At 70.1% G+C, this 57,671-nt stretch carries 40 protein-coding genes and 1 pseudogene (2 of these 41 only partly in view); 26 read left to right on the forward strand and 15 right to left on the reverse strand.

What is annotated here, in order from left to right; all coding sequences use genetic code 11:
• Positions 1-324 carry the final stretch of a UDP-glucuronic acid decarboxylase family protein gene (locus tag EAH86_RS05225; RefSeq protein WP_140737604.1) on the forward strand. 681 nt of this gene lie to the left of the window's left edge, so 324 of the gene's 1,005 nt are visible here — the last part of the coding sequence; the start codon falls outside the window, past its left edge; its stop codon occupies positions 322-324.
• Positions 325-332: 8 nt separating this feature from the next.
• Here the strand turns inward: EAH86_RS05225 and EAH86_RS05230 are convergent, their stop codons facing one another.
• Complete coding sequence (locus tag EAH86_RS05230) at positions 333-1,574, reverse strand: lipopolysaccharide biosynthesis protein (RefSeq protein ID WP_140737605.1); 1,242 nt, start codon at positions 1,572-1,574, stop codon at positions 333-335.
• Between the two features lie 95 nt (positions 1,575-1,669).
• On the opposite strand from EAH86_RS05230, the gene EAH86_RS05235 reads away from it, so the two are divergent.
• Together EAH86_RS05235 and EAH86_RS05240 are read left to right on the forward strand one after the other, a co-directional pair.
• Entirely contained in the window at positions 1,670-5,836 is a 4,167-nt protein-coding gene (locus EAH86_RS05235) for an alpha-(1->3)-arabinofuranosyltransferase domain-containing protein (protein ID WP_140737606.1), read from the forward strand.
• Entirely contained in the window at positions 5,829-6,182 is a 354-nt protein-coding gene (locus EAH86_RS05240) for a hypothetical protein (RefSeq protein WP_140737607.1), read from the forward strand. Before EAH86_RS05235 ends, EAH86_RS05240 begins: the two co-directional genes overlap by 8 nt.
• Before the next feature lie 28 nt (positions 6,183-6,210).
• Here the strand turns inward: EAH86_RS05240 and EAH86_RS05245 are convergent, their stop codons facing one another.
• Complete coding sequence (locus tag EAH86_RS05245; RefSeq protein WP_161988567.1) at positions 6,211-8,862, reverse strand: acyltransferase family protein; 2,652 nt, start codon at positions 8,860-8,862, stop codon at positions 6,211-6,213.
• A 134-nt stretch (positions 8,863-8,996) separates the two neighbouring features.
• Between EAH86_RS05245 and EAH86_RS05250 the strand changes: the two genes are divergently transcribed.
• From EAH86_RS05250 to EAH86_RS20165, 3 genes are read left to right on the forward strand one after another with little or no spacing between them, the layout of a single operon-like run.
• On the forward strand, positions 8,997-9,797 hold the full coding sequence (locus EAH86_RS05250; RefSeq protein WP_277752319.1) for a glycosyltransferase family 2 protein: 801 nt from the start codon (positions 8,997-8,999) through the stop codon (positions 9,795-9,797).
• Positions 9,797-11,500 carry a hypothetical protein gene (locus EAH86_RS05255; RefSeq protein ID WP_140737609.1) on the forward strand — a complete coding sequence of 568 codons (1,704 nt, stop codon included), beginning with the start codon at positions 9,797-9,799 and terminating at the stop codon, positions 11,498-11,500. Before EAH86_RS05250 ends, EAH86_RS05255 begins: the two co-directional genes overlap by 1 nt.
• Complete coding sequence (locus EAH86_RS20165; protein ID WP_161988568.1) at positions 11,497-11,637, forward strand: hypothetical protein; 141 nt, start codon at positions 11,497-11,499, stop codon at positions 11,635-11,637. Before EAH86_RS05255 ends, EAH86_RS20165 begins: the two co-directional genes overlap by 4 nt.
• Before the next feature lie 32 nt (positions 11,638-11,669).
• Here EAH86_RS20165 and EAH86_RS05260 read toward each other — a convergent pair whose 3' ends face one another.
• On the reverse strand, positions 11,670-12,797 hold the full coding sequence (locus EAH86_RS05260; RefSeq protein WP_206665748.1) for a glycosyltransferase family 4 protein: 1,128 nt from the start codon (positions 12,795-12,797) through the stop codon (positions 11,670-11,672).
• Between the two features lie 67 nt (positions 12,798-12,864).
• Between EAH86_RS05260 and EAH86_RS05265 the strand changes: the two genes are divergently transcribed.
• Together EAH86_RS05265 and EAH86_RS20765 are read left to right on the forward strand one after the other, a co-directional pair.
• Positions 12,865-13,599, forward strand: a complete 735-nt coding sequence (locus EAH86_RS05265; RefSeq protein ID WP_140737611.1) for a class I SAM-dependent methyltransferase — start codon at positions 12,865-12,867, stop codon at positions 13,597-13,599.
• Positions 13,600-13,703: 104 nt separating this feature from the next.
• Positions 13,704-15,644, forward strand: a pseudogene (locus EAH86_RS20765) (alpha-(1->3)-arabinofuranosyltransferase domain-containing protein); the annotation flags it as partial.
• A 1,969-nt stretch (positions 15,645-17,613) separates the two neighbouring features.
• Here the strand turns inward: EAH86_RS20765 and EAH86_RS20770 are convergent.
• A complete protein-coding gene (locus EAH86_RS20770; RefSeq protein WP_161988570.1) occupies positions 17,614-18,777 on the reverse strand; it encodes an acyltransferase family protein in 1,164 nt (387 codons plus the stop codon).
• A gap of 178 nt (positions 18,778-18,955) precedes the next feature.
• On the opposite strand from EAH86_RS20770, the gene EAH86_RS05280 reads away from it, so the two are divergent.
• Entirely contained in the window at positions 18,956-19,915 is a 960-nt protein-coding gene (locus tag EAH86_RS05280) for a DUF3068 domain-containing protein (RefSeq protein WP_161988571.1), read from the forward strand.
• Positions 19,916-20,039: 124 nt separating this feature from the next.
• On the opposite strand, the gene EAH86_RS05285 is transcribed toward EAH86_RS05280, so the two are convergent.
• Positions 20,040-20,855 (reverse strand): class I SAM-dependent methyltransferase, encoded by an 816-nt coding sequence (locus EAH86_RS05285; RefSeq protein ID WP_140737615.1) that lies wholly within the window; start codon positions 20,853-20,855, stop codon positions 20,040-20,042.
• 152 nt (positions 20,856-21,007) lie between these two features.
• On the opposite strand from EAH86_RS05285, the gene rpsA reads away from it, so the two are divergent.
• Entirely contained in the window at positions 21,008-22,519 is a 1,512-nt protein-coding gene (gene rpsA / locus EAH86_RS05290; protein ID WP_140737616.1) for a 30S ribosomal protein S1, read from the forward strand.
• 513 nt (positions 22,520-23,032) lie between these two features.
• Here the strand turns inward: rpsA and EAH86_RS05295 are convergent.
• The 5 genes from EAH86_RS05295 to EAH86_RS05315 are packed head-to-tail and all read right to left on the reverse strand — an operon-like array spanning position 23,033 to position 29,001.
• Complete coding sequence (locus EAH86_RS05295) at positions 23,033-23,992, reverse strand: ABC transporter permease (RefSeq protein ID WP_140737617.1); 960 nt, start codon at positions 23,990-23,992, stop codon at positions 23,033-23,035.
• Between the two features lie 10 nt (positions 23,993-24,002).
• Entirely contained in the window at positions 24,003-25,010 is a 1,008-nt protein-coding gene (locus tag EAH86_RS05300; protein WP_241668215.1) for an ABC transporter permease, read from the reverse strand.
• Positions 25,007-26,086 carry an ABC transporter ATP-binding protein gene (locus tag EAH86_RS05305; RefSeq protein WP_140737618.1) on the reverse strand — a complete coding sequence of 360 codons (1,080 nt, stop codon included), beginning with the start codon at positions 26,084-26,086 and terminating at the stop codon, positions 25,007-25,009. The genes EAH86_RS05300 and EAH86_RS05305 overlap by 4 nt, the downstream gene beginning before the upstream one ends.
• The gene (locus EAH86_RS05310) at positions 26,083-27,192 is read right to left on the reverse strand and encodes an ABC transporter ATP-binding protein (protein WP_140737619.1); all 1,110 of its coding nucleotides are present in this window, start codon (positions 27,190-27,192) and stop codon (positions 26,083-26,085) included. The genes EAH86_RS05305 and EAH86_RS05310 overlap by 4 nt, the downstream gene beginning before the upstream one ends.
• Before the next feature lie 9 nt (positions 27,193-27,201).
• A complete protein-coding gene (locus tag EAH86_RS05315; protein WP_140737620.1) occupies positions 27,202-29,001 on the reverse strand; it encodes an ABC transporter substrate-binding protein in 1,800 nt (599 codons plus the stop codon).
• A 256-nt stretch (positions 29,002-29,257) separates the two neighbouring features.
• Here EAH86_RS05315 and EAH86_RS05320 point away from each other — a divergent pair, with 256 nt between their 5' ends.
• The 7 genes from EAH86_RS05320 to EAH86_RS20965 are packed head-to-tail and all read left to right on the forward strand — an operon-like array spanning position 29,258 to position 35,117.
• The gene (locus EAH86_RS05320; protein ID WP_140737621.1) at positions 29,258-29,941 is read left to right on the forward strand and encodes a response regulator transcription factor; all 684 of its coding nucleotides are present in this window, start codon (positions 29,258-29,260) and stop codon (positions 29,939-29,941) included.
• A 30-nt stretch (positions 29,942-29,971) separates the two neighbouring features.
• Positions 29,972-31,330: a sensor histidine kinase gene (locus EAH86_RS05325; protein ID WP_140737622.1), complete on the forward strand. Its 1,359-nt coding sequence runs from the start codon at positions 29,972-29,974 to the stop codon at positions 31,328-31,330.
• A gap of 13 nt (positions 31,331-31,343) precedes the next feature.
• A complete protein-coding gene (locus tag EAH86_RS05330) occupies positions 31,344-31,907 on the forward strand; it encodes a GerMN domain-containing protein (protein WP_140737623.1) in 564 nt (187 codons plus the stop codon).
• 9 nt (positions 31,908-31,916) lie between these two features.
• Positions 31,917-32,729: a DUF4184 family protein gene (locus EAH86_RS05335; protein ID WP_140737624.1), complete on the forward strand. Its 813-nt coding sequence runs from the start codon at positions 31,917-31,919 to the stop codon at positions 32,727-32,729.
• Positions 32,730-32,738: 9 nt separating this feature from the next.
• The gene (locus tag EAH86_RS05340) at positions 32,739-33,203 is read left to right on the forward strand and encodes a PPOX class F420-dependent oxidoreductase (protein ID WP_140737625.1); all 465 of its coding nucleotides are present in this window, start codon (positions 32,739-32,741) and stop codon (positions 33,201-33,203) included.
• Positions 33,204-33,232: 29 nt separating this feature from the next.
• The gene (gene coaE, locus EAH86_RS05345; protein ID WP_140737626.1) at positions 33,233-34,426 is read left to right on the forward strand and encodes a dephospho-CoA kinase; all 1,194 of its coding nucleotides are present in this window, start codon (positions 33,233-33,235) and stop codon (positions 34,424-34,426) included.
• Positions 34,419-35,117 (forward strand): YidH family protein, encoded by a 699-nt coding sequence (locus EAH86_RS20965; RefSeq protein WP_338325227.1) that lies wholly within the window; start codon positions 34,419-34,421, stop codon positions 35,115-35,117. Before coaE ends, EAH86_RS20965 begins: the two co-directional genes overlap by 8 nt.
• Before the next feature lie 33 nt (positions 35,118-35,150).
• On the opposite strand, the gene EAH86_RS05360 is transcribed toward EAH86_RS20965, so the two are convergent.
• Positions 35,151-36,386, reverse strand: coding sequence for an MFS transporter (locus tag EAH86_RS05360; protein WP_241668216.1), 1,236 nt, complete (start codon positions 36,384-36,386; stop codon positions 35,151-35,153).
• A 92-nt stretch (positions 36,387-36,478) separates the two neighbouring features.
• Between EAH86_RS05360 and uvrB the strand changes: the two genes are divergently transcribed.
• Both uvrB and EAH86_RS05370 read left to right on the forward strand, forming a co-directional pair.
• A complete protein-coding gene (gene uvrB / locus EAH86_RS05365) occupies positions 36,479-38,587 on the forward strand; it encodes an excinuclease ABC subunit UvrB (protein ID WP_140737628.1) in 2,109 nt (702 codons plus the stop codon).
• A gap of 200 nt (positions 38,588-38,787) precedes the next feature.
• Complete coding sequence (locus tag EAH86_RS05370) at positions 38,788-42,726, forward strand: AAA family ATPase (RefSeq protein WP_140737629.1); 3,939 nt, start codon at positions 38,788-38,790, stop codon at positions 42,724-42,726.
• Here the strand turns inward: EAH86_RS05370 and EAH86_RS05375 are convergent.
• On the reverse strand, positions 42,717-43,664 hold the full coding sequence (locus EAH86_RS05375) for a hypothetical protein (RefSeq protein ID WP_140737630.1): 948 nt from the start codon (positions 43,662-43,664) through the stop codon (positions 42,717-42,719). The two genes, EAH86_RS05370 and EAH86_RS05375, sit on opposite strands and share 10 nt — an antisense overlap.
• A gap of 145 nt (positions 43,665-43,809) precedes the next feature.
• Between EAH86_RS05375 and EAH86_RS05380 the strand changes: the two genes are divergently transcribed.
• From EAH86_RS05380 to EAH86_RS05390, 3 genes are all read left to right on the forward strand, one after another.
• On the forward strand, positions 43,810-46,950 hold the full coding sequence (locus EAH86_RS05380; RefSeq protein WP_140737631.1) for an MDR family MFS transporter/patatin-like phospholipase family protein: 3,141 nt from the start codon (positions 43,810-43,812) through the stop codon (positions 46,948-46,950).
• 19 nt (positions 46,951-46,969) lie between these two features.
• Entirely contained in the window at positions 46,970-47,323 is a 354-nt protein-coding gene (locus EAH86_RS05385) for an MmcQ/YjbR family DNA-binding protein (protein WP_194150744.1), read from the forward strand.
• A gap of 284 nt (positions 47,324-47,607) precedes the next feature.
• Entirely contained in the window at positions 47,608-48,612 is a 1,005-nt protein-coding gene (locus tag EAH86_RS05390) for a TerC family protein (protein ID WP_140738853.1), read from the forward strand.
• Here the strand turns inward: EAH86_RS05390 and EAH86_RS05395 are convergent.
• Complete coding sequence (locus tag EAH86_RS05395) at positions 48,601-49,473, reverse strand: EamA family transporter (RefSeq protein ID WP_140737632.1); 873 nt, start codon at positions 49,471-49,473, stop codon at positions 48,601-48,603. The two genes, EAH86_RS05390 and EAH86_RS05395, sit on opposite strands and share 12 nt — an antisense overlap.
• A gap of 422 nt (positions 49,474-49,895) precedes the next feature.
• On the opposite strand from EAH86_RS05395, the gene EAH86_RS05400 reads away from it, so the two are divergent.
• The 3 genes from EAH86_RS05400 (at position 49,896) to EAH86_RS05410 (ending at position 51,941) form a co-directional block, all read left to right on the forward strand.
• The gene (locus tag EAH86_RS05400; RefSeq protein WP_140737633.1) at positions 49,896-50,450 is read left to right on the forward strand and encodes a sensor histidine kinase; all 555 of its coding nucleotides are present in this window, start codon (positions 49,896-49,898) and stop codon (positions 50,448-50,450) included.
• Positions 50,447-51,097 carry a response regulator gene (locus tag EAH86_RS05405; RefSeq protein ID WP_140737634.1) on the forward strand — a complete coding sequence of 217 codons (651 nt, stop codon included), beginning with the start codon at positions 50,447-50,449 and terminating at the stop codon, positions 51,095-51,097. The genes EAH86_RS05400 and EAH86_RS05405 overlap by 4 nt, the downstream gene beginning before the upstream one ends.
• Positions 51,098-51,266: 169 nt before the next feature.
• Entirely contained in the window at positions 51,267-51,941 is a 675-nt protein-coding gene (locus EAH86_RS05410) for a response regulator (protein WP_140737635.1), read from the forward strand.
• On the opposite strand, the gene EAH86_RS05415 is transcribed toward EAH86_RS05410, so the two are convergent.
• Together EAH86_RS05415 and EAH86_RS05420 are read right to left on the reverse strand one after the other, a co-directional pair.
• Positions 51,938-52,660, reverse strand: coding sequence for a maleylpyruvate isomerase family mycothiol-dependent enzyme (locus EAH86_RS05415; protein WP_140737636.1), 723 nt, complete (start codon positions 52,658-52,660; stop codon positions 51,938-51,940). The genes EAH86_RS05410 and EAH86_RS05415 overlap by 4 nt on opposite strands.
• A complete protein-coding gene (locus EAH86_RS05420; protein WP_140737637.1) occupies positions 52,657-54,483 on the reverse strand; it encodes a glycoside hydrolase family 15 protein in 1,827 nt (608 codons plus the stop codon). The genes EAH86_RS05415 and EAH86_RS05420 overlap by 4 nt, the downstream gene beginning before the upstream one ends.
• Positions 54,484-54,644: 161 nt before the next feature.
• Between EAH86_RS05420 and uvrA the strand changes: the two genes are divergently transcribed.
• Positions 54,645-57,671, forward strand: partial view of an excinuclease ABC subunit UvrA gene (gene uvrA, locus EAH86_RS05425; protein ID WP_140737638.1) — the 5' portion only. The gene runs 81 nt beyond the window's last position; 3,027 of the gene's 3,108 nt are visible here — the first part of the coding sequence; it begins with the start codon at positions 54,645-54,647; the stop codon falls past the right edge of the window.

The raw sequence follows: 57,671 nt of genomic DNA on the forward strand, positions 1-57,671 counted from the left end.
GGGCTGCAGACCCGCAGCATCTGCTACGTCGACGACGAGGTCGACGGGCTGGTGGCCCTGCTGACGTCAGGTCACCCGGGGCCGATGAACATCGGCAACCCGGACGAGATCTCGATGCTCGACCTGGCGCGCAAGATCATCGACCTGACGGGCAGCGAATCTGAGATCACCTTCGACCCGAGGCCGGTCGACGACCCCCAGATCCGCCAGCCCGACATCGCCCTCGCATCACGTGAGCTGGGCTGGAAGCCACAGCACTCGATGACCGAGGGCCTGCAGCGCACCGTCGACTACTTCCGGGCCCTGGACGAGTCCTCTGCCTAACCCAAACCTCAGGTGGCGGCGACCGGGCCAGTAGCCTTCGACAGCACGATGGCCGCGCCCGTCAGGACCAGGACCAGCCCTCCAGCGACGACCGCGAGGACGATCTGACGAACGGACCCATGCGACACCAGGACGATGGCAGCGACTATCCCTGCGGTTACGAGCCAGATCAGGTAGCCGAGCCGCCGGTCGTCGCGCGCGACGCTTGCGTAGGCCAGGACCTGGGTCAACGACAGCAGCGAACCCGCCACGACAAAGACGGGCACCAGCGGAGCCAGCGACGTGTAGGTCCGCCCCCCGACGAGCAGGATGAGCGAGGGCCCGAACGCCGCGGCGACGCAGGTCGCGACCGCACCTATGGCCAAGGTCAGACCGCTCGCCCAGAGCAGGCCCTGTCGCCGATCGTGTCGAGCCATGGAGGGGTAGGCGACCGTCGCCAGGAAACCCGGCCCCCAGAAGGCTGCCTTGGCGAAGATGCTCAGCACTGCGTAGCCGCCTGCGGCTTCTGCTGCGAGGAAGTGCCTGGCCAAGGGTGTATCGACGTTGGACAGGACGAGCAAACCCGAGGTGGTGGCTGTTGCGACGAGGGTGGGCTTGAACCACGTGGTCCGGGCCCTGACGAGGTGGGGGAACGCGCCCACGACCAGGGCACCTGCGGCCCCGGCCGTGATGAGGGCGGCGACAGCCGTGGCAGCCAGGACGGCACTGGTGTCCCATCCACGCCAAGCCGCGATCGCACCCGAGGCGAAACGGGCAACTCCCGTGGCTACGTAGATGCCAGCCAAGGACATGAATCGCTCGTGCCCCTGCAGACACCCCTGCACGGCGAAGGTCACGCAGGTCGCCAAGCTGGTCACTCCTACCCACACGACCGCCCACGGGGAATTGAGGTGGAGGACGTCTGCGAGCAGCGGCGACGCGGCGCCCATCAAGGCCATCGAGCCCGCGCCGATCAGCAGTCCAGTCCGCAGCGCCATGGTGTCCAGCTCGAGCGGGCCGTCCTCTGTTGGCGTCGCTCGTGCGACGTGACGCGCCACGACGAGCTGCAGGGCCAAGGCCGGCACGCCAGCGATCACCACGAGGTTGAGCAACGCTGCGACAGCACCAAATCGGGCGGGTTCCAGGGCATGGCTGAGGACGAGGAAGAACGCGTAGCCCAGAACGTTGGCCATCAGCGTCCCGGCACCCACAAGGGCTGCCGCCCCGCCCTTCTCGACCAAACGTGGCAGTGGCAGACGACGCGCCTCCATTGCCGGCCCACCTTCCCAGACTCTCGTGCCGGCTCGGTTAGATTTGGAGCGACGGCGATGCAGTTGCGATACGGACGACGAGGACAGGCCCAGGGGTGACTCTCTCACAACGCAGCCGCGTGGCCGAGGAGGGACGCCGAGGCTCCAGCGGTGGCGCCGTGCCGTACTTGGTGGCCCTGATGGTGCTGGCCGCGGCGGCGTTCCGCTCCGACTGGGGGTCCCTGGTTGCGGACACCAAGCCGGAGCTGTACCTGGACCCCGCAGGCACCTTCCAGGCGGCACTGTCCGGGCTTGCACCGAACCCCTACCTGGGGTCCCCGAACTTCAACGGCGGAATCCTGCCCGTGGCCGCACTCCTTTCCGTGCTGCACCTCGTCGTCGAACCTGCGTGGCTGCTGCAGAGGTTGCTGCACGTGGCCTTGGGTCTTGCCGCGTTCGCCGGCGCTGGCCGGGTGGCACGGCACTGGGGTGTGTCGGAGCGGACAGGCTGGATAGCGGCGGCGGCGCTGTACACGATCGGGCCGTTCGCCCTTGTCGGCGGAGCCACGTTGCCGGTCGCCATCCCACACGCCGTGCTGCCTTGGCTCCTGGTCGCAGTGGCACGCAGCTTGCAACCCCGCGAGTCCGTGCGCTACCTGGCGGCGTCCATCGTGTTGTTCGCGGCCATGACCGGTATCAACGCCGGCTCGGTGCCGCTCCTCCTCATGTGCCCCGTGGTCGTTGTCGTGCTCGCCGCCATCCTGAAGGCACGGGGGTCGACAAGGAATGTCGCTGCCCGCGGGCTTGTCCTCGGGGTCGGGTTTGCCGCGATCAGCGCCTACTGGCTGGTTCCGGCATTGGTGGCGCGCGGGTCGGGCCAGCAGATCGTCGGAACCACCGAGTCGATGGATGCGATCGCCGCGACGTCCTCGTGGTCCGAGGTGGTGCGAGGGTTCGGCCTCTGGCCCATGTACGGAGGGGACAGCAACGGCCCTTGGCAACCCGGCTTCGCCGCCTACGTGACCAACCCGCTGGTCATTGTGGTGACCGTGGTCCCATTGGGTCTCGCTGCCCTTGGCGTCGCACGGCTCGGGCGACGCGCGGTGGTCCCTGCTGTGCTCGTGGCGACGGGGGCCGCTCTCATGGTGGGACTGCACCCCATCGAGTCCCCAACACCGCTGGGTTCCCTGTTGGCCAGCGCCTTTGCGAAGGTGCCTGCCCTGCTGGTGCTACGCACGACAGCCAAGTCGGGGAGCACGGTGGCCCTGGCCGTCGCGGTGCTCGCAGGCGCTGGCATCATGGCGATCCGTGACCTGATCGTCCATCAGGCCGGGGGGCGAGGCCGGTTTTGGCGTCGAAGAGTAAGCGCCATCTTCCTCGTCGTGGGCTCCGTGGTCCTGGGCACGCTCGCCTACCCGCTCGTGACCGGGAGTTCCAACCCCGTGACGATGGACATCCCGTCGTACTGGAGGGCAGCCGCGGCATCGCTGAACCAGCAGCCGGCAGACCGGGGTACTTGGTTCCTACCGGGGACCGACCAGACCGACTACCGATGGGGCTACTCGGGCCCAGATGACGTGGTGCTGGGGCTGATCCATGGGCGCACGCTCCGCCGGTCCACAGTCCCCAACAGCAGCCCGGCCGCGACCGACCTGATGGCCGGCATCGACAACTCCCTCGCCAGGGGGGATGCCCCTCGTGATCTGGTCTCCGCGATGGCGGAGTATCTGGGCGTCGGCACGGTCGTCTTACGTGCTGACATCGACACGACGACGACGGGTGGTATCAGCCCGGGGCGTTTGCAACAGCAGCTTGACTCGGATCCAGGACTGAGCCGGGCCGCCAGCTTCGGCGAGTTCCCTGCGCGGTGGGCTGACCCCCGCGACAGGACCGCCCCGGACGCGGCCCTGGTGATCTATGAGGTGCGTTCGGCGACGGTCCGGCCCGTGCTGCGACCGGGCACGGGAACCACGACGCTGGTCGGGGACCCGAGCTCCATACCCTTGCTGGTTCGCGCTGGTCTCCTTCCCGACCGCCGGCCGGTCCACCTCGCCAGCACGCTCGGGCAAGCCGACTTCGCCGCTCTCCTTCGTCAGGGAACGCGCATCGAGCTGACCGACGGGGCTGAGCGTCGCGGGGTGTCGGTGGGCCGCGTTGGCGTGCCGACGACACCACTGCTGACCACACGGGAGACACCGTTTTCGCCCCGCACGGTGTCCGCCCGGACCGATGACCAGACAGTCCGCTTCTACCGGGGCGCAGTCCAGGTCGGCGACTCCTCGAACGGGTCCGTGTTCGGCCCCACCGCCAATGATTCGGCTGCAGCCGCAGTCGACGGCGACGATCGCACCGCCTGGATCGCAGGTGACTTCGGCAATGCCGTTGGCCAGCGGTGGTGGGTTGACTTCGGGCAGTCGCGCACGCTGTCCACCGTCCGGCTCAACCTGGCGCGGACCACCCCCGTTCAGATCGCCACGCTGCGTGTCTCTGCGGGCGCGACCAGCCGGGTCGTGCAGGTGCCCGCCGGGGCAAGCCGCGTCGAGGTCGACCTCGGCGACGTCAAGTCGAACGAGCTCTCGGTCGAGGTGACGAAGGTCCAGGGTGACGGGATTAACGGGGTCGGACTCGCCGAGGTCGAGCCCACGGGGATCGCCCTCGCACCCGGAGTACGGACTCCGCTCACGCTCCAGTCGCTCTCGGCGTCCCTTGACCAGCGCGAGCGGCAGCTGTTGTCCCTGACGCCGCTCGACATCGTCCTTCGCCGCTACCAGGGGCTGCTCGGTCTGGGGGACGACGACGAGGAGACCACACTTGACCGCACCGTGACATTGCCGGACCAGCGCGCCTTCCTGCCGGTCGCGACGATACGTTCCACGGGGATGAGCGAGGTCATCGCCGACCGCCTTGCCGGAACGGAATGGGATGTTCGGACCACCGCCTCCAGTCGCCGCGACGACTCGCCCCTCAACCGATCGTCCCTGGTGCTGGACGGCGACGATCGCACCGCTTGGGTCCCGGCGGCGGGAACGGGCGACTGGATGCAGGCAGAGCTCACCGAGGCGCAACGGCTCTCGTCCGTACGCATCACGCAGCCGAACGGCGACCGACGGATCAGCGAGGTCGCTGTGTCGCTCGACGGTCGCATCGTCGGCAAGTACCCCGTGGCCGCCCGCGTCACGACAATCCGCTTTCCCGCGCAGACCGCACGAACTCTCCGACTGACGATCACGGACACCACCCTCGGGTCCGATCCCGTGGGAATTGCCTCGCTGTCGCTACCCGGAGTCGATCCGAAGAAGCAGACAGGCGGGTCTCCCTGTCTGAACGTGGCCACCTTGGACGGCGCTGCGGTGCGCGGCCAGATCGAGAACCCGCAGAGCTTCTTCGAGTCCGGGTTGGCGCAAACAGCCCCATGTCGCGATCAGCGGGTCGTCACGGCTGGCCTGGGAGAGCACGAGATCGCCTCACCAGCGGGCCTCACCGTGGATGAACTGACCCTCTATGACGCCGTGCACCTCCCCGGCGCGCCTGCGGCCGATCTCGGGGTGAGCACGAGAACGACGGACCACGGGATGACGGTTCAGGTGCGCCTGCCGGTCAGGAGCCTGCCCACGACGCTGTCTCTCGGCATGGCTGACCTCGGGTGGACGGCACGGCTCGAGGGCGTCGAGCTCACGACGGTCGACGGGGTGGACGGGTATGCGGCCGGGTGGGCCGTTCCGGCTGGACCTGCTGTCACCGTCACGGTCCGCTACCCGCACGCCGGGCAGGTTTTGGCAGCCCAATGGTTCAGCGCCGTGATCCTGCTGGTGGTGTTGCTCCTGCTCCTGGTGCCCTCGACTAGGACTGGGCCACTGAGCGCGCGCGACGGCGAGATCCCCGACACCTCGACGGATGACCACGGTCGGGCGTCCCGCGCCGCACGGATGTGTCGACTGAGGCCGTGGCTGGTCGGCGCCGCCGTGCTCATCGGGGTCGGGGCGACGGCGCCGTGGGCTTTGATCGTGGTGGTTCCGGCACTCGTCGTGAGCACCATCCGGCGGCGAGGAGCAGCTGGGAGGTTGGCTGTCGCCGCCTTGGTGTTCTGCGTTGCCCTGCCGCTGGTGATGTTCGTCGTCCGGGGTCTGTGGCCTGAGGTGCCAAGCTTCGACCTCGTCCGTCGGGATACCACCAGCCCGGTCTTCGCGGCGGCCTGGGCATGGCTGCTCGTGCTGGCCGCGGGTGTCGCACCACCTGCGTCGAAGGCAGCCAAACCACCCGCTAGAGTGCGGCCCCATGAGTGAACAGGGGTCACGAGCTGACGTAGACAGCCACCGTGCCGAGCGGGTCGTGGTCAGCCTCAGCCGCGGTCTGAAGGTGTGTCTGACCCTCGCGGCGCTGCTGTTCGCGGCGGCCGCCTTCAGCCTCTTCGTGGGGCTGCAGAAGCCAGGGCAGGAGGGCTTCCCCTTCCTTTGTGGTTCGGCCCTACACCCCCCGACAGACGACTTCCCCAAGTCGGTCTGCGGCTACCTCAACCGCAACCAGCAGCTCAAGGTCGGCTGGTTGGCATCGTCGGGACTGATCGTCGCCGTCGGGGGTTTCGCGTCCTTCGGCGTGAGTAGGCGGACCGAGGTCGAGCGAGCCCACTGACACGGTCGGTCAGATGGGGCCGAGTGGCTCAACCCTTCGTCAGCCCGGCACTGCGCGAGATCTGAGGCAACAGCCAGCTCAGCACGAGGGTGGTGCCGGCCTCAGTGAAGTGCAGTCCGTCCTTGCGGAGGGTCACGTTGCCCGACGTGTTCGAGTAGCCACCCGCGCACAGGTGACCACCTAGGTCGACGACGCTGGCGCCATGCGCGGCCGCCACCTCCCTGGCGACGTCGTTGATCCAAGCGATCCGCTCCGCGTCGTTGATCGCTGGAGCCTCCCGTCCGTCACCGTCGGGGACCCCGTGACAGGGCATGGTCACCACGACGACCGGGCGCCCATCGGAGCTGAGCGCGTCGATGGCGCGACCGTACTCGTCCTGGAGGTATCGGCGGTAGGACTCCGACCCGAAGCGCAACGTACGGCCTTTAACCCGGTGGTCGAACAGCTCTCCGATGCCAGGCCACAGGACACCCACGTCGTAGCTGCTCTGACGGGCCTGGTCCGGCCACGAAGCGGACCACTCGGAACAGGCATCCGGCATGGCCTCGACCCGGCCCGCGACCACACGTGGCGACGTGACGAGCCCGCATCCCAGTCGCGTGGCACCCGCAAGGGTGAAGGATCCGTGTCGTCCGCCGCTGTCCTCCCGCAGGCCGTAGGGCACGGAGTCGCCGACGAAGTAGGCGGTCAGGGGGGCATTGCTGCCGAGGGTCTGGAGGAGACGAGAATCGAGCCAACGCCAGACGTCCTTGGCGCCCTTCTCGGTGTAGTGCACGCCGTCGTAGCGGACATCCTTGGCGGCCACGCCGCCGATGGTCGCCAGGGGTCGGCCCTGCTCGTCGCAGAGCATGGTCTCCAGGTGCACCACTGAAACGGTCTCCGGGTGCGCTTCGGCGTAGCGCTGGTACTGGGTGTTGATCCAGGCGATCCGGGTGCGGTCGTTCCGCTGTCGAACCAGGTCCGGACCGTACATGCCCCCGTCCGGCTCCTGGTAACACGGGACGTTGACGAGTCCCAGCCGGGCACCCCGCTGGGTCAACACGGAGCTGGCCGCATCGAGCTCGGTCCGGAGGTAGTCGCCGTACTCCTGAGACCCCACCTTCAGCACCCGGCCCTCGACCACGTGGTCGACCGTCTCCCACGCTCCCGCCATGAGCAGAACCAGCTCGGGGTCGGAGTCGCGGACGGCATCGGCCCAGTCGGTGGGCCACTGAGCGCACTTCTCCTCCTGTGCATACCGCTGGTCACCGATCAACCTGCCACCGCGAGCGAAGCCGCACCCCAGGCGCGTGCTTGATGTGACGGTGACACCAGGGGTGAGAGCCGCCGACCACGGCATCGCAAGGGTGAAGGCCGTGGAGTCGCCCACTAGCAGCACCCGACGGTCTCCCGCGGGTGCAACGTGCTGGCTCACGGTCAGACCGTCAACGGTTCGGCTCGAGGACGGATCGGGTGGGGTTGCCAGAACCAGGGACGTCACCAGGACAGCGGGGACACCCGCAACGAGCCATGGACGGAGCCCGGCTCGACGTGGGAACCGACGCAGTGCGCCCCTGCGCACGGGCAGCTCTACGAGGCGGTAGCTCAGCTCGCTGAGGCCCAACGTCACCGCGATCCGAACGAGTGCCAGACCAAGGCCGCCCAGTCCGGTCCGCTCGGAGGAGAGGACGACGATGACGGGCCAGTGCCACAAATAGACGCCATAAGAGATCCGGCCGAGCCACCTCAGCGGTGGGAGCGAAAGAAGGGTGGCCAGCGGGCCAGGCAGCCGGCTCGCGTAGATCACGGCCCCCGACGCGAGAGCCACGACCAGGAAGCCCCCTCGGTAGAGGAAGGACGAGGAGTCGGGGAGGAACAGCATTGCGGCGGCGACCGCACCAAGGCCCGCAATGCCGACCCCGTGCGCAAGGGCCTGCCTGCCGAGAGGCAAGGTCCAGGGCCCGAGCGCGAGGTACCGGACCTGCCCCTTGGACGTGCGAGCGCGGCCGGCCCAAGCCCGGCTGCCGAGGAGCGCGGCGAGGCACGCGCCAGTGAGCAGCCCCTGAACGCGCGTGTCGGTGCCGTAGTAGACCCGTGAGGGGTCGACGTCCGGGTTGTAGAGGTGCGCCGCCCACAGGGCGCTGGCAACCGCCCCCAGCGCAAACCCGGCTGCCAACGCTCGACGAGACAGAAAGCCGAGGGCAGCCAGGCCGGTCAGTACGAGCGGGAGGACGAGGTACCACTGTTCCTCGATGGCCAGTGACCAGGTATGGCGTAACGGAGATGGGTCACCGTACTGCGCGAAGTACGACTCGCCGGCGTAGATGAAGCGCCAGTTCGAGTAGTAGAGCAGGGTGGCGAAGCCGTCACCGCGCAGCTGGGCGCGTTGTGCAGGTTGGGCCAGGAACTGTGCGTAGGCCACCACGGCGACCATGACGAGCAGCAGGGCGGGGAGCAGCCGCCTGACGCGACGTATCCAGAAGGCGGCGAGGTCGACCGAGCCCCAGCGATCGAGCTCCGCCAACAGCAAGGCGGTGATCAGGAAGCCGGAGATGACGAAGAAGACGTCGACGCCGAGATAGCCACCGGGGAGCAGGGGGAGGTTCAGGTGGTAGAGCACGACGGCGGTGACGGCGAACGCACGGAGGCCGTCCAGTGCCGGCAGGTAAGCGAGCTGACGGTGCGGATGGGTGGTCCCCACCGGGTCGGTTCTGTCGACCCGAGGTCCTTCCACCATTCTGCTTCCTCCGACGTTCCGGTGTGGCCATGGCGGCCGCCGGCACAGTGTAGTTTGCGCCTGTGCTGGATTCCGCAGAACCTCAACCGACCCCAACCGTGTCGGTGATCGTGCCGACCAAGAACATCGAGCGCACCCTCGAGAGCTGTCTTCGCTCGATCCGCGCGCAGAGCCTGACGGACATCGAGCTCGTCGTCGTCGACAACTTCAGCACCGACCGGACGTGGGAGATCGCCCAGTCCTTTGCCGACATCGCCATCCAGGCCGGACCTGAGCGCAGCGCCCAGCGGAACCTCGCCATCGAGAAGTCGTCCGGTGAGTACATCCTGTGGATCGACGCCGACATGGTGCTCACGCCCCGGGTCCTGCAGGATGCGGTGGACCGCGCCAGGGAGACCGACTCCATCGCCGTGTTCATCCCGGAGGAGACCGTCGGGCCAGGCTTCTGGACGGCGTGCCGCACGCTCGAACGACGCTGCTACGTCGGCGAGGAGCTCATCGAGGCGCCCCGGCTGGTGCGCCGCGACTTCTTCCGCGACCAGGGCGGGTTCGTTGCCGACGTCGCGGGTCAGGAGGACGCCGACCTGAGGATGCGGCTCATCGCCACCGGCGCCCCGATGTCCCGGGTCGGGACCTACATCCTGCACGACGAGGGTCGCCTCACGATCCGCGACGTGATGCGCAAGCGCTACTACTACGGCCAGTCGTTGCCGGCCTACAACCGCGCCCAGCCGGGAGCCATCCAGGCGCAGGGGTGGGCGACGCTGCGTGCGATGGCGCGCAACATCGAGGTGTTGGCCGGCCACCCGGCGCACGCCGCAGGGCTGGTTGCGATGCGGGCTGGCGAAGCCGCCTTCTACGCCATCGGGGCGGCCAAGGCAGCACGCGACCGCCGCTGATGGAGCGACTGCGGCCGTCCACCCGGCTGCTGCCGGTCGCCACCGCGGTGGTCGCCACCGTCGTGGTCCTCGGCCCTGCCCTCGGCCGCGGCGTGGTGCTGGCCTATGACCTGGCCTGGTCCCCTGATGCCCGGCTCACCCCCTTCGCGCTCGGCACCGACACCCCCGCGCCGCGGGCGGTCCCCAGCGACGCCGTCACCGTGCTGCTCGGATGGCTGGTCACCCCGGCAGTCGCGCAGAAGCTCGTCCTGGTCGGCATCCTCCTGCTGGCAGCCCTCGGCGCTGCCGCCCTGCTGCGTCAGCTGCGACCCGACGCAGGGGTCGTGGCGGCCTGCGCGGTCACCGTGGCCGCGGTGTGGAACCCGTTCGTGGCCGAACGCCTCGTCGTGGGCCAGTGGACCGTGCTCATCGGGTATGCCGTGCTGCCCTGGAGCGTCCGCGCCTGCCTGCGGGTGCGGGCCGGCTCCGGCTCCGGTTGGGCGGTCTGCGGGTGGTTGGTGCTGGCCGGGCTCGGTGGCGCGAACGCGTGGGTGCTGGTCGTGCCGACCACCCTCGGTCTGCTGACCTTCCCTCGGCCGCGATGGCGTGAGCTCGCCGCGGCCTTCCTGGTCGCCGTGGGCGTCGGGGCGGCCTGGTGGCTACCGGCGATCGTCCGGGGAGCCCCCTCCAGCGACGCTGGGGTGACGGCCTTCGCCGCGCACTCGGACTCACTGCTGGGGGTGCTGGGCTCGCTGCTGGGCGGCGGAGGCTTCTGGAACCCCTCGGCATACCCGCCCGAGCGGGACGTGACGGTGCTGGTGCTGGTCGGTGCAGTCCTCGCCATCGCCGGCGTCGCTGCCGTCGGGACCTCGCGGGCGGGTCGTCCCCTGGTCGTCGTCGGCGCCGCGGGCCTGCTGGTGGCTGCCGTCAGCGGCTGGGCGTGGACCAGGCCTGCCTGGCGCCTCGTGGCCGAGCTCCCGGGCGGCGGACTGGCCCGGGATGGGCAGAAGTTCGCGGCGCTCTGGCTGGTGGTTGCCGTCGTCGGCCTCGGAGTCGTCGTCGACCGGCTGGTGCGACGTGGGGGAGTCGCACCGTTCGCTGCCGTGGCCCTGGCGCTCGTCGGACCGCTCACCCTGCCGTCGCTGGCCTGGGGAGTCCACGGCAGAGTCGCCGCGGTGGAGGTGCCCCGCGACCTGAGGGACGCAGCGACCCTGCTGTCCCGGTCGGAACCCGGAGAGGTGGCCCTGCTCCCGTGGCGTCAGTACCGCCGCTACGGGTGGAACGAGGACCGCGTGAGTCTCAGCCTGGTGCCCCGGCTCGTGGACCAGCAGGTGAGGTATGACGACTCGCTGCCGCTGTCGTCAGGGTCGGTGCCGGGGGAGGACCCGAGGGCTGCCGCAGTCAGCCGAGCGATCGCCGGCGGGGCGACCGAGTGGCAGGCCGTCGCGGACACCCGTCCTCGTTATGTCGTCGTCGAGCGCGACACCGGCCTCGCCGAGCAGACGGTGCCGGCGGGAGCAGGACGGGTCCTGGCCGACACCTCGCACGTGCTGGTCGTCGAGCTGGCCGGGCCGGAGCCGGTGCAGCCGGGAGGCGACAGCAGCCTCGCCGGCTGGACTGTGACCTTGGTTACCCTCGTGCTCACGGCACTCGGGGCGGCGCGCCACGCGGTTGGGCGAATGCGTCGGGAACGCGCTCCTCGGTTTGCTAAGGTGCGCGCATGACTTCTGCTGTGAGCGGTATCGCCGCACTCGTGACCGGTGGCGTCCTTGCGCTGCTGGCCATCTTCGGCGGCACCGCCGCACTGACGCCGAGCGTCTCGGCGAACAACTCGCCCGTCGTCAACTACGACGGCCGCTGACTTAGCTCACCGAAGCGGACTGCTGACCGAGGTCAGTGGTCCGCTTTGTTGTGCCCCGCCGCGGCATACAGCAGCCTCTCCCACAGGGCGACGGTCTCCGGCCAGCGGAACTTGGTCACCCACTCCACGACGCGACCGCTCATCAGCTGACGGCGCTGGGGGTCGTCGAGCAGCCCGCCGAGGGCCGCGGTGAACTCGGCCTGACCACCGTGGACTAGGAGGCCGGTCTCGCCGTCGTGGACCGACTCGTTGAGCCCACCCGCATCGGCGAAGGCCACTGTGGGGGTCCCGTGGACTCCGGCCTCGACGACCACCAGGCCCCACCCCTCCTTGAGGCTGGGCAGCGCGAGCACCCAGGCCTGGGCGAGCAACCGGTGCTTCTCCGCCTCCGACACGTGCCCGGTGAAGGTCACCCGGTCGCTGATGCCGAGCTCGGCCGCGACACGGTGCAGCTCGGTGTCCCAGTAGCCGGAACCCACCACCCACAGCTCCAGGTCCGGGTGGGAGCGCGCGAGGTCCCGGACCGCATGCATCGCGATGTCGACCCGCTTCTGCGGCACCAGCCGTCCCAGGACCATCACGACCGGGTGCTCGTGACGCCGGACGTGCTCGTCGGCCACTGCGTCGGTGCCGTTGTGGATGACGGTGACCCGGTTGCCCTCGACACCCAGCTCGCCCAGCTCTGACTTCGTGGACGTGGACACCGCGACGTAGCGGCTCTGGCGGTAGACCGCGGGAGCCACCTTCGACTCGAGCCACCAGCCGAGACGGGCGACAGCTGGACCGAAGACGACCGGCCACTGCTCCCGGTGCACGTGGTGGACGAGGTTGACGACCGGGGTGCCGCTGCGCACCAATGGGGTCAGGAAGGGGACCCCGTTCTGGACGTCGACGACGACGTCCGCCCGATGCCGGCCGGCGGCCTGGGCCGCGATCGCGCGCAGGTAGACCGAGTAGCGCCCGCCGCGACGCAGGTAGCGGACGCCGTCGACGGTCTCGCGAGGCAGCGCACCCGGGTAGGCCGCGGTCCGGAAGGTCACCCGGTGGCCACGGGAGGCCAGCCCCTTGGCGACCTCTGCGAGGTACTTCTCCGAGCCGCCACCTTCAGGGTGGTTCAGGTCGCGCCAGTTGAGCAGGAGAACTGACAGCGGAGCAGACAACACGACCTCGAACTCAATTGGGGCAACAGGTGAACGGCCGCATCGCGACGCTGACTAGCATGCACGGATGGAGTCACGACCGACGCGACGGTATCGCACGCTCGGTCGGTCGACCCGGATGTTTCGCTCGTTCCTGTTGGAGCAGACCCGCCCCGAGGTCTTCTACGGCGACCTGGCCCGCGACACCATCGAGATGCTCTCCCGTCACGAGCCGCTGCACGACCGCAGCGTCATCGACGTGGGGGCGGGACCGGTGCAGTTCGCGGAGGAGTTCAGCCGGGCAGGAGCCAGGTATGCCGGGCTCGACCTCGACGTGCACACCCTCGGTCGCACCCCGGTCGCCGCCGGCGTCGTCGCCCGCGGTGAGCGACTTCCGCTCGCCGACGCCAGCGTCGACATCGCCATGTCCAGCAACGTGATGGAGCACGTCCCGCGTCCCGGTGTGGTGGGACGTGAGCTGCTCCGAGTGGTCCGCCCCGGTGGGCTGGTCTTCATCTCCTACACCGCCTGGTCCTCGCCCTGGGGAGGGCACGAGACGTCGCCGTGGCACCTCCTGGGTGGGGAGTACGCGGCCCGTCGCTACGAGCGCACGGTCGGGCGCCCGCCCAAGAACCGGTTCGGCGAGACGATGTTCCCGACCCGGGTCGCCGACGGGTTGCGGTGGGCCAGGTCCCAGCCGGATGCCTGGCTGATCGAAGCGGCGCCGCGCTACCACCCGGACTGGGCGACCTTCGTGGTCGACCTGCCCGGCGTCCGTGAGCTGACCACGTGGAACCTCATGATGGTGCTCCGTCGCCGGTGAGCACGACTCCGGTCCGCGCGGTCCGACCGTCGGCCCCCGGGGCAGCCGTGCCGCCCGTTGTCCGCCGCGCGCGGACCGCGGCAGCGCTGCTCCTGCTGTGGGCGGTGGCGTTCGCCCAGGTGCCCCGCGACATCGTCGCCGACACCAAGATCGACCTAGCCCTCGACCCATGGGGGCTGATGGTGCGCACCCTGCACCTCTGGGACGACAGCACCGCGTTCGGCGTGCTGCAGAACCAGGCCTACGGCTACCTGTTCCCGATGGGGCCCTTCGCTGCGCTGGGACAGCTCGTCTCGCCTGCGTGGGTGACCCAACGACTGTGGTGGGCGGTGCTGCTGACGATCGGGTACCTCGCGACGAAGCGGCTCCTGGTCGCCCTGGGGGTGGGCAACCCCCTGGCCCAGCAGGTGGCCGCGCTCGCCTTCGCCCTGTCACCAAGGGTGGTGAGCACGCTCGGACCGATCTCCTCCGAGGCCGCCCCCGCGCTGCTCGCGCCGGCAATCCTGCTACCGCTCGTCCTCGCGAGCCGGGGGGAGTGGAGCGCACGCCGGGCGGGCGCCTGCTCCGCGCTCGCGGTGCTCTGCTGTGGCGGGGTCAACGCAACGGCCACCTTCTTCGCAGTGGTGCCTGCCGGCCTCTGGCTGCTCACCCGGCGGCAGTGGTGGCGGGCTCCGGTCACCTGGTGGTGGGCGGGCGCCACCCTCGGCGCCACCGCCTGGTGGGCGGTGCCGCTCGTCGTGCTCGGCAAGTACTCGCCACCCTTCCTGGACTGGATCGAGTCGTCGGACGCGGTCACCCGCAACATCAGCCTGCTCGACGACCTGCGTGGGACGTCGCACTGGCTCGGGCACCTCGTGACGAGCGCCGGGCCGTGGTGGAACGCGGGGTACGACCTGGTGGCGCAGCCCGCACTGGTGGTCGCGACGACGGTGGCTGCGGCTGCCGGCCTGGCCGGCTTGGCGATGCGCGGTATGCCGCACCGCACCTTCCTGCTGCTGACCGCTCTCGTGGGTCTGGTCGTGTTGGCCCTGCCCCATGCCGGGGCGCTGGGCAGCCCGTTGAGCGGAGCGGCTCAGGACCTGCTGGACGGCCCGCTCGCCCCCTTGCGCAACGTCCACAAGGCCGACCCGGTGCTGCGCCTCCCGCTGGCAGTTGGTCTGGCGCACCTGCTCGGTCGCTGCATGGCAGGGAACCGTGCAGTGGGCGCCGGGGCTGGGACCAGCCGCTGGCGGGCGCTGCCCCTTCGCAGCGCGACGGCAGCGGTGGTGGCGGTTGCCGCTCTCTCTCCAGCCCTGCCTGCACTCGCAGGTCAGCTTGCCTCGAGGGGTTCTTTCGAGGCTGTTCCCGACGCATGGACGGCGGCCGGACGCTGGCTCGACGCGAACTCCGCCGAGGGCACCTCCCTCGTCGTCCCTGCCTCCAACTTCGACGAGTACACCTGGGGGCGCCCGCTCGATGAGGTGCTGCGCTCGCAGACATCGACCGCCACCGCGGTCCGTGATGCGGTGCCCCTCACTCCGGCCAACACGATCAGGCTGCTGGACTCCGTGGAGACGCGCCTGCAGACCGGCAGCGACCTCGGGGGCGCAGTCGCCGTGCTGCGATCGGCCGGTGTCCGGTTCCTCGTGCTGCGCAACGACCTCGACGCCGCGGCGACGGGCGGGGTCTCGCCCACGGTCGCGCGGGCATCGGTCCAGCGAACACCGTCGCTGTCCCTGGCGAAGGGATTCGGGGATGTCGAGATCGACCGGTTCGGTGACCGCGTCCAACCCGTCGAGGTCTACCGCATCGCCGACCCTGCGCCGACGGAGGCGGCCGGGCTGACGCCGCTCGCCGGGGTCAGGGCGGTGTCCGGCGCCAGCGAGAGCCTCGCCGACCTGGCCGACGCGGGTCTGCCGGGCGGGCCAGTGATCTTCGACGGTGACAGCAGTTCTGCGGTTCGACCTGCCGGCCCGAAGGTGGTCACGGACGGGTTCCGCGCCAGGGACCGGGGATTCGGCTCCGTCCGCGGTCGAGACGTGAGCCGGACCCTGACCACGGCTGAGGCGAGGCACGCGCGGGACTACCTGCCGTGGCCTGACCCAGCGCTGCGCACCACTGCGTCCTACGACGGCCTCACCGCCCTCGACGCCACGACCTCCCTGGCGGACGACCCCACTGCCGACGGCTACGACCCGGCGGACCGCGCCTTCGCCGCCCTCGACGGGCTGTCGACCACGGCCTGGGTCGCCCTGAGCGATGACCGGCCCGCGATCGACCTGACGTTCGACGCCCCTCGCTCGGTCGAGGGACTCGAGGTCTCAGGGTTGGCCGACCGCGACCGCTTCGGCGACTTCCTCGGCATACCAACGCAGCTCAAGGTCACCACCGACAGCGGCACCACGACCGTCGATGTCGCGGCCACCGGCCGCGCTCAGCGCCTCGCGGGACTCCCGTCCGGTCCGACCACCCACCTGCGGATCCAGGTCGCCGCGACCGACCGCGGCAGCCAGGCCTACGTCACCGGCCTCAGCGAGGTGCGGGTGCCCGGCCTGATCGTGCGCGAGACGCTCACCGTGCCTGCGGTGACCGGCAGACCGGTCGACGACTACGTCCTGACCGAGCAGCTCCGTGGCAACAACGGCTGTATCGAGGTGCGTCAGGCGTTCCGCTGCCTCGGCGACCAGCGCGCGCCGGAGGAGCCCACGGGCCTGGACAGGACCATCGGAGTCGCCGCCGACGCGTCCTATGCCGTGACGGGGTCGCTCTCCGCCGTCTCCGGCCCCGGCCTGGATGCACTCCTCGACCAGGGTGCCGACGCCCAGGTCACGGCAAGCACCAGGCTGTCGAGAGCCCCGCAGGCACGCCCTGCGGCCGTGCTGGACGGCGACCCGGCCACCGCCTGGTCGCCGGTCCCCACCGACACCACGCCCACCCTGGCCGTCCAGTTCGACACCCCCAGGCGCATCTCGGACCTACGGCTGGTGACCCGTGGCGAGTGGCTGACGGGTCGGGACGTGACGGCGCAGGTCACCGTTGACGGTCGCGTCCAGCTGGCCGAGGTGGGTCAGGACGGATCGTTCACGGTGAGCTCCACGACCGGTCGGAACCTCCGGGTTCGCCTGCTGCTGGCTGCGACCCAGACAGATGCCGAACGCAACACCACCCCCGCGTCAGGTCTGGAGGTCTCCGAGCTGGTCGTGGACGGATTCACCCCGACCCCCGCTCCGACTCGCATCAGCGCGCCGTGTGGCGCAGGCCCGAACCTGCTGGTCAACGGCAGGACGGTGCCCACCCGCGTCGACGGACCCCGCTCGGCGGCCTACGGCGTCGGGGCCCTCAGGCTGGCCGCGTGCGAGCCGGTGACTCTGCCCGCCGGAACCGGCAGGGTCGTGGTCGAGCCATGGGCGGGCTTCGTGCCGTCCCGGGTCCTGTTGGCGCGGACGGGGGCGGTCGCTGCGACGCCGCCGCGGTCATCGCGGTCGCTGGCGGTCGGCGAGCACAGCTCCGGACGGCTCGCCTTCGCCGTCGGTGCGGGGGAGATGAGCCTGCTCAGCCTGCCGCAGAACGCCAACGCCGGCTGGCGGGCGACCCTGGGCGGACACAGGCTCACACCGATCGTCGTCGACGGCTGGAAGCAGGGCTTCGTCGTACCGGCCGGGACGGGTGGCCAGGTCACCGTGTCGTTCGCGCCGGACCGTCCCTACCGCTGGGGCCTGCTGGTCGGTGGGGTCCTCGTCCTCCTGGTGCTGGCCGCTGCGCTGGTGCCGAGTCGTCGGCGGGCGCGTGCCCTGGCCGCAGCGACGGTGCCCCGCATCACCGGACTCGTGGCGGCGCTCGTCGCCGGTGCCGTGCTGGCGGGCTGGTGGGGCCTTAGCCTCGCGATCGGGGCTGTCGTCGTGGCAGCGCTCGTCGGGAACCGCGCGTGGCCACCGGTCCTCGTGGGTGGGCTGCTGACCGCAGCCGGCGTCGTCCAGGCGGTGTTCGCACCGGAACGGTTGGGCTCCGACGGCCTGGAGGGTTCGGTGCGGCTGCTCAGCCTTGCAGCGGTGGTACTCCTGCTGGCGCTGACCTGGTCCGCTCGTGGACCCAGGCCAGCAGCGGCCGCTCCAAGAACCGCTCGCTGGCCGCGGCGATCCCGATCGCGACCGGCAACCCCAGTGCCAGAAGGGCGATCGCCCCACCGGTGAAGTAGTCGATCCCGGTCACCGCATAGATCGCCTCGAAGACCGGCAGGTGCCAGAGAAAGACGCCGTACGAGATGCGCCCGAGGTACCGGGCGGGTCCAGACGACAACAGCTGGGCATAGGCCGCGTCCGGCGACCCGAACAGCAGCGGCGCCATCAGCCCGAAGGTGACCAAGGAGCCGAGGACCTCCTTCCCTGCGAGCTGCACGCCGGCGATCGGGTCCAGCGTGAGTGGCCCCGCAACCGTGGTGGTCGCCAACAGGTAGGCCCCGAATGCCAGGGTCAGGCAGGTGCCGGGGTATGCCGCGAGCGTTGCCACCAGCCGGTGTGCACGTCCGGCGGATCGGGACCGGATCTCTGCGAGCAGCATCCCGAGGGCGAACGACGACCAGTGGGCGGGCAGCCAGCGGCCCGCGAGGGCCTGCCCGTCGATCTCGACCAGACCCGAGGCGGCGGCGCAGGCGACGCCGAGCACCCAGGTGGCCGCGAGCACGGCGACGGCATCCGCCCGGCCGGCCCGGCTCCCGATGCTCGGTCGGCTGGACCCCAGCCGCCGGAGCGCCAGGAACACGAAGGGCAGCACCAGGTAGAAGGACACCTCGGTCGCCAGGCTCCAGGTCTGGGTGTAGCCCGGGAGCAGGGCGTCCGGAAAGTAGATCTGGGTGAGGCCGAGGTTCGCCAGCGCAGCACCGACTCCCGGTCGCACGACGAGGCAGACCACGGCCAGCCCGAGCCAGAAGGCGGGGAGCACGCGAACGGCCCGACGGGCGTAGTACGAGCCGACCGAGACGCGGCCGGTGCGGTCCTGCTCGCGCTGCATCGCGGCATACAGGAGGAAGCCCGACAGGGCGAAGAAGATGGAAACGCCCAGGTCACCCCGGCCGAGCAGGCGGCCCACGACACCGAACGACATTGCACCGGTCAGGAACCCTACGTGGGTCAACACGACGAGAACGGCTGCGACCGCACGCAAACCGTCGAGACCGGCCATCCGGGGCAGTTCGGCGGACACGCTCGGCGGGTTCGACGAAGGTGCACTCGTCGGGGGGCTACCCGCTGGTAGAGTCCCGCCCGTCGGGTCGGCTTCGGCCATGCCCCGAACCATAGTCAACAGTCAGCTGGCCGCCGGGGTCCAGCCGCGTCAGCACCTGCTGCGCGGTCACCGTCGGACCGCAACGAAAGGGTGCTGGATGCGCAAGGTGGCCGGTCTCATCGCGCTGGGGCTTGGAGCTTTTCTCCTCGTCTCGGCTCTGATGCTCAAGGTCTACGCCTACCCGGCGTTGGCCAAGGTTCCGCTCGACCAGTACTCCAAGTCCGTGTCCCAGGGCCAGAACATGGAGGCCTTCTACGTCTCCGACCTCGCGACCAAGTCCGGCCTGACGCTGACCTCCACCCGCTTCGTGAAGGCCGACCAGGCCGCGGAGAAGAAGCAGGGCGGCAACGTCGCTGTCTGGGACAGCTTCGTGCGCTCGACCGACCAGAACGGCACCGTCCTGTCGGCCGGTCTGCAGCGCGTCGCCATGGACCGGACGACCGGTGAGGCCGTCCAGTGCTGCAACACCTACAACGCCGCCTCAGAGGACCCTGCCGACCAGCAGGCCACCGCCTACAAGGGCCTGATCTTCAAGATGCCGTTCAACGCGCAGAAGCAGACCTACCAGTGGTGGGACAACACGCTGCTCAAGCCGGTGGACGCCAAGTTCGTCCGCACCCAGGACCTCTTCGGCACGAACGTGTACGTCTACCGGATGGTCATCCCCGCGACGGCGTACACCCAGCAGGACGTGCCGGCCACGCTCGCGGGCGACCCCAAGGCCACCGGGAACATCACCGTCGACCGCGTCTACGAGAACACCCGCACCCTCTGGGTGGAGCCCAACACGGGAATCGTCGTCAAGGGTGAAGAGGTGCTCAACACCCGGTTCCAGAAGGACGGCGCGGACATCGTCACCCTGCAGAAGGGAACGATCAGCTACGACGACAAGACGGTCAAGGCCAACGCGGAGGACGCGGGCGGCAAGGGCTCGAAGCTCGCGCTCGTCCACAGCACGCTGCCGCTGACCTTCCTCATTCTGGGCGTCCTCCTGCTGCTCGCAGGCTTCCTCCTGGTCCGTGGCAACACCGGCCGCGGTCGTCGCGAAGCAGTCTGAGCCGCACAGAGCTCACCAGCACCCCGCACCACCAAGCGCCACATGAAGGGGGCCGACCGGAGAGATCCCGTCGGCCCGCTTCGCGCTGCACCGCAGGGTGATGGTGGGTATGCCGCGAAGAGCGTCAGGCGCGCGTGCAAACGAAGATGGCGGTCCCGGGGAAGTAGCCTCCGCGCAGCGGGGACCAGCCACCCCAGGTCTGCTCGTTGCGCTCCGGCCACTCCGGCTCGACGAGGTCGACGAGCACCAGGCCGGCGCCGACCACCTCGCGGATCCGGTCGCCGATCGTGCGGTGGTGCTCGACGTAGGTCGCCTCACCGTCGGAGTCGGCCTCCACGTAGGGGGTGCGGTCGAAGTACGACTGCGTCATGGTGAGCCCCCGCGCCCCGGGGTCGTCGGGGAAGGCCCAGCGGAACGGGTGGGTCGTCGAGAACACGAACCGCCCACCCGGCCGCAGCACCCTGGCGACCTCGCGCATCAGCACGGCAGTGTCGGCCACGAAGGGAACTGCGCCGTAGGCCGTGAACACGGTGTCGAAGCTGGCGTCGCCGAACGGCAGGGCGACCGCGTCGCACTGCGCGAACGGCACCGCCCGGGCCGGGGGAGTCAACGTCTGGTTGAGGTCGAGCCCCTGGCGGACCATGCCCGCCGACAGGTCGGTGGCGACCACCTGGCCGCCCGCGGCGGCCACCCAGCGTGCGCACTGGCCGGCGCCGGCGCCGATCTCGAGCACCCGCCTCCCGGAAACATCCCCGAGCAGCCCGAGCTCGTCCTCGCGCCAGCCCTCGGGGCCCCAGACGAACTCGGTGTCACCCAGGAAGGTGCCGTGTTCGGCGTAGTACTCGCCAGCCTCGGCGTCCCACCAGGACCGGTTCGCCGCGGCGGTTTCCTCGGCCCCCGCCTCCCGGCGGCTGACCTGCGCATACTCACTCACCGGCATACCCCTCGCGTTTTGACCCTGCACGGACACCATCGGTAGGGTGGAGGCGCACTTCCGTGTGCGCGCTTCGTCGTGTCGCCTTCCGGTGACTCGGTCTGAGTGAGCACAACTTCCACTTTCTATTCACTGTCCACCATCGGAGTTCCTACTACATGACTGCCAGCACGGTCGAAAAGACCGCCCCTCAGGTTGCCATCAACGACATCGGCACCGAGGAAGAACTGCTCGCCGCAATCGACGCGACGATCAAGGATTTCAATGACGGAGACATCGTCGAGGGTGTCATCGTCAAGGTCGACCGGGACGAGGTCCTGCTCGACATCGGCTACAAGACCGAGGGTGTCATCCCCTCCCGCGAGCTCTCGATCAAGCACGACGTCGACCCCTCTGAGGTCGTCAAGGTCGGCGACGAGGTCGAGGCCCTGGTCCTCCAGAAGGAGGACAAGGAAGGTCGGCTGATCCTGTCCAAGAAGCGTGCGCAGTACGAGCGCGCCTGGGGCACGATCGAGAAGATCAAGGAAGAGGACGGCGTCGTCACCGGCACCGTCATCGAGGTCGTCAAGGGTGGACTCATCCTCGACATCGGCCTCCGCGGCTTCCTTCCCGCGTCCCTCGTCGAGATGCGTCGCGTCCGCGACCTCCAGCCCTACGTGGGCAAGGAGATCGAGGCCAAGATCATCGAGCTCGACAAGAACCGCAACAACGTGGTCCTGTCGCGCCGTGCGTGGCTCGAGCAGACGCAGTCCGAGGTGCGCACCACGTTCCTCAAGGAGCTCCAGAAGGGGCAGGTCCGCTCCGGCGTCGTGTCCTCCATCGTCAACTTCGGTGCCTTCGTGGACCTCGGCGGCGTCGACGGTCTCGTCCACGTGTCCGAGCTGTCCTGGAAGCACATCGACCACCCGTCCGAGGTTGTCGAGGTCGGCCAGGAGGTCACCGTCGAGGTCCTCGACGTGGACATGGAGCGCGAACGCGTCTCCCTGTCGCTCAAGGCGACGCAGGAAGACCCGTGGCAGCACTTCGCCCGGACCCACGCGATCGGTCAGGTCGTGCCCGGCAAGGTCACCAAGCTGGTTCCGTTCGGTGCGTTCGTCCGTGTGGACGACGGCATCGAGGGTCTGGTCCACATCTCCGAGCTGGCCGAGCGCCACGTGGAGCTGCCGGAGCAGGTCGTCACGGTTGGTTCCGACATCTTCGTCAAGGTCATCGACATCGACCTCGAGCGTCGCCGGATCTCGTTGAGCCTCAAGCAGGCCAACGACGAGAGCGCGCCCGTTGCCGAGTTCGACCCGACGCTCTACGGCATGGCCGCGGAGTACGACGAGGCCGGCAACTACAAGTACCCCGAGGGTTTCGACCCCGAGACCCAGGAATGGCTCGAGGGCTTCGACACCCAGCGGGAGAAGTGGGAGAAGCAGTACGCCGAGGCCCACACCCGCTGGGAGGCTCACAAGACCCAGGTCGAGGAGGCCACCAAGGCCGACGCCGAGGCAGCTGCCAACCCCAGCCCCTCGACGTCCTACTCCTCCGACTCGGGCTCGTCCTCCTCGTCGTCCGACAGCGACTCGGGCAGCTCCAGCAGCCGCCCGGCCGTTCCGGAGTCCGAGGGCACGCTGGCCTCTGACGAGGCCCTCGCCGCACTGCGCGAGAAGCTCACCGGCAACTGAGTCCGCTGACGCGGCATACCTCGGTATGCCGCCCGGCTGGCTGCGAGAGGCCCGGTTCCCCTCTGGGGAGCCGGGCCTCTCGGCATGTCCGGGTCGCTACTGGTGGCCACCCACCCGCACTTGTTGCGCGCAGGTCGTCACGGAGCCGCCAGATCCGGCGTGGGTGACGAGCAGGCGGCAACAAGTCGGGGGGCGTCGGGACTTGTTGCGCGCAGGTCGTCATGGGGCCCTGAGATCCGGCGTCGGTGACGATCTGGCGGCACCAAGTCGGCGGGCGTCGGGACTTGTTGCGCGCAGGTCGTCACGGAGTCGCCAGATCCGGCGTGGGTGACGAGCAGGCGGCTCCAAGTCGGCGGGCGTCCGGACTTGTTGCGCGCAGGTCGTCACGGAGCCGCCAGAACCGGCCGCGGTGACGAGCAGACGGCACCAAGTCGGCGGTGTATCGCGGCAAGGGAAGCCCGGTCCCCAAGGGGTGGGGGACCGGGCTTCGTGCACCGCCGGGGAGGACTCCGGTCAGTGCAGACGGACGCGGGGGTCCAATACCGCGTACGCCAGGTCGACCAGGATGTTGGCCACGACGACCGCGGCCGAGGCGAACAGCACGATCCCGATGATGACCGGCAGGTCCTGCTGGTTGATGGCGTCGATCGCGGTCTTGCCGAGCCCGGGCAGGCTGAACACGGTCTCGGTCACGACGACCCCGCCGAGCAGGCCTCCGACGTCGATGCCGAACTGGGTGACGATCGGGGTCAGTGCGGCCCGCAGGCCGTGCCGCACCACGACGCGGCGTTCGCGGATGCCCTTGGAGCGGGCGGTCCGGATGTAGTCCTCGCCCAGCACGTCGAGCATCGAGGCGCGGGTGAGCCGGGTGTACGTGGCGGCCGAGACCAGGGCCAGGGTGAACCACGGGAGGATCAGGTGGTTGGCCCACCCGGTCAGGCCTCCGCTGAAGGGTGCGTACCCGCCCGCGGGGAAGGCCGTGTGCCCCGCCAGGGTCAGGCGGAAGTACAGGACGTAGAGCAGCAGGATGCCGAGCAGGAACGTCGGGGTCGAGTAGAAGAACAGGCTGAACGCGGTCAGCGACCGGTCGGTGAACGAGCGCGGGTGGGTGGCCGAGATGACTCCGTTGAAGACACCCAGGCCCAGCCAGATCAGGGCCGCCCCCAGCACCAGCGAGATGGTGATCGGCAGGGCCGCGCCGAGGATCGTCGTGACCGGGACCTGGTGGTAGTAGTCGAAGCCGAGGTTGCCGCGCAGGGCGTTGCCGACGAAGTCGAGGTACTGCTTCCACAGTGGCTGGTCGAGCCCGAGCCGGTGCGAGATCGCGGCCACCGTCTCGGGCGTGGCCTGGCGCCCTGCGAGCGCGCGCGCCACGTTGTTGGGGGCAACGAAGAACAGGCCGAAGACGGCGACGGTGATCAGCCACAGGACGAGGATGCCCAGGGCCAGGCGTCGGATCAGGAAGCGCACCATGACCGTGTCCTCACTTCGCCATGAGGCGCTCGGCGCGCGGGTCGAAGGCGTCTCGTATGCCGTCCCCGAGCAGGTTGAACGCGAGGGTCGTCACCAGCAGCGCCCCACCGGGGAAGACGACGAACCACCACGAGGTCGTGTAGTAGTTCTGGGCCTCGCTGATCATGCCGCCCCAGTCGGCGGTGGGCGGGGCCAGCCCGAGGCCGAGGAAGGACAGGGTGGCCTCGACGACGATGACGACCGGGATCAGCAGCGACGCGTAGACGATCACGGGGGCGAGCACGTTCGGCAGGATGTCGACGAACATGATCCGGGAGTTGGACGAGCCGAGCGACCGGGCTGCCTCGACGAACTCACGTTCGCGCATCGACAGCACCTGACCCCGCACGATGCGGGCGACCGAGGCCCAGCTGAAGAACCCGATGACCAGGACGGTGACGATCAGGCTGGGCCCGGTGATCGACACCAGCGCGATGGCGACGAGCAGGAACGGCACCGACAGGACCACGTCGATCAGTCGGGCCAGGATCGTGTCGACGAGGCCTCCGAGGAAGCCCGCCGCGAGCCCGATCACCACACCGATGACCACGGTGAGCGCCGTCGACGCGACCCCCACCAGCAGGGAGATGCGCGAGCCGTAGGCGATCCGGACGAGGATGTCCCGGCCGAGGTCGTCGGTGCCGAGCCAGAACTCACTCGAGGGGCCGCGCGGCAGACCGTCCGGGGTCAGCCCGGTGGTGCGGTACTGCTCGTTGACCGGGTGGCCGGTGATGACCGCTGCGAGCGGAGCGAGGAACGCCATGAGCACGATGAGCACGATCACGGCCAACGAGATCATCGCCACCCGGTCTCGCCGCAGCCGCTGCCAGGCCAGCTGGAACGGCGTGCGGCCCTCGATGCCACTCGTGCCCGACGGGCTGCGGCCGGCGATGTCGCCGGGCGCGGTCAGGGTGGGGGAGGTGGGCTCGCCGGGATCGGGCGGGCCGATCGTTGCCATCACGTTCGCGGTGTCACTCATGCCGACTCAGCCTCCTGGTCAGGGTGCGACGCGGTGTTGATCTCGGTGTCGTCGACCCGTGGGGTGGCGAGCGACAGGTCCTCCCCGACCTCCAGGGGATGCAGGCACGCGGTCTCGTGCACTGAGCCGTCGCCGAGGACGGGCACCAGTGGCGGGTCGATGAGGGCGCAGTCCTCGCGTGCCTTGGGGCAGCGGGTGTGGAACCGGCAGCCCGACGGTGGGTTGGTCGGGGTCGGGAGGTCGCCGACGAGGACGATGCGTTCGCGGCTGTCCGCCACATCGGGGTCTGCGTGCGGCAGCGCCGACAGCAGGGAGCGGGTGTACGGGTGCCGGGTCCGGTTGAACAGCTGCTCGGCCGGGGCGAGCTCGGCGATCTTGCCCAGGTGCATGACGGCGATCCGGTCGCTGACGTGGCGGATGACGGACAGGTCGTGCGAGATGAAGACGTAGGTCAGGCCGAAGTCGTCCTGCAGGTCGATCAGCAGGTTGATGATCTGCGCCTGGATCGACACGTCGAGGGCCGACACCGGCTCGTCGCAGATCACCAGCTTCGGTCGCAGCGCCAGTGCCCGGGCCACGCCGATCCGCTGGCGTTGCCCACCGGAGAACTCGGCAGGGAAACGGTTGTAGTGCTCCGGGTTGAGGCCGACGCGCTCCATCAGCTCCTGCACACTGCGCCGGCGCTCGTCGGCGGACCCGATCCCGTGGATGACGAAGGGGTCACCGATGATCGACCCGACTCGGCGCCGCGGGTTCAGCGAGCCGTACGGGTCCTGGAAGATCATCTGGATGTCCTGGCGCAACGGGCGCATCTCCCGGCCGGAGAGCGTGGTGATGTCGTGGTCCTCGAACATCACCGACCCCGACGTCAGGTCGTAGAGCCGGGCGAGACACCGGGCCAGCGTCGACTTCCCGCAGCCGGTCTCGCCGACCAGTCCCAGCGTCTCACCGCGACGGACCTCGAGGGTCACGCCCGCCACCGCCTGCACGACGTCGTGCGTCCGCCGCAGCCCGGACGAACGCACCGGGAAGGACTTCACCACGTCCTGGGCGCGCAGGAGCACCTCTGACCTCATGGTCGCACCCCCGCCGAAGCGGCCGGGCCGACACGGGTCGCGCCGTCGACGCTCGTGCCCGAAGCGGTCGTGCCCGAAGCGATCGTGCCCGAAGTGGTCGCGCCCTCACCGGTCAACGCGGCCAGGTTGGCGCGGCGGCCCTGTGCGTCGTCGGGCAGCCAGCACGCGGACTGGTGCAGCGGGTCGTCGTGGACGATGTCGAGCGGTGGCTTTGCACCCCAACAGCGTTCAAACGCGTAATGGCAGCGCGGGGCGAACGGGCAGCCCGGCGGCAGCCCGATCAGCGAGGGTGGGGCGCCGGGGATCGGCGTGAGTCGGCTCCCTCCTCCACCGTGGGCGGGCAGCGAGGCCAGCAGGCCCTCGGTGTACGGGTGGTGGTTGCGGTAGAACAACGTGCGGCGAGGCGCGCGCTCCATGACCGACCCGGCATACATCACCACCACCTCGTCGGCCATCTCGGCGACCACGCCGAGGTCGTGGGTGATCAGGATGATCGCCGTGCCGAACCGTTCCTGGAGACTGCGCATCACGTCGAGCACCTGCGCCTGGACCGTCACGTCCAGGGCGGTGGTCGGCTCGTCGGCGATGAGCAGGTCGGGGTCGAGCGCCATCGCCATGGCGATCATCACGCGCTGACGCATCCCACCCGAGAACTGGTGTGGATAGTCGTGAATTCGACTGGTGGCGCGAGGAATGCCGACGAGGGTCAGCAGCTCGGCGGCTCGTTGCTGGGCCGCCGCCTTGGACACGTCGCGGTGCGCGCGGATCATCTCGACGATCTGCCACCCCACGGAGTAGTAGGGGTGCAGGCTCGAGAGCGGGTCCTGGAAGATCATCCCGATCCGGTCGCCACGAACCCCTCGTAGCACTTCCTGGTCGGCGCCGATCAGGTCGATGCCGTCGAACCGTGCCGTCCCGGTGACCTTGGCTCCGCGCGTCAGTCCCGCGATGGTCTGCGTCGCCACGCTCTTGCCCGAGCCGGACTCTCCGACGATGGCGAGCGTGCTGCCACGCTCGACGTCGAAGGAGAGTCCGCGCACGGCCTGGACGACACCATCGGCGGTGGTGAAGGCGACCTTCAGGTCACGAACCTCCAACAGTGCCATGGTGATTCCTCAGCCACCCTGCTTGCCCGTGGTGAGCCAGACGTTCGCAGGGTCGAAGTTCTGGAAGGCGGGGATGTAGATGGCGTTCTGGACCTGGGTGGCCCGGTAGTTGGGGTTCAGCTCGTTGGTGATCGGGTAGAACGCTGCGTCTTCCATGACCTGGTGGTCGGCCTTGGCCCAGAGTGCCTTGGCCTCCTCCTGGGTCTTGGCGCTGGACGCCTGCTCGATCAACGAGTTGGTCGCCGCGCTGTTGTAGAAGCCGAAGTTGCTCCCGATCGGCGGGTAGGCCGCCTGGCCGAAGTACAGCGGCTTGAAGAACGACAGGGCCGCGTCGCCGTACCAGTCAGCACCCCACCCGGCCACCGAGACGTCCCACACGCCGCGTTGGGCAACCGTCGGCACCTGGAGGTACTTCGTGTAGAAGTCCGCGTTCGGCGAGGGGACGCCGACGACCTTCACACCGATCTTGGACAGGTCCTGCTGCACCGTCTGGAACGCCTTGCTCTGCCCTTCGGACGCGTTGCGGTAGAGCATCTTGATGGTCAGCCCGTTGGGGTAGCCCGCGGCGGCCAGCATGGACTTGGCCTTGGCGGCGTCGTAGGGGTACAGGTCGAAGTTCGACTCACCACCGACGATGTTGGACGGGAGCACGTGGGTCAGCGGTGGCGCGATCTTGGGACCGCCCAGCACCTGGATGATGTTGCCGCGGTTGAGCCCGAAGGACAGTGCCTGCCGGACCTCCTTCTTCTGCAGCGCCTTGTTGTTGTTCGGCGACACCGTGTTGAAGACGAGGTAGGGGTTGCTCGAGGAGCCTTCGCCGAGGTTGAGGTTGGGGTCCTTCTTGGCGATGAGGGCCGGCAGCTGCGACGGCGGGACGAAGGCGTCGAACTCGAGGTCCGCGCTCGGTGTCCCGGTCTGCAGCTGCTGCTGGATCGAGTCCTGGCTGACCGTCTCGTTGATCACGACCTTGTCGACGTACGCCTTGCGGATCGGGTCGGTCGCTGCATCCCACGCAGGGTTGCGGCTGAACGTCATGTTCTTCGTGGCCGTGTAGGAGTCGATCTTGTACGGGCCGTCCGAGACGGTGTGCTGGGCCAGCTCGGGGCTGGCGGGCAGGTAGGCGTCGTACTCCTTGGGGGCGGGTGAGAACGAGGGCAGGGTGAGCATGTCGACGAAGTAGCTGGCCGGGTGGACGAGGGTGAAGACCACGGTCTGGTCGTCCTTGGCGGTGACGCCGGCCACCGGGGTCTTGTCCATGTATGCCGCGATGGCCGCGGGCGTCTTGGCGACCTTGGCGAACCCGTCGCAGAACGACTGGAAGCCGACGATGAGGTCGGCGTAGTCGGGCAGCCCGCCGAACGGCTGCACCGGGTTGCAGGTGCGCTTCACGCCGCGCACCATGTCCTGCGCCGTCACCTGACGGGCTGGGGTGGTGCCCCACTTGGCACCCTGACGGATGCTGAACGTGTAGGTCTTGCCGTCGGCACTGATCCCGTTGCCCTCGGTCGGGAGGGCCGTCGCGAGGTCGGGGGCCGCCTTGGTGGTCTGGCCGTCGACGGCCGGGTAGGTGAACAGCTGCCGGCTCCACAGCCGGAGCGCCATGTAGCCGGCCGAGTAGTAGCTGATGTTGGGATCCATGTAGTCGACGTCGCCGGCGCCGAGAATGTTGAGCGTCCCGCCCTTGGCGACGGTGCTGCTGGTACCTGACGTGCCTGTCGTGGTGCCCGTGTTGGTGGCGCAGGCAGCCAGACCGAGGCTCGCAGTGCAGACGGTGGCCACCGCTGCGAGCCGACGTGTCCTGGGGATCATCGTGTTTCTCCTCGGATGGGTGGACGGAGCTGAGTTGAAGAGGCCATGCCTGCCCAGTCGTGCCGGACGGCGCAGCGGACAGGTCGACTGCAACGTAGGCACCACGGCGACCCGCTGGCAGGGGTCCGGGCGAAGCGTCACGGGACCGCAAGAGCCTTGTTATGTCCGATGGTGGTTCATGACGATTACGTGACGGAACGCCATGTCCGAGAGCAACTTCCGGACGGGCTTCACGAGCCGGTGTGATACTGGCGAAGTGACGCGCCGCGTGCTGCTCGTGGAGGACGATCCCCGGGTCCGTCGCGTCCTCCGCCTCGCGCTCGAGGACGAGGGCTACCACGTGTCGGAAGCAGCAACGGGGGAGCAGGGCCTCGCCGATCTCCGAGCCGAAGAGCCCGACGTCGTCCTCCTGGACGTGATGCTCCCGGACACCGACGGCTTCTCGGTGTGCCGCGAGATCCGGCACCGCAGCAACGTGCCGGTGATCATGGTGACGGCCCGCTCGGACAGCCACGACGTGGTGGCCGGACTGGAGGCGGGCGCCGACGACTACGTCACGAAACCCCTTGTCGCCAAAGAGCTCTCGGCTCGGATCCGGGCTCTCCTGCGGCGGGTCGAGCCCGCCGTCGACCAGCGACCGCGCCGACCGGTCATGGGTGACCTGTCGATCGGGCTCGATGACGGAGTGGTGCTCCGCGACGGAGAACCCGTCGCCCTCACGCGCACCGAGTTCCGCCTGCTGGCGGAGCTCGCGGTGGCCGAGGGGCGCATCCTCAGCCGCGAGGACCTGCTCGACAAGGTGTGGGGCTACGGCTACTTCGGTGACTCGCGGATCGTCGACGTGCACATCCGCCGGCTGCGGACCAAGGTCGAGCGCGACCCGGCGAGTCCGCGCCATGTGGTGACGGCTCGCGGCCTGGGCTACCGGCTGGCCGGCTAGGTGGTGCGCACCGCGCGCAGGGCGCGTCGGGTGGTACCGACACGGCGGTTCGGGGTGCGGGGCCGCGTCACCGTGGGCTTCGGACTGCTTGCGCTTGGCCTGTCGGCTCTGCTCTCCGGCCTGGCCTGGACGCTCGTCACGCGGACGATGGTGTCGCAGACGGAGCAGACCGCGCTGGTCGAGACCGCCCTGGACCGTAGTGAGGTGGAGAACGCCCTCTCGACCGGAGCCGCAGGCCTTCCTGCGGTCCTGGAGGGAGTGCCTGGTACCGACTCAGCGGCGGTGCTCGCCCAGGTGGACGGGCGCTGGTACGCAACCTCTCCGAGCCTCGGCCCCACCAGCCTCCCGACCGAGCTCGTGTCGATGGTCAACGGGGGACAGGAGGCCACCCAGCGCATCCGGGTCGACGGCACCCTGCACCTCGCGGTGGGGTTGCCGCTGACCGGCGGCAGGGGCGGCTACTTCGAGGTCTACTCCCTCAGCGAGATGCAGCGGACCGCCCGCGTCCTGTCGCTGGGCCTCGTGGCGGCCGCCGTCGTCACCGTGCTGATGGGGCTGGGGGTGGGCCGATTCGCGAGCCGGCTCGCACTACGGCCGCTGACCGAGCTCAACCGGGTGGCCGCGGACGTGGCCGCCGGACGGCTCTCGGCACGTCTCGACGCCGACGGTGACCCAGACCTCGAGAAGCTCGCGGGGTCGTTCAACCAGACGGTCGAGGACCTCCAACGTCACGTCATCGCGGACGCCCGGTTCGCGGTCGACGTCAGTCACGAGCTGCGCACCCCTATGACCACCATGCTCAACTCGATGCAGGTCATCCAGAACCGCCGGGACCAGCTCCCCGAGTCTGTCCGCGAGCCGGTCGAGCTCTTGGCGGACGAGCTGGAGCGGTTCCGTGCCCTGGTCGTCGACCTCCTGGAGATCTCGCGCCACGACGCCGGCGACCAGGTGGTCCGCGAGACGGTGCGGGTGGGGGATCTCGTGCGTCGGGCCGCTGACGCCGCCGCCGGACGCGTCGTGACGTCGATCGACCCGGCGGTCTCGGGCTTGATGATGGAGGTGGACAAGCGACGTCTCGAACGGGTGGTCGCGAACCTCGTCGGGAACGCGGAGACCCATGGGGGCGGGTGCACCGGCGTGCGGGTCGAGCCGGGGGAGCACGGGCTGCGGATCGTCGTCGACGACACCGGTCCGGGCATCGCTCCGGGCCGTCGGGCCCGGGTGTTCGAACGCTTTGCCCGCGGAGGGTCGAGCGAGCGCACCGGCGTGGGGCTCGGACTGGCCATCGTGGAGCGGCACGTGGCGCTCCACGACGGCCACGTCCATGTGGAAGAGAGCCCGGGAGGAGGTGCCCGCTTTGTCGTCGAGCTGCCGACCTCGGCCTCCTAGGGGTGTATGCCGCGTGGTTGCTCGCGGCGGCGTCCTCGCCTTCGCGCTCGCGGGGCTGGTGGTGGTCGCCGGCTGCTCCATCGGCACCCAGTCCACTCCCGTGCCCGTGGTGGCACCGTCGGCGACCGCCACGTCGTCGGGACCGAGCCGGCTGGGTGTGCCGTTGACGATCCAGGTCTACCTGGTGCAGGGAGACCACCTGGCCCGCCTGACGCGCACCGTTCCACCTGGGGCCGGGCTGGAGCCGTCCTTCGTCGGGCTGGCCACGCCCATCACCGCGACGATGACCGCGGCCGGGATCCGCAGCGCGCTGCCGCTGGCCAGTCACCCGCTGCGCGGGACCGTCGACGACGGGATCGCCCGGATCGAGCTGCCCACCGGTTTCGAACGCATCTCGGTGCACGAGCAGTCGCTGGCCATGGCCCAGCTGGTGTTCACCGTGACCGCGAACAGCCTGGCCACGAGTGTCCAGCTCGTGCAGGGGTCCAGGGCCCTGCCGATGCCCGACCCGACCGGGCAGCTGGTCACGCGACCGGTCACGCGCGTGGACTACGCGGCATACAACCCTCCGGGTTAGGGTGCGCGAGTGCCGTTCACGCCCGCCCACGTGGCCGCGGTGCTGCCCCTGGTCGGGCGCGAGCGCCCACGGTGGGCGGTGCCGTCGGCTCTGGTGATCGGGTCGATGGTCCCCGACGTCCTCTACTTCGTCCCGATCAGCAGCCACCGCAACTTCTCCCACTCGCTGCTCGGCGTGCTGACCCTCGACCTCGTGCTGGGCCTGGTGTTCATGGGTCTCTGGAGGGTTGTCGCCGCCCCGGTGGTCCGCGATCTCGTGCCGCTCGCCGTGCGGGCCAGGCTCCCCGTCCCGCACCGCCCCAGAGCGTACGAGTGGCGCTGGGCCGCCCCCGGCGTGGTCATCGGATCGCTGACCCACGTCTTCTGGGACGCGTTCACCCACAGCGACGGGTGGGGTGTGCGTCATCTCCGCGCCCTCAGCGATCCGCTCGTGGGGAGCCTGCTGGCGTTCAAGGTGGCGCAGTACGGCAGCGGTGTCGTCGGGGTCCTCGTGGTGCTCGGGTACGGCCTGCGCGTCCTGAGCGACACGTCACCGGAGCACGACGACTCGCCCCTCGCGACGCCAGTGGAGCGTGGGTCGGCCTGGCTGGTGCTGCTCGTGGTGCCGATCGTGTGCGCCATCGCGTTCACGGTCGCGGCGATGGTGACCGGGGTGGGCACCGAGATGCTCCTCTACGTGGCAGTGGTCCGCGGCGTGAGTGGGCTTGGTCTCGCGCTGACCGCCGTGGCGGTGTGGTGGCACCTGCGGGTTCGCCCCCGCAGGTGCGATCCGGCGGTGGTAGCTGGCACGCCAGCGGACCGCGCCACGGACCGGAGTCGGTAGCGTGCTTGCATGCCACGCACCATTGCGACGAACACCACGGTCGACCTCGACGGACTGCTCGACTTCGTCCGGCCCCGACACCACATGCTGGTCATCACCACCCGAGCCGACGGTCGGCCCCAGGCCTCGCCGGTGACCGGTGGCGTCGACGACAGTGGACGGATCGTGATCTCGAGCTATCGCGACCGGGCCAAGACGGCCAACGCCCGCAAGCGACCCGCGGTCAGTGTCCTCGTCCTCTCCGACGACTTCGGTGGGGCGTGGGTGCAGGTGGACGGCGACTGCGAGGTGCTGGACGCCCCGGACTCGGTGGAACCCCTCGTCGAGTACTTCCGCAACATCTCCGGAGAGCACCCCGACTGGGACGAGTACCGCCAAGCGATGCTCGACCAGGACAAGTCGATCCTGCGCATCACCCCGACCCGGTGGGGACCCGTTGCCACCGGTGGCTTCCCCGCCCGGCTCGCCGACTAGCGAGGGCCGCCACCGATAGGGTGGGTGGCATGCTGCGCGTCGGCCTCACCGGAGGCATAGGTTCGGGGAAATCCACTGTCGCACAGCGGTTTTCGGAGCTCGGCGCCGTGGTTATCGACGCCGACCTCCTCGCCCGCGAAGTGGTCGCACCGGGCAGTTCGGGACTCACCGCCATCGTCGACCGGTTCGGCGATGGAGTCCTCGACGACGAGGGGGCTCTCAACCGACCCGCGCTCGGGGCGATCGTCTTCGCCGACGGCCGCTCCCGCCGCGACCTCGAAGGCATCACCCACCCGTTGATCGCCCGTCGCACGGCAGAGCTGGTGGCCGCGGCCCCTGACGACGCCATCGTCGTGCACGACGTGCCCCTGCTGGTGGAGAAGCACTACGGACCCGGATATCACCTCGTCGTGGTCGTGGGGGCCGCCGCCGAGACGCGGGTGAAGCGGCTCATGCACACACGCGGGATGGCCGAGACGGACGCGCGCAGCCGGATCGCGTCCCAGGCGACCGACGAGGAGCGTCGCGAGGCCGCCGACGTGTGGCTCGAGAACGACGGGCACAAGGACGACCTGCTCACCTCGGTCGGGACGCTCTGGCGCGAGCGGCTGGTGCCGTTCGAGGAGAACGTCCGGACGGGCACCCGTTCGCAGCGCCCGGAACGGCTCGCTCTCCACGAGCCGGACCCCACGTGGCCGGACCAGGCGGCCCGGCTGCTAGCGCGGCTGCGCCACGTCCTCGGCGACGTCGTCGTCACCGCCGACCACGTGGGCAGCACGGCCGTGCCCGGCCTCATCGCCAAGGACGTCATCGACCTCCAGCTCGGGGTCCGTGCGCTGGCCGACATCGACGATCCTGCCGTCCTCGAACGACTCCGGCAGGGCGGCTTCCCCCTCGTCGGGGGCGTGCGATCCGACTTCGACCGCGGTTCGCAGGGCGAGTGGCCGAAACGGATGCTGGGGAGCGCCGACCCGGCGCGGATCGCGCACATCCACGTCCGCGAGGTGGGCAGCGACGGCTGGCGCTGGGCGCTGGTGTTCCGCGACTGGATGCGGGCGGGCGCCACGGCCCGCGCCGAGTACGCCGTCGAGAAGCAGCGCCTGGCGGCGACCATCGAGACGGTCACCGAGTACACCGAGGCCAAGGAGCCGTGGTTCGACTCCGTCAACGACCGGGCACGGGCCTGGGCCGAAGCGACCGGCTGGCAGCCGCCGCGTGGCTGAGGACCGCAAGCCCGACAGCGTCTACGGGGTCGGTGACGAGCCGGACCCGCGCTTCTCCCTCGCCAACGAACGCACCACGCTGTCCTGGATGCGGACCGCACTGGCCCTGGTCGCCGGCGGCGTCGCGATCGTGTCGCTGTCCAGCCTGTCCAACCTGCCCGCCTGGTCCGCCTTGGTGGGCGCGGCCGCCTGCCTCGGCGGTGCAGCCCTGGCCGTGCGTGCGGTGGCGGCGGTGGGCGCGGGTCGAGCGGGCCCTCCGGCTGCGCGAGCCACTGCCCGCACCACGTGCGCTGTTCGCCCTCGCCGGCGGCGTCGTGGTGCTCGGAGCGTTCACGCTGGTGCTGGCCGTCGTGGAGATCGCGCGCCGGTGAGTCGGATCCCGAACCGCGACGCCCTCCAGCCCGAACGCACGGCGCTGGCGTGGCAGCGGACGGCGATCACCTCGTTGGTCCTGCTCGTACCCCTGGTCATGGTGGCGCTGCGTCTGGACGTGCCCGTCCTGGCCGGTCTCGGTGCGGGGGCGATGGGGACGAGCGTGGTGCTGGTCGTCTCGGTGCGCCGCCGGTTCGCCCAGCTCGGCGACGACAGCCGCGGCTACTCGCCCTACCCGCCGATGATCCGGGTGGCGTTCGTGACGGTGCTGGGTGCCCTCGGAGGTGCGACGCTGGGGCTCACCCTCTGGCTGCGCTGAGGTAGGGCGCGGCGTCCCGTCGTGGACCAGTGGTCACCCGTCGCGGGGCGCCTGCTCGCTCCGCACAGGGACCAGGGGGAGAGCCACGAGGGCGAAGGCGGACGCGGAGGCGAACGTCACGGCATACCCCGTCCAGGTGACGAGGATGCCCGCGAGGGGAGGCACTGCTGCGGCGGTGAGGAACTGGCCGGTGTTCTGCAGGCCGAGGGCACGGCCCGACCAGAACGGGCCGGCGCGTTCGGCCACCGCCGTGAAGGCCAGCCCGTTGTCCGCGACGGTGACCGTCGAGGCCACCACGAGGAGCGCGACCGCGACGCCCCAGTCCTGCCCGGCCGCGAGGCCGAGCAGCGCCATCGAGACGACCACCGCGACCGCGACCCATCGCAACGGGCGCATCCGGCTGCCGACGCTGTCCGACAGCTGGCCGACGGCGATCCGGCCGAGCGCTCCGCACACCTGGGTGACCGCGACGAGCGTGCCTGCCGCCGCCGCGGACCAGCCGCGGTCGGAGACCAGCCAGACGAGCGAGTAGGTCCAGACGAGGAACTGCGGCACGACCAGCAGCATGGAGACGCCGTGGATCCGGGCGAGGGTGCGGTCGCCGGCATAGGGGTTCCGGGCCGTTTCCACCGAGCGGTGCGGACGTGGCGGGTCCTTCACGACCATGGCGACGGCGACGCACGCGAGCGTCGCCGCCACGGCCGGGACCGCCAGGGCGGCGCGTATGCCGTGCTGCTCGGCCAGTACGGCCATGGTCACCGCGGCGACGGCGACCCCGAGCGGTTGCGCCATCTGGCGGATCCCCATCGCCAGGCCGCGCCGTTCGGCCGGGAACCAGCCGACGACCACGCGCCCACTCGCGGCGTTGGCACTGGCGGCGGCCGCACCGGCGAGGAAGAGGAAGACGCCCCAGCAAAGTGGCCCGTCGGCCAGGGTGCTCGACGCGGCGGCGACAGCCGTGGCGGCCAGCCCGCCGACGAGGACCAGCCGCTCGCCGCGGCGGTCGACGACCACACCCCAGGCCACCAGGGTGAGCATCACGCCGACCATGGGAGCCGCGGCGACCAGGCCCGCGGTGGCGAGGGACAGGCCCTCGCGGGTGTGCAGGACCGGGATGAGGAACGCTGGACCGTGCATCGCCACGGCTGAGGCCATCTGCGCCAGGGTGCTGACCCCGAGCATGCCCCAGCGACGCGGCATACCCACGGCTTGACCGGGGGCTGTGCCGGCCCGGGCGGAGCCGGGGCTGGCGGTGGGCGGGGTGGTCACTCCACAGTCCTACGCCTCGGGCGTCGGAGGCTGCAGACCGTCTCACCGCATCCTGAGACGGCGCTGTCAGCGGGTCCGCCTACGCTGGACGCATGCGTCCCACGACAGACCTGCAACGCACGGTCGCCCCGTTCGAGGTCGTCTCCCCGTTCTCGCCCGCGGGGGACCAGCCCGCGGCCATCGCCGACCTCACCACCAGGATCCGTGCGGGGGAGAAGAACACCGTGCTGCTCGGCGCCACCGGCACCGGCAAGTCGGCCACCACGGCCTGGCTGATCGAGCAGGTCCAGCGACCGACCCTCGTGATGGCGCCCAACAAGACCCTGGCCGCCCAGCTGGCCAACGAGTTCCGCGAGCTGCTGCCCAACAACGCCGTCGAGTACTTCGTCTCGTACTACGACTACTACCAGCCTGAGGCCTACATCCCGCAGACGGACACCTACATCGAGAAGGACTCGTCGATCAACGACGAGGTCGAGCGGCTGCGGCACAGCGCGACCAACTCGCTGCTGACCCGTCGTGACGTCATCGTGGTCGCGTCGGTGTCCTGCATCTACGGCCTCGGCACCCCGCAGGAGTACGTCGACCGGATGGCCCGTCTGCGCGTCGGCCAGGAGGTCAACCGCGACGACCTGCTGCGCCGGTTCGTCCAGATGCAGTACACCCGCAACGACCTCGCCTTCACCCGCGGCACCTTCCGGGTCCGCGGCGACACCGTCGAGATCATCCCCGTCTACGAGGAGCTCGCGGTCCGGATCGAGTTCTTCGGCGACGAGATCGAGCGGATCTACACACTGCACCCGGTCAGCGGCGAGATCATGCGCGAGGAGCAGGAGATGTACGTCTTCCCGGCGACGCACTACGTCGCCGGCCCCGAGCGGATGGAGCGGGCGATCCGTGGGATCGAGCTCGAGCTGGCCGACCAGCTGGCGGCGTTCGAGAAGCAGGGCAAGCTGCTCGAGGCCCAGCGGCTGCGGATGCGCACCACCTATGACATCGAGATGATGCGCCAGGTCGGGTCGTGCTCGGGCATCGAGAACTACTCGATGCACATCGACGGCCGGGGCCGGGGGACCGCCCCCAACACGCTGCTCGACTACTTCCCAGAGGACTTCCTGCTCGTCATCGACGAGTCCCACGTGACGGTGCCCCAGATCGGCGCCATGTACGAAGGCGACATGTCGCGCAAGCGCCAGCTCGTCGACCACGGCTTCCGGCTCCCGTCGGCGATGGACAACCGACCGCTGCGGTGGGAGGAGTTCCTCGGCCGCATCGACCAGACCGTCTACCTGTCCGCCACCCCCGGCCCCTACGAGCTCGCGCAGAGCGAGGGGATCGTCCAGCAGATCATCCGACCCACCGGGCTGGTCGACCCCGAGGTCATCCTCAAGCCCACCAAGGGCCAGATCGACGACCTGCTCCACGAGATCGGTGAGCGCACCAAGGTCAACGAGCGCGTCCTGGTGACCACCCTGACCAAGAAGATGGCCGAGGACCTCACCGACTACCTCCTCGACAAGGGGGTCCGGGTCCGCTACCTGCACAGCGAGGTCGACACCCTGCGGCGCGTGGAGCTGCTGCGCGAGCTGCGGATGGGGGAGTACGACGTGCTCGTCGGCATCAACCTGCTGCGCGAAGGCCTCGACCTGCCGGAGGTGTCGCTGGTCAGCATCCTCGACGCCGACAAGGAGGGGTTCCTGCGCTCCGCCCGGTCGCTCATCCAGACCATCGGCCGAGCGGCCCGCAACGTGTCCGGCCAGGTGCACATGTACGCCGACAAGATCACGCCGTCGATGCGCGAGGCCATCGACGAGACGCAGCGGCGCCGCGAGATCCAGATCGCCTACAACCTCGCGGCCGGCGTGGACCCCCAGCCGCTGCGCAAGAAGATCGCCGACATCACCGACCTGCTCAACCGCGAGGACGCCGACACCGAGGCCCTCATCGGCTCCGGGCGCAGCCAGTCGCGGGGCAAGGGCGGCGGACGAGGCGGGCGTGGCACCGTCCAGGCCGACGCAGGAGTGGCCACGGACCGGCTGCGCAACCTGCCCGCCAACGACCTGGCCAACCTCATCCAGGAGCTGTCCACCCAGATGCACCAGGCTGCGGGCGACCTGCACTTCGAGCTCGCTGCCCGACTGCGCGACGAGATCGGTGACCTCAAGAAGGAGCTGCGGCAAATGTCCGCTGCGACCCAGTAGGGGTCGTTTGGTGCCATCTGTGGCTCGTGGGGTGCAGCGCGCAGGGTGTCCGTCATTTGCGTGAGGACACGGCGGGTTGGGTGCTGAAAGCCTGAGGGTCGGAGGTGCCTATGGCTGGGCGGTCGACGCCGTGCTGGGGGACGTCGAGGCGGTGACAGCTGCTGAGATCGTCATGGCCCCCGCGTCCGGGCGGACTAGTGGTGGATGACCTCGACAGCCGACTCGCGCCCTACCTGCCTGCCCTGTTGCGGGGACCCGTGCCGGCCGATCCGGCCCCGGCGCAGTGGGTGTTTCCCGGGACCCTCGTGGTCCTCGACATCAGCGGCTTCACCCGGCTGACAGAGCGGCTGGCCGCTCGAGGACGCGCGGGCGCCGAGGAGCTCAGCGACGTCCTGGACGACGTGTTCGGCCCGTTGGTCGAAGCGGGCCTCGCCGAGGGGTGCGACCTGCTCAAGTGGGGCGGGGACGCGGTGCTGCTGCTGGCCACTGGCCCGGACTCGGCGCTGCGGGCGACCCGTGCCGCCGCACTCATGCGCACCGTGCTGTCCAGGGTCGGCCACCTGCGCACGTCGGTGGGGGCGGTGGTGCTCCGTGCCTCGACCGGGGTGGCGACCGGGGAGGTGCACCTCGTGCTGGCCGGAGACCCGAGCGCCCACCGAGAGCTCATGGTGCTGGGGCCGGTGGCCAGCCGGGTGACCGCGATCGAGGCGGCGGCCGCTGCCGGCCAGGTGCTGGTCGACGCGGCGACGGCCGCTCGGTTGCCCGAGCAGTTCGTGGGCGACGCGACGGGTCCGGGCTTCCTGCTGCGGGGGCTCCCGCCGGTGCCGCGGACCGGTCCCGTGGCCCCCCTCGGGCCCGCGCTCGGGCCTGGTGACCTGACCCACACCCTGATCGCCACCCTGACCGCAGCCTCTTCCGGACCGGCGGGCGGGCCGACCACCGACAGGTCACAGCTGGTCCCGAGCCAGCTGCGCACCCACGTGGCGCACGGCAGCCATGAACCCGAGCACCGGGTGGCGGCAGCGGCATTCATCCGCTTCTCCGGGACGGATGGCCTCCTGGAGGAGGAGGGCCCAGCTGCCCTCACCACTGCCGTCGACGAGCTCGTGCGCACCATCCAGGAGGCGACGACCAAGCACGGTGTGTCGTTCCACGAGACCGACATCGACGTCGACGGCGGCAAGGTGATGCTGGTGGCCGGTGCCCCCCAGAGCACGGGTGACGACGTCGACCACCTCCTGGCAGCCGTGCGGCTCGTGGTCGACCGACCCGGGCGGCTGCCGGTGCGGGTCGGGGTCGCGCAAGGACGGGTCTTCACCGGGGACCTCGGCCCCGTCGGGCGTCGCACCTACTCGGTGAAAGGCGGCGCGGTGAACCTCGCCGCGCGCCTCGCGGCACGGGCGGCGCCGGCCAGCATCAGCGTGCCGGTCGAGCTGCTCGAGCACAGCCGCACCCGCTGGGAGGCGGACTCCGCAGTCTCGCTGCGGCTCAAGGGGCTGGCCGAACCCGTGCGCAGCGTCACCCTCGGTCGGGCGACCTCGAGCCCGCTCGAGCAGGCGGACACGGCGATGGTCGGGCGCGAGATCGAGCTCGGTCAGGTCATGAGCGCGCTCGACCGGCTCGGCAACGGAACCGGTGGCGTCGTCACGGTCATCGGCGAACCGGGCATGGGCAAGACCCGCCTCGTCGCCGAGGTCGTCGCCGGCGCCGAGGACTTCCGGGTGCTCACCGCGGACTGCGGACACAGCGGCGCCAGCGCGCCCTACGCGACCGTGCGACTCCTGCTTGCCGCAGCCCTCGGCCTGTCGGCCCAGGTCGATCCGCAGGACGGACTCCGGAGGGCAGCCACCCTGGTCGGGGCCAGCGAGCCGCACCTCGTCGCCCAGCTGCCCCTGCTCGGCCTGGTGTTCGACGTGCCACTCGACCCAGCCGATGCCAGGTCGTCCACCAACCGCGGCGAGCAGCCACCCGCCGGCAATCACGCACCCGGCACGGAGCTGGGGGAGGAGTTCCGCTCCGACGCGCTGCACCGCTTGGTGGTGGGCGTAATGGCAGCCGCCCTCCGGAGCCCGACGTTGCTGGTGGTCGAGGACGCGCACCTGATGGACGGAGACAGCGCGCGAGTGCTGGAGCAGGTGGCCGGCCGGTGCGACGACCTGCCCTGGCTGCTCCTCACGACGCGCAGGGCGCTCGAGGACGATGTCCCACCGGGCGGCGTGGTCATCGAGCTGGGACCGTTGGGTGCCAACGCAAGCGAGCTGATGACCGAGCTCGTCGACCCCGATCACCCGCTGCCGCCGTCAGCAGCCCAGGCGCTTGTCGCGCGCGCGGGGGGTCACCCGCTGTTCCTCCGCGAGCTCGTTCTCGCGGCCTCCCGCGGCGAGCGGATCGACGACCTCCCCTTGTCCGTCGAGGAGCTCGTGGCGGTGCAGATCGACTCGCTGGCGCCCCGCCAGAGGTCGTTGCTCCGGCGCGCAGCGGTGCTGGGGAACTCGTTCACGCTCGCGCTCCTGGCGGAGGTGGTGGGAGACCGCCCAGTCGGGCCGACGCTGCGCGACGACGTCGCAGCACTAGCGGCGTTCCTCGAGCCGGCCGGGTCCCGACGCTGGCAGTTCCGGCATGCAGTCCACCGCGAGACGGCGTATGCCGGCCTGCCGATGAGGGTGCGAACTCACCTGCACGCCACGGTGGGGGAGGTGCTGGGCCGTTCGGCGCGCACCCGGGCTCGGCGCCCAGAGGTCCTGGCGCACCACTTCTTCGCCGCGGGGCGATATGCCGACGCGTGGCAGTGTGCCCGGCTGGCCGGCGTCAAGGCGCTGGCGGCGGCTGCTCCCGAGGCGGCGGCGCACGCCTACGCCCAGGCGGCTGAGGCCGCCCTTCGGTCGGGGTCGGTGTCGACCGCGGAGCGGGCAGCCGACCTCGAGTCCTGGGGCGACGCGCTGTTCCTCTGTGGACGCTCCGGCGACGCCGACCGGGCCTATGCCCAGGCCAGACGGCTCTGGGTCGGCGTGCCCGTCAGGTCCGCAGCCCTCGCGCTCAAAGCGGCCAAGGTCGCCCAGCGCCAAGGCCGCCACCCGGTGGCGCTGCGCCGAACCGCGACCGGGCTCCGCATCCTGGACGGCGCAGGCGGGGCCGACGCGTTGGCGGCCAGGGCTCGGCTGCTCTCCCGCAGGAGCGTGGTCCTGATGAGCCAAGGACGCTACGTGGACGCGGCGCGCTGCGCGCACGACGCCGTCGAGGTCGCCGAGCTGGCCGAGCAGGACGATGCACTCGCGCAGGCGCACCTCGTGCTGCACGGGGTGGAGGTCTTCACGGGCTCCAGCTCGGGCGTGGACCACGGCGAGACGGCTCTCCGTCTCTACTCGTCACTCGGTGACCTGAGTGGCCAGGCGCACGCCCACAACAACATCGCGATGCGGCTGCTGCTCCAGGGCCGATGGACCGAGGCGCTGGAGGGGTTCCAGCGTGCTGCGACCAGCTTCGAGAAGGTGGGCGATGCCGCCAACGCCGCCAACGCCGCATACAACAGCGCGGACCTGTTGAACCGGCAGGGCCGACCGCAGGCGGCGCTCGACGTCCTCGCCCGGGTGCTGCGGATCGCCAAGGCGGTCGACGACGAGGAGCTGCGCGCCCTGGTGCTGCGCGAACAGGGGCGCGCCCAGCACCGGGCGGGACGCCCCGAGGAGGGCGGTCAGCTCCTCGATGCGGCGCGCGCCCTGTTCCATGCGCTGCACGAGCCCCACGAGGTCTGCGAGACGGACATCGCCATCGCCGAGGGGCACCTGCTTGCCGGCCGGTCCACCGAGGCGCTCGAGGCCTCTCAGCGGGCCATCGCGACGATCACGCGGCTGCGTGCGGCGACGTTGCTGCCGTCGGCGCTCCGCGTCCGGGCGAGCGCCCAGGCCGTCCTGGGGGACCTGCCCGGCGCGTGGGCCTCGCTGCGCCAAGGACTCGCCGCGAGTGCGGCGCCTGACCTCGCCCACGAGCGGGGGTTCCTCCTGGCCGTCCAGGCGCGTCTCGAGTTGATCGACTCATCCGGCCATGAGGCATCCGCTGCCCACGAGGCGTCCGCGGCCCTCGACCGGTTGGGTGCGCTCAGGCCGCCCCTACCGTGGGTGGCAAGCGACGGTCACGGGTAGCTGCCCCGGATGTCGTAGGTGAACAGGATGACGCTGTAGACGTCACCCGCGTTGTCCCGGGTGGACTGCACGGTGTCACGGCAGGCGGTCTGTCCTGTGCCCAGCACTCCCTTGGACGGGCAGTCGGGCACCTGGGCGAAGGCTCCGGTGTTCGTCAGGTCGACGACGATCGGGAAGGAGCTGACGCCACCCTGGCCACACAAGGTCTTGTCGCAAGCCAGGATGAAGGTTGCGGGGGCACTCGGGGTGTAGAGCGGGACCCCGTTGGCATCCTTGAGCGAGACCTCGGCGGTCACCAGCCGAGCGGTGGTGCCGGACTTCGTGCGGCAGGTCAGGATCGTGTCGCACGAGCCGACCGACATCAGCACCGTGCCGTTGCCCCCGTTGGGCAGCTGGAGGAAGCCACAAACTGGCGACGTGGGCGAAGGGGCCGGACACCCAGGGTCGGTCACGTTCAGGCTGCTGTGGGGGTTCGCCTGGGTCCGCACGGCGCTCGCCGCCACATTGATCGTCGTGGTCGTGCCGCTCAGGGCGGTCCCGGAGACGGTGGCCAAGCCCAGCGTGATGCCGTTCCCCAGGGGGGCGTACGTCGCGCCACTCACGGTCCCCTGGCTGGTGCGCTTGGCGATGGTGCCCTCGAGCACGCCGCCGAGGGTGCCGGACCCGGTCACCAGGCTGAGTCGCACCTTGGTGTCCTGGGGGAGCACGAGTGGGACCCCCAGGGGGTCCCTGGCCTCGACCACGACATCGAACGGGCGCCCAGCCACGGCACCGACGAACCCGGTGCCCTGGTCGCCGACGGAGATCACCGCGAGTGACCCCTTCACGGACCCAGCCATTGACGCCGACGGCGACACCACGAGGAGCGCCGCCGCCCAGAGCAGGGCCACCACGGCCAGGACCGAGAGGGGGTGTCGGCGCGACGGGCGAACGGACATTGGGGGACCTCGGATCGCGGGAACGGGTGGGTCCTCCATCGTGGACCGCCACGTCGGGGCCGCTGTACCTCAGTTGTCCTAGCCCGTTTGTGGCGAGCGCGTCCTCTCGTCTCGCTCCTACGCTCGGTCCGGGAGGCGGTGATCCGTGGCGACCGTCACTGGAGCGGGGCCTGCGGGCGCCACGAGGGATGCACGTGTCGGGAGTGGGACGGTGCTGGCCGTCGCCTCCATCGGTGCCTTCCTCGCGTTCCTGGACGCGACCGTCGTCAACGTCGCGTTCCCGAGCATCCGGGCCTCGTTCGGGGGCGCCAGCATCGGCGAGCTGTCGTGGGTGCTCAACGCCTACAACATCGTCCTGGCTGCCACCCTCATCCTGTTCGGGCGGATGGCCGACCTGGTCGGCCGGCGCCGGCTGTTCGCCCTCGGAGTGGCCCTGTTCACCCTCTCCTCGCTGCTGTGCGCCGCCGCCGGCTCGGTCTGGTGGCTGGTGGCCGCCCGCTCGGTCCAGGCGCTCGGCGCCGCGATGCTCATCCCCGCCTCGCTCGCCCTGGTGATCCAGGCCTTCCCGCTGGAGCGTCGGGTCCACGCGGTGGGTCTGTGGGGCGCTACCGCCGCAGCTGCCGCCGGACTGGGCCCACCGATCGGTGGGGCGCTGGTCAAGTGGGGTGACTGGCGGTGGGCGTTCCTCGTGAACCTGCCGGTGGGGGCCGCCGCGTTGGTGGCCTCGCGCCGCTGGCTCGTGGAGAGCAGGTCGCCGGGCAGGCGCCGGCTGCCCGACCTGCGCGGCGCGCTCCTCCTCGCGCTCGCCATGGGCTTGCTCACCACCGCGATCGTGACCGGCAACGACTGGGGCTGGACGAGCGCTGAGGTGCTGCTGTGCGCCGGCGGGTCGGTGGCGGCGGCCGTGGGATTCGTCCAGAGCTCGAGGGTGCACCCGAGCCCGCTGGTCGACCGGGCGTTGATGGCGTCTCGCGGGTTCGTCGTCGCCAACGCCGCCTCAGCCGTGGCCGGCTTGGGGTTCTACGCCTACCTACTGACGAATGTCCTTTGGTTGCAGTACATCTGGCACTATGACGTGTTCAGGACAGGCTTGGCCCTCGTGCCGGGCGCCGTCGTCGCCGCAGTGTCGGCGGCGGTGCTCGGTCCGCTCGCCGAGCGGCGCGGTCACCTCGTGGTCGTCGTGCCGGGCGCGCTCGTGTGGGCCAGCGCCTATCTCTGGTATGCCGTCGCGGTCGACCCGTCGCCGAGCTTCCTCGGTCACTGGTTGCCCGGCCAGGTGCTCAGCGGTCTGGGGGTGGGTGCCACCCTCCCGATCCTCGGTAGCGCAGCCCTGTCCGCAGTGCCGGGCGGCCGTTACGCGGTCGCCTCGGCGGTCAACTCCAGCGTCCGCCAGATCGGTGGTGTCCTCGGGATCTCGTTCCTCGTGGTCCTCATCGGGACACCGGCCCCAGCTGGTGCCGCGGACGCGTTCCGCAGGGGCTGGGTCTTCAGCGCTGCGTGTTTCGTCCTCTGTGCGGGGGTCGCTCTTCTGGCCGCCGGGTCGAGGGACGCTGCCGAGCAGGTCGACGAGGGGTCCGGCGAGGCCAGCGCCGCCCTGCTGTCGGTACCGGAGATGGTCACGGCCGCCGCAGTCGCGGTCTCGCGCTCCCTCATGCACGAGCTCGGGCCGGAGGGCCGCGAACGGGTCGAGCGGTCGGGAGAGCGGGTGCACCTCCACGCGGGGGAGACCCTCTTCGAAGCAGGTGACCCTGCCGGCGCGGCGTTCTCGGTGCTGAGTGGACGAGTGGACGTGCTCACCTCGGACGGTCGGGTGCGGTCCCTGGGAGCCGGGGACGTCATCGGGGAGCTGGCGATGCTCACCGGTGGGGTGCGCAGCGCGACGGTGCGAGCCCACCGCGACACGATGCTTTTGCGCATCGCGCCGGAAGCCCTCGACCAGGCGCTCGACGAGCACCCCGCCATCGCTCGCTCTCTCGTCCGCGTGCTTGCCTCCCAGCTGGCCAGCCCCGCAGTGCGTGAACGCCAGCGTCCCCCGGTCATCGTCACGGTGGTGGGTCTGCACCCGGGCGCTCCCGTGGCCGCGGTGACCGATGCGCTGAGGGCCGGACTGGCTCGGTGGCTCAGGGTCGCGGTCTCCGGTGACGTCGACGCGGCCGGGTTGGAGCGTCTGGAGAAGACCCACGACCGGGTGCTGCTGACTGTGCCCCTTGAGGCTGACCACGCCGTGGGGGCGGACGCGCAGGCCTGGTCCGCCGCGGCGATCCGCCAGGCTGACGTCGTGGTGGCCGTGGCCGCCGGCGGACAGCAGCCTGGCAGCTCGACCCTCGCGCTGGCACCGGGCGCGGACGTCGTCCTGGTCGGGGGGAACCCCTCGACGGACCAGGTGGTCGCGTGGTCCCAGCTGTTGGACGCCTGGCAGGTGACCACGGTCGACGCACCCACCACGAGCGCGCTGCGCCCCTTGGTCGCGAGGCTGGCAGGCAGGTCGCTGGGTCTGGTGCTCGCCGGGGGTGGGGCCCGCGCCTTCGCCCACCTGGGGGTGCTGGCCGCACTGGAGGAAGCGGCCATCCCGGTCGACCGGGTCGCCGGTTGCAGTGTCGGCGGCGTGGTTGCAGCTCTGCATGCGGCGGGCATGCCGGCGCTCGAAGCCCGCGAGCAGATCTACGCGGAGTTCGTGCGCGGTCGTCCGTTCTCCGACTACACCGTTCCGCGAGCTGCCCTCGCCAAGGGGCAACGCCGTCGCCGGGCCATGACCCGGGTCTTCGGTGACACCATGATGGAGTCGCTGCCGCACCAGTTCCGTTGTGTGAGCACGGATCTCCTTGCCCGAGAGGTGGTGGTGCATCGCCGGGGGCCACTGGTCCCGGCTCTCATGGCGACGACTTCTCTCCCGGGCCTGTTCCCTCCCGTCAAGGTGGATGGCCGGCTCCTCGTCGACGGCGGCGTACTCAACAACCTTCCCGTCGACGCGCTCACCGAGCGACCCGAGGGTCCGCTGGTAGCCGTGAACATCTCCATGGGTGGCTCGGGACCTGCGCGGCCGACCGCAGGCGGGCCGCCCCGGCCGCTGCGTACTCCCGCGCTGGGCGAGACCCTCCTGCGGACCATGCTGATCGGCAGCGGCGGCGCCGTGGAGTCCGCTCAGGCGGCCGGCGCCATCGTGGTGACGCCCGCTGCCATGGGTGTCGGCCTGTTGGAGTTCCACCAGCTCGACACGCTCGTGGAGGCCGGGCTCGTGGCAGGCCGTCGGCTGGTGGCGGAGTCGGGACTCACCTCGCTGTTGTGACCACGGCTATCGTCGGGGCGTGACCGCGCTCGACGCCGACGCCCTGCGTGACTACTGCCTGGCCAAGCCGGGGGCGTGGGCCGACCAGCCCTGGGAGGGCGACTTCGTCGCCAAGGTGGGGGACAAGATCTTCGCCTTCATGGGCAGCGAGTCGGTCGGCCTGAAGTGCGGCGCGAACCGGGCCGAGGCCGACGAGTGGGTCCTGCAGTACCGGGACGACGCCTCGGTGATGGCCTACATCGGGCGGTCCGGCTGGAACACCCTCCGGCTGGGCGGGGCGATCCCGGACGACGAGATCCGGGAGGCGGTCGACGTGTCCTACGAGACCATCGTGGCCAAGCTGCCCAAGTCGCGACGGCCGCCGCACGACTGAGCACCGCGGGACGCAGCGTCACGGGACTGAGACAATCAGGGCTCGAGTTGGGTCTGAGGGGTGGAGTCTGGGAGACTGGACCCGATCATCGGAGGGGAGTATCCCCACGCGGTGTCCTCGTCATCACGGTCGCTCGTCGCAGGGCTCACCAGCCACGCGGCATACCGACCCGGGGAGCCGGTCCGCACCTGTCTGGGGCGGGAGAGACCTCCGGCCACCTCGTTGTGACCGGAAGGTTCCCTGTGACCGCGTTCGACGCCCTCACCGCCACCACTGCCACCCAGATGCAGGTCCCGACCTGGGTCTGGTACCTCACCGTCGGCCTGATGGCCGCCGTCCTGCTCTTCGACGTCTTCATCATCGCCCGGCGCCCGCACGTGCCGTCGACCAAAGAGGTCAGCATCTCGCTGGCCGGCTACATCGGCGCGGCCGTCGTCTTCGGGCTCGGCGTCTGGTACTTCACGCACGACCAGGCCGGCGCCAAGTTCATGACCGAGTACTACGCAGGCTGGCTGACCGAGTACTCGCTGTCGGTCGACAACCTGTTCATCTTCCTGCTGATCATGGCCAGGTTCGGTGTGCCGGAGAAGCTCCAGCAGTCGGCGCTGCTGATCGGCATCATCATCGCGATCATCCTGCGTGGCATCTTCATCGCCGTGGGCGCAGCGGCGATCAACGAGTTCTCGTGGGTCTTCTACATCTTCGGCGCCTTCCTCATCTACACCGCAGTCAAGCTCGGCAAGGAGGGTGAGAGCGACGACGACGAGTACGAGGAGAACCGGTTCATGAAGTTCGTGGAGCGACGGTTCCCGGCGACCGACCAGTACGACGGCGCCAAGCTCTTCACGCACGTCAACGGCAAGAAGCTCGCGACGCCGATGTTCATCGTCATCATGGCGCTCGGGACCACCGACCTGCTCTTCGCGCTCGACTCGATCCCGGCGATCTACGGCCTCACCAAGGAGCCCTACCTGGTGCTCACGGCCAACCTGTTCGCCCTGATGGGCCTGCGGCAGCTGTACTTCCTCATCGGCGGGCTGCTCAAGAAGCTCGTCTACCTGAGCCTGGGGCTCGCCGTCCTGCTGGCCTTCATCGGCGTCAAGCTGGTGCTGCACGCCCTGCACGAGAACACGCTCCCGTTCATCAACGGTGGGGAGAACGTCCACTCGGCTCCCGACATCCCGATCTCGGTCTCGCTGGGCGCGATCGTCGTGATCCTCGGTGTCACGACCGTGGCCAGCCTGTGGAAGTCCCGCAAGGACGAGCGCGAGCGGCTCTCAGCCTCCTGACGCTGCCGGATCCTTGCGCTGGCCGGCGCCCATCACCAGGGCGCTGGCCAGCACCACCAGGGCCATGCCGAGCAGCTGCACCCGGCCCAGCCGCTGGCCGAGCACGAGCAGGCCCGCCAGCGCGGCAGCAGCGGGTTCGAGGCTGAGCAGGATGCCGAACACCCTCGCCTTCAGGTGCCGCAGCGCCGCCAGCTCGAGCGAGTAGGGCAGCACCGAGGACAGCACCGCGATGCCCAGACCTTTGGCGACTGACTCACCGGACCAGGACGGGATGCTGGTGATGCCAAGGGGAAGCGTGACGACGAGCGCGACGGCCATGGCCAGCGCCAACCCCTCGAGCTTCGGGAACTCACGCCCTGCCCGCCCGCTGGCGATGATGTATGCCGCCCAGCAGGCTCCCGCGAGCGCGGCCAGTCCCAGCCCGGTCCACTCGATGTTCGCGAACGGTGTGTCGAGGGCCTCCGAGATGAGCACCACTCCGACGGCCGCTGCCGCCACGGCGGCGAGGTCGCGCAGCCGTCGGGAGAGGGCCGTCGCCAGGGCCAGCGGCCCGAGGAACTCGACCGTCACCGCCACGCCGATGGGCAGGTGGGCGAGGGAGGCGTAGAAGGCGAGGTTCATCAAGCCCAGGGCGCAGCCGAACCCCAGCACCGTCAACCAGGCGGTGCGGCCGTGACCGCGGACCCGCGGTCGGGCGATCGCCCAGAGGATGGCCGTCGCGAACACCAGCCGGAGGGTGACCGAGCCACCCGCGCCGATCTGCGGGACCAGGGTGGCCGCGAGAGCGCCGCCGAACTGCACCGAGACGATCGCGGTGAGGACGAGGAGCAGCGGCTGAGCCGGGGTCCGCGTCGCCACCATGGTTGGCGACTCTAGTGAGGCCGCCCGTGGAGGTCGCCGTCAACGACTCGGTGTCGTCAAACGTATGCGTTGTTGCTCCCCGGCCAGATACAAGTCGTCCAAATGGTGAGAAGGTCCACCGGCCTGTTTTCACTTAGACCGTTCACATTCACTGGGCGGTCGCAGGACACGCAACGCACTGCATTGTCAGAGCACGCAACCGGCACGTATTCGTGAGGTCACCTAGTCCCTAATGACTATTGCTGCCCGTCTTTTTGAACTCATACCTTTGACGAGTCGCGGAACCACAGGGAGTCCTCACAGGGGGTGCTGGGCTTCGGTCTGCGGGGTTGTGAGGGACATACATGGCTGCTTTGTTCGAGGACCATCAGCGCCCAGTCGCTGGTGGAGAGATAGACACCGTTCGCGCTCTGCTGCATGACTTGCGGCAGCCGCTGGCGGCGATCCTCCTGCTGGCTGGGACCGAAGGCGGAGACGTCGGTCGCAAGATGGACGGTATCGCTGGACAGGCCCGCTGGCTCGCCGAGCTGGTGGAGACCAGTCTCAGCGAGGCCGCTGCCGACGAGGTGACGACCACCGACGTGGTGGCCGTCGCCACCCGGGCGGTCACGCGGGCCCAGGCCACGGCGAACTGCGAGATCACCATCGACTCGGTGGAAGCGCTGGAGGCGTGGGCACGACCGGTGGCGTTGAGCCGGGCTCTGGCCTGCGTGCTCGACAACGCCGTCCGCGCCGCCGGTGACGGTGGACACGTGCGGGTCGACGCCTATGCCGACCGCGAGGGCGCGCACCTCACGGTCACCGATGACGGACCAGGACTCGGGAAGGTCACCGCGCGCACGTCGCTGGGGCTGACCACCACGCGGGCGATGGTTGCTGCCTGCCACGGGTCCTTCGCGCTGCACGCCGCTGACGGTGGCGGCACCGTGGGAGACATCTGCCTCGCCCAGGCCCAGCTGGGCCTGGTGGCGTCATGAGGATCGTCGTCTGCGACGACCACCTGCTGCTGCTCGAGGCCCTTGGCTTGGCGCTCGGTGCCCGTGGGCACGAGGTCGTCGCCCTGGCCGGCACGCCGGAGGAGGCCGTCAGCGCGGTGGCGATGCACCGGCCCGACGTCTGCCTGCTCGACGTGAACTTCCCGGGCGGGACCTCGGTCTCCGCGATCCACGAGATCCGCGAGATCTCCCCGGAGACCAAGGTCGTGATGCTCTCCGCGGAGGCCGACCACTCCATCGTGGGACGGGCGATCGCCGAGGGTGCGTCGGGCTACGTCGGCAAGGAGAAGCCGATCGTGGAGATCGTCGAGATGCTGGACCGCGCGGTGCGTGGCCAGCTCGCGGTCGAGCCGTCGCTGCTCCAGCGGGCACTGCGTCCGCAGAAGTCGACTGACGACCCGCTGTGGGCGCTGCAGTTCCTCACCGACCGCGAGTGGCAGGTCATGCGCTGCATCATGGATGGCCAGACCACCGAGGAGATGGCTACCTCGCTCGGGGTGCAGCGGAGCACGGCACGGACCCACGTCCAGAACCTGCTCACCAAGCTCGGGGTCCACTCCAGGCTCCAGGCCGCCGCCCTGATGTCGGCACACGGTTCGCACGAGTCCTGGCCGGCCCACCTGCGCTGAGGCGCTCGGACCACCTCCCCGTCCGGCAGCAGCCGGGCGGGGAGTTCCTCCGGCACGAGGTGGGGAGCGTGGTCGGACCGAACGGACTAGTCCCGTCACCCTTTTGACGTAGCACCTTCTCCGGCACGGACCGGTTCTGCCCGCTGAGCCGGTACGCCACCCTGAGGCCATGGCAGCCCCCGTGCGTGTACTGCTCGTGGATGACCACGAGGTCTTCGTGGACGCCCTGGCTCTCTGTCTGGGGGACTACCCGGACATCCAGGTGCAGGGTGCCGCCACCGGCGTCGCCCAGGCGTTGCGACGCCTCCAGGAGGTGGAGTGCGACGTCGTCGTCCTCGACCTCGCCCTGGCCGGTGAGGACGGGCTCACGGTGGCCCGGGAGGCGCTTGCCGTCGACCCGACCCTCGGCATCGTCATCGCCACGGGCGCGGAGGCCGGGGACCAGATCGTCGAGGCCGTCCAGCTCGGGGTCCGCGGCTGGGTCGCCAAGACCGAGACCGCCGACGCGCTCGTCGACGCCATCCGTGGTGTCGCGCGTGGGGAGACGCGGATCCCGGCCGACCTGCTGGCCGGGGTCCTGGTGTCCCTGTCGCGCGGTCAGCACACCACCGTGGAGCACGTCCAGGGGATCCGTGAGCTGACCGGTCGCGAGCTCGAGGTGCTCGGCTGCCTGGTCGAGGGCATGAGCCGCACCGAGATCGGGACCCTGTTGCACGTGTCGCCCAACACTGTGCGAACCCACGTCCAGAGCATCCTGCACAAGCTCAAGGTGCACTCTGCCCTCGCCGCCGTCGCCATCGCGCGGCGAGCCGGCGTGACGGGCGCCTCGCTCCCGATGGTCTAGGCGCCGCGCGGCAGCTCCGGCAGGCCGCCTTCCGCGGACACGCCCGTGTCGATGCGCCTGGCCAGCCAGAGCAGCATCGCGGCACGCGAGCCATGGACGGGCGCGGCGGTGGCGCCGACCTGCCAACGGTCGCCCTCGTCGGTCTGCAGGTCGAGGTCCGGCGGGTGGCTGCCCAGCCGCAGCCGCGACACCGCATCGTCGATGAACCGGTGCACCAGCTCGGTCTCGACGTCGGCGAAGGTGAACCCGTCGTCGAGGTCGACGTGGTGGTAGACGAGCTCGCGCAGCCGCAGGAAGGGCAGCACTTGGGGCGGGACCTTCATGCCGCCGCGCATCTCCACCTCGTCGACGGCCAACGTCCCGGTGAGCTCGGCCAGTCGTGGGCCGAGCGCCGCGGCGGTGTCGGTGAGGTCGTCGACGAAGATGCCCGCAGGGCGCTGGTCGTCGGCCGATGCCGGTCCGACCCGCAGGGCGCCCGCCTCGATCTCCGCATCACGAGCCGCCGCTCCTCCCGGGTACATCTCGCGAGGCTCGCCGACGAGGGCCCACTCGGCCAGGCGCTGGATCGCCTCGGCGTTGCGGGCGACGTGGCTGAGCACGTGGGCGCGGCTCCAGCCCTCGCAGAGCGAGGGTGCCCGCACGTCGCCCAGGCGGGTGGCGTGGTCGAGAAGCAGCTCGGTATGCCGCGTCACGGCTGCGAGGTCGGCGTCGAGGTTCATGGTTGCTGCCTTCCTGCGTCCGCCGCGCCCAGGGCCTCTGCCTGGGCGAGCGCGTGCGCGGCTCCGATGAAGGTGAGGTGGGAGAAGGCCTGCGGGAAGTTGCCGACCATCCGTTTCTCGTGGGGGTCGTACTCCTCTGAGATCAGGCCCACGTCGTTGAACAGTGCGACCAGGCGGTCCATCAGGTCGCGCGCCTTGTCGACCTGGCCGCACACGGCATACGCGCTCACCAACCACCACGAGCAGGCCAGGAACGGGTGCTCGTCGCCCGCGAGGCCGTCCACACCGGTCTCGGTGCGGTAGCGCAGCAGGAAGCCCTCGCGCATGAGGTCCTGCTCGATGGCCGCCACTGTTCCGAGGACCCTCGGGTCGTCCGGCGGCAGGAAACCCACGAGGGGGATGAGCAGCAGCGAGGCGTCGACCTCGGCCGTGTCGTAGTGCTGGGTGAAGGTGTTGCGCTCGGCGTTGAAGCCCTTGTCGAGGATCTCGTCGCGCACCTGGTCACGCAGCTCGCGCCAGTGCTCGACAGGACCGTCGAGACCCCACTTCTCGACACCGCGGACGGCACGGTCGAACGCCGCCCACACCATGACCCGCGAGTGGGTGAAGTGGCGCAGCGGGCCACGGATCTCCCACAGGCCGTTGTCCGGTTCCTGCCAGTGGCGGGCGAGGTTCTGGATGAGGGCGCGCTGCATGGCCCACGACTGCGTCGAGACCTCCAGGCCGGCTGCCCGTGCCTCGTCGAGCGCGATCATCACCTCGCCGAGGACGTCGGACTGGCGCTGGTCCACGGCGCCGTTGCCGATCCGCACCGGCGTCGACCCGGCATACCCGGGCAGGTGGTCGAGGGTGCGCTCGGGGAGCCGACGTGACCCGTCGATCGCGTACATGATCTGCAGGTCCTCGGGGTCGCCGGCCACGGCGCGCAGCAGCCAGTTGCGCCACAGCCGGGCCTCGTCGACGTAGCCCGACGCCAGCAACGCCTCGAGGGTCAGGGAGGCGTCCCGCAGCCAGCAGTAGCGGTAGTCCCAGTTGCGCTCGCCGCCGAAGTCCTCGGGCAGGCTGGTCGTGGGCGCCGCAACGATCCCGCCGTAGCGGGAGTGGGTCATGCCCCGCAGGGTCAGCAGCGACCGGACGACCAGCTCGCGGTGGGGGCCCTGGTAGTCGCACCGATCCGCCCATTCGTTGGACACCCTTATCGTCTCCGCGATGCGGGAGTCGATGTCCAGTGGCGGTGGGACCTGCTCGAAGGACGGGAACCACGTGGTCGAGAAGGTGTGCGTCTGGCCCGCTGCGACCTCGAACTCGTCCTCGTGGCGGCCGTCGCGGGCATGAGGGAGCCGGGTGCCGCGCAGCACGAGCATGTCGGGACCGGCGACCGCCGTGATGACGTCCTCGTCGAGCCGGTGGCCGATGCCGTGCGACACCCACGGGCGGACCTTGCCGTAGTCGAACCGGACGATCCACTCGTGCCGCATCGTGACGCTGCCGTGCAGACCCTCGACGCTGCGGACGATGTCGGCCCGCCCGTCACCCAGGGGCATCAGGTCGAGCACCTTCACCGCGCCGGCGTCGGTTTCGTGGATGGTCTCCAGCACGAACGAGTTCTCGACGTAGCGACGGGTGCTGCGGGCCGCCCCCTTGGGACCGAGCAGCCACCGGCCGTGCTCGGGGGTGCCGAGCAGTGCGGCGAAGCAGGCGGTCGAGTCGAACCGCGGCAGGCAGAGCCAGTCGATCGACCCGGCCCGGCTCACGAGGGCGGCGGTCTCGGTGTCGCCGAGGACGGCGTACTCCTCGATGGGAGTGGATACGTGCGGGGCCATGCGCCGACTGTATGCCGCGTGCTCGGGCGGGCGTGCGGGAAACCCCGGGCGCGTGCCTGGGTAGGTGCGCGGCGGGTAGCGGCAGGTCCGCGGCAGGTCCGCGGCGGGTGCCGGGTGCCTGCGTTGGGTGGAGGACGGGGTTGTCGGTGCGGCCACCTACGATGGTGCGCGTGACTTCAGCCGTGCCCGCCCGCCGCCACCAGCACGACCAGCTCATCGTCCGAGGTGCTCGTGAGCACAACCTCAAGGACGTGTCGGTCGAGCTGCCCCGCGACTCGATGATCGTGTTCACCGGACTGTCCGGGTCGGGCAAGTCGTCGCTGGCGTTCGACACGATCTTCGCCGAGGGCCAGCGTCGCTACGTCGAGTCACTGTCGGCCTACGCGCGCCAGTTCCTCGGCCAGATGGACAAGCCGGACGTCGACTTCATCGAGGGCCTGTCACCGGCCGTCTCGATCGACCAGAAGTCGACCAACCGCAACCCGCGGTCCACCGTCGGCACCATCACCGAGGTCTACGACTACCTCCGCCTGCTGTTCGCGCGCGCGGGACGACCGCACTGCCCGGTGTGTGGTGAGCCGATCACCCGGCAGAGCCCCCAGCAGATCGTCGACAGGCTGCTCGAGCTGCCCGACAAGACCAGGTTCCAGGTGCTGGCGCCGGTCGTGCGCGCCCGCAAGGGCGAGTACGTCGACCTGTTCGGAGAGCTGCAGAGCAAGGGCTTCTCACGGGCCCGGGTTGACGGCGAGGTCGTGTCGCTGACCGAGCCGCCCAAGCTGGAGAAGCAGATCAAGCACACGATCGACGTCGTGGTCGACCGCCTCGTCGCCAAGGGCAACGACACGGGGGCCAAGCGCCGGCTCACCGACTCGGTCGAGACCGCGCTGGGCCTGGCCGGGGGAGTCCTGGTCGTCGAGTTCGTCGACAAGGACGCCAAGGACCCGGAGCGCGAGCGGCGCTTCTCCGAGCGGATGGCCTGCCCCAACGACCACCCGCTGGCGATGGACGAGGTGGAGCCCCGCTCGTTCTCGTTCAACAGCCCGTTCGGCGCCTGCCCCAAGTGCACCGGTCTCGGCACTGAGCTCGAGGTCGACCCGGAGCTGCTGGTGCCTGACGAGGACCTCACCCTCGCCGAGGGAGCGATCGCCCCGTGGGCATCGACCAGCGGCTCTGCGGAGTACTTCCAGCGGGTCATGACGGCGCTCGGCGAAGACCTCAAGTTCGGGATGGACACGCCCTGGCACGCGCTGTCGAGCAAGGCCAAGGAGGCGTTGCTGCACGGTCAGAACTACAAGGTGCACGTGCGCTACAAGAACCGCTACGGCCGTGAGCGTTCCTACACGACCGGCTTCGAGGGCGTCGTCCCGTTCGTGAAGAGGCGTCACTCCGAGACCGACTCCGAGTGGAGCCGGGAGCGCTACGAGGGCTACATGCGCGAGGTGCCGTGCCCCGAGTGTGGCGGCGCGCGGCTCAAGCCCGAGTCGCTGGCGGTCCACATCGGCGGTCGCAGCATCTCGGCCATCTGCGGGCTGGCGATCGCCGACTGCGCGAAGTTCCTCAAGGAGGTCGACTTCACCGCCCGCGAGCGGCAGATCGCCGAGCGGGTGATCAAGGAGATCGACGCCCGGCTCGGGTTCCTGCTCGACGTGGGGCTCGACTACCTCTCGCTCGACCGGCCGGCCGGCACCCTCTCCGGTGGCGAGGCCCAGCGCATCCGGCTCGCCACGCAGATCGGCTCGGGCCTGGTCGGTGTGCTCTACGTCCTCGACGAGCCGAGCATCGGCCTGCACCAGCGCGACAACCACCGCCTCATCGAGACGCTGACCCGGCTGCGCGACCTCGGCAACACCCTCATCGTCGTCGAGCACGACGAGGACACCATCGCGACCGCCGACTGGGTGGTCGACATCGGACCGGGCGCGGGGGAGCACGGGGGCTTCGTCGTCCACTCGGGGCCGGTCCAGGGACTCCTGGAGCACCCGGACTCGATCACTGGCAAGTACCTCTCGGGGCGCCTCGAGATCCCCATGCCGGCGCTGCGCCGCCCCCAGGAGAAGGGTCGCGAGGTCACCGTCGTCGGGGCTCGCGAGCACAACCTGCACGGCGTCGACGTGTCGTTCCCGCTGGGCAACCTCGTGGCCGTCACGGGCGTCTCGGGCTCTGGCAAGTCCACCCTGGTCAACGACATCCTCTACAACGTGCTGGCCAACAAGCTGAACGGCGCCCGGCACGTCCCCGGTCGGCACAAGACGGTCACCGGGCTGGACAACCTCGACAAGGTCGTCCACGTCGACCAGAGCCCGATCGGCCGGACCCCGCGGTCCAACCCGGCAACCTACACGGGTGTCTTCGACGCGGTCCGCAAGCTGTTCGCCACGACGACCGAGGCCAAGATCCGTGGCTACCAGCCGGGCCGGTTCTCGTTCAACGTCAAGGGCGGTCGCTGCGACGCCTGCTCCGGCGACGGCACCATCAAGATCGAGATGAACTTCCTGCCCGACGTCTACGTGCCGTGCGAGGTGTGCCACGGCGCGCGCTACAACCGCGAGACGCTCGAGGTGCACTTCAAGGGCAAGACGATCGCCGACGTCCTCGACATGCCGATCGAGGAGGCCGCCGACTTCTTCGCCGCAGTCCCCGGGATCGCCCGGCACATGAAGACGCTCAACGAGGTCGGCCTCGGGTATGTCCGGCTGGGCCAGCCGGCACCCACCCTGTCCGGTGGTGAGGCACAGCGCGTCAAGCTCGCGTCGGAGCTGCAGAAGCGGTCGACCGGGCGGACCATCTACGTCCTCGACGAGCCCACGACCGGTCTGCACTTCGAGGACATCCGCAAGCTGCTCCAGGTGCTGCAGGGGTTGGTCGACAAGGGCAACACGGTGATCGTCATCGAGCACAACCTCGACGTCATCAAGAACGCCGACTGGGTCGTCGACATGGGTCCCGAGGGCGGCAACGGCGGAGGCAGGATCATCGCCGAGGGCACGCCCGAGCAGGTGGCCGCGGTGGAGGACAGCTACACCGGTCAGTTCCTCGCCCCGATCCTCGCGCGGAGCGCCCGCACCCCCCACCGGGCCGCTGGGGCCAAGCGGACGGCCGCGGCATCCGCCACGAAGACGGCGACCCGCAAGGCTGCGGTAGCCACCGTCTCGCCGGCTGCCAGCAGGAAGACGGCAGCCAAGAAGGCC

Source organism: Pedococcus bigeumensis, from assembly GCF_006438965.1.
Lineage (GTDB): Bacteria > Actinomycetota > Actinomycetes > Actinomycetales > Dermatophilaceae > Pedococcus > Pedococcus bigeumensis_A.

Coding starts and splice junctions, on each gene's coding strand:
- EAH86_RS05310 (WP_140737619.1), bottom strand. CDS start 27,192: ATGGCACTGTTGGAGGTTCGTGACCTGAAGGTCGCCTTCACCACCGCC.
- coaE (WP_140737626.1), top strand. CDS start 33,233: ATGCTGCGCGTCGGCCTCACCGGAGGCATAGGTTCGGGGAAATCCACT.
- rpsA (WP_140737616.1), top strand. CDS start 21,008: ATGACTGCCAGCACGGTCGAAAAGACCGCCCCTCAGGTTGCCATCAAC.
- EAH86_RS05240 (WP_140737607.1), top strand. CDS start 5,829: ATGAGTGAACAGGGGTCACGAGCTGACGTAGACAGCCACCGTGCCGAG.
- EAH86_RS05415 (WP_140737636.1), bottom strand. CDS start 52,660: ATGAACCTCGACGCCGACCTCGCAGCCGTGACGCGGCATACCGAGCTG.
- EAH86_RS05280 (WP_161988571.1), top strand. CDS start 18,956: ATGCGCAAGGTGGCCGGTCTCATCGCGCTGGGGCTTGGAGCTTTTCTC.
- EAH86_RS05405 (WP_140737634.1), top strand. CDS start 50,447: ATGAGGATCGTCGTCTGCGACGACCACCTGCTGCTGCTCGAGGCCCTT.
- EAH86_RS05395 (WP_140737632.1), bottom strand. CDS start 49,473: ATGGTGGCGACGCGGACCCCGGCTCAGCCGCTGCTCCTCGTCCTCACC.
- EAH86_RS05255 (WP_140737609.1), top strand. CDS start 9,797: ATGGAGCGACTGCGGCCGTCCACCCGGCTGCTGCCGGTCGCCACCGCG.
- uvrB (WP_140737628.1), top strand. CDS start 36,479: ATGCGTCCCACGACAGACCTGCAACGCACGGTCGCCCCGTTCGAGGTC.
- EAH86_RS05265 (WP_140737611.1), top strand. CDS start 12,865: ATGGAGTCACGACCGACGCGACGGTATCGCACGCTCGGTCGGTCGACC.
- EAH86_RS05300 (WP_241668215.1), bottom strand. CDS start 25,010: ATGAGTGACACCGCGAACGTGATGGCAACGATCGGCCCGCCCGATCCC.
- EAH86_RS05390 (WP_140738853.1), top strand. CDS start 47,608: ATGCAGGTCCCGACCTGGGTCTGGTACCTCACCGTCGGCCTGATGGCC.
- EAH86_RS05285 (WP_140737615.1), bottom strand. CDS start 20,855: ATGCCGGTGAGTGAGTATGCGCAGGTCAGCCGCCGGGAGGCGGGGGCC.
- EAH86_RS05230 (WP_140737605.1), bottom strand. CDS start 1,574: ATGGAGGCGCGTCGTCTGCCACTGCCACGTTTGGTCGAGAAGGGCGGG.
- EAH86_RS05410 (WP_140737635.1), top strand. CDS start 51,267: ATGGCAGCCCCCGTGCGTGTACTGCTCGTGGATGACCACGAGGTCTTC.
- EAH86_RS05340 (WP_140737625.1), top strand. CDS start 32,739: ATGCCACGCACCATTGCGACGAACACCACGGTCGACCTCGACGGACTG.
- EAH86_RS05375 (WP_140737630.1), bottom strand. CDS start 43,664: ATGTCCGTTCGCCCGTCGCGCCGACACCCCCTCTCGGTCCTGGCCGTG.
- EAH86_RS05305 (WP_140737618.1), bottom strand. CDS start 26,086: ATGAGGTCAGAGGTGCTCCTGCGCGCCCAGGACGTGGTGAAGTCCTTC.
- EAH86_RS20165 (WP_161988568.1), top strand. CDS start 11,497: ATGACTTCTGCTGTGAGCGGTATCGCCGCACTCGTGACCGGTGGCGTC.
- EAH86_RS05420 (WP_140737637.1), bottom strand. CDS start 54,483: ATGGCCCCGCACGTATCCACTCCCATCGAGGAGTACGCCGTCCTCGGC.
- EAH86_RS05315 (WP_140737620.1), bottom strand. CDS start 29,001: ATGATCCCCAGGACACGTCGGCTCGCAGCGGTGGCCACCGTCTGCACT.
- EAH86_RS05295 (WP_140737617.1), bottom strand. CDS start 23,992: ATGGTGCGCTTCCTGATCCGACGCCTGGCCCTGGGCATCCTCGTCCTG.